The sequence below is a fragment of the Streptomyces chlorus genome (genome assembly GCF_042655885.1).
In the GTDB taxonomy this organism is placed as follows: domain Bacteria; phylum Actinomycetota; class Actinomycetes; order Streptomycetales; family Streptomycetaceae; genus Streptomyces; species Streptomyces chlorus.
In genome coordinates this window covers 33,849-91,519 of sequence record NZ_JBHSOA010000054.1, presented here as the reverse complement: position 1 = coordinate 91,519, position 57,671 = coordinate 33,849, and the positions used below count along the sequence as shown (strand labels likewise).

Annotated in this window: 49 protein-coding genes, 1 tRNA gene and 1 pseudogene (1 of these 51 only partly in view); 31 read left to right on the top strand and 20 right to left on the bottom strand. The window is 72.1% G+C overall.

The genetic code is table 11. From position 1 onward, the window contains the following. The 5 genes from topA to ACFPZI_RS25180 form a co-directional block, all read left to right on the top strand. On the top strand, window positions 1–1,523 hold the 3' portion of the coding sequence (gene topA, locus ACFPZI_RS25200; RefSeq protein ID WP_381367150.1) for a type I DNA topoisomerase. 1,402 nt of this gene lie to the left of the window's left edge; only the last 1,523 of its 2,925 coding nucleotides appear in the window; its start codon lies beyond the left edge, outside the window; it ends in the stop codon at window positions 1,521–1,523. 220 nt (window positions 1,524–1,743) lie between these two features. Beyond that, window positions 1,744–5,043 (top strand): dTMP kinase, encoded by a 3,300-nt coding sequence (tmk, locus tag ACFPZI_RS25195; protein WP_381367147.1) that lies wholly within the window; start codon window positions 1,744–1,746, stop codon window positions 5,041–5,043. A 235-nt stretch (window positions 5,044–5,278) separates the two neighbouring features. Beyond that, a complete protein-coding gene (locus tag ACFPZI_RS25190) occupies window positions 5,279–6,484 on the top strand; it encodes a DNA polymerase III subunit delta' (RefSeq protein WP_381367144.1) in 1,206 nt (401 codons plus the stop codon). Between the two features lie 111 nt (window positions 6,485–6,595). Beyond that, complete coding sequence (locus tag ACFPZI_RS25185) at window positions 6,596–8,182, top strand: alpha/beta hydrolase (protein ID WP_381367143.1); 1,587 nt, start codon at window positions 6,596–6,598, stop codon at window positions 8,180–8,182. A 119-nt stretch (window positions 8,183–8,301) separates the two neighbouring features. Then, window positions 8,302–8,375: transfer RNA gene (locus tag ACFPZI_RS25180), tRNA-Thr, on the top strand. A gap of 459 nt (window positions 8,376–8,834) precedes the next feature. On the opposite strand, the gene ACFPZI_RS25170 is transcribed toward ACFPZI_RS25180, so the two are convergent. Next, window positions 8,835–10,523 (bottom strand): bifunctional 3'-5' exonuclease/DNA polymerase, encoded by a 1,689-nt coding sequence (locus ACFPZI_RS25170; protein WP_381367140.1) that lies wholly within the window; start codon window positions 10,521–10,523, stop codon window positions 8,835–8,837. Window positions 10,524–10,611: 88 nt separating this feature from the next. Further along, window positions 10,612–11,409 carry a Clp protease N-terminal domain-containing protein gene (locus tag ACFPZI_RS25165; RefSeq protein WP_381367137.1) on the bottom strand — a complete coding sequence of 266 codons (798 nt, stop codon included), beginning with the start codon at window positions 11,407–11,409 and terminating at the stop codon, window positions 10,612–10,614. Window positions 11,410–11,495: 86 nt separating this feature from the next. Between ACFPZI_RS25165 and ACFPZI_RS25160 the strand changes: the two genes are divergently transcribed. Further along, entirely contained in the window at window positions 11,496–12,647 is a 1,152-nt protein-coding gene (locus ACFPZI_RS25160; protein WP_381367134.1) for a DUF2786 domain-containing protein, read from the top strand. 216 nt (window positions 12,648–12,863) lie between these two features. Here the strand turns inward: ACFPZI_RS25160 and ACFPZI_RS25155 are convergent, their stop codons facing one another. Both ACFPZI_RS25155 and ACFPZI_RS25150 read right to left on the bottom strand, forming a co-directional pair. Further along, on the bottom strand, window positions 12,864–13,397 hold the full coding sequence (locus ACFPZI_RS25155) for a DUF4232 domain-containing protein (RefSeq protein ID WP_381367131.1): 534 nt from the start codon (window positions 13,395–13,397) through the stop codon (window positions 12,864–12,866). A gap of 102 nt (window positions 13,398–13,499) precedes the next feature. Continuing rightward, the gene (locus ACFPZI_RS25150) at window positions 13,500–14,054 is read right to left on the bottom strand and encodes a hypothetical protein (protein WP_381367129.1); all 555 of its coding nucleotides are present in this window, start codon (window positions 14,052–14,054) and stop codon (window positions 13,500–13,502) included. 624 nt (window positions 14,055–14,678) lie between these two features. Here ACFPZI_RS25150 and ACFPZI_RS25145 point away from each other — a divergent pair. Then, entirely contained in the window at window positions 14,679–14,978 is a 300-nt protein-coding gene (locus ACFPZI_RS25145; RefSeq protein WP_381367126.1) for a DUF397 domain-containing protein, read from the top strand. 108 nt (window positions 14,979–15,086) lie between these two features. Here ACFPZI_RS25145 and ACFPZI_RS25140 read toward each other — a convergent pair whose 3' ends face one another. After that, on the bottom strand, window positions 15,087–15,566 hold the full coding sequence (locus ACFPZI_RS25140; RefSeq protein ID WP_381367123.1) for an ATP-binding protein: 480 nt from the start codon (window positions 15,564–15,566) through the stop codon (window positions 15,087–15,089). Between the two features lie 364 nt (window positions 15,567–15,930). On the opposite strand from ACFPZI_RS25140, the gene ACFPZI_RS25135 reads away from it, so the two are divergent. From ACFPZI_RS25135 to ACFPZI_RS25115, 5 genes and pseudogenes are all read left to right on the top strand, one after another. Continuing rightward, window positions 15,931–16,755 (top strand): helix-turn-helix domain-containing protein, encoded by an 825-nt coding sequence (locus tag ACFPZI_RS25135; RefSeq protein WP_381367187.1) that lies wholly within the window; start codon window positions 15,931–15,933, stop codon window positions 16,753–16,755. A gap of 174 nt (window positions 16,756–16,929) precedes the next feature. Continuing rightward, the gene (locus tag ACFPZI_RS25130) at window positions 16,930–18,390 is read left to right on the top strand and encodes an aldehyde dehydrogenase family protein (RefSeq protein ID WP_381367120.1); all 1,461 of its coding nucleotides are present in this window, start codon (window positions 16,930–16,932) and stop codon (window positions 18,388–18,390) included. A 124-nt stretch (window positions 18,391–18,514) separates the two neighbouring features. Beyond that, entirely contained in the window at window positions 18,515–19,063 is a 549-nt protein-coding gene (locus ACFPZI_RS25125; protein ID WP_381367117.1) for a DinB family protein, read from the top strand. A 25-nt stretch (window positions 19,064–19,088) separates the two neighbouring features. Continuing rightward, window positions 19,089–19,730, top strand: a complete 642-nt coding sequence (locus ACFPZI_RS25120) for a PadR family transcriptional regulator (protein ID WP_381367114.1) — start codon at window positions 19,089–19,091, stop codon at window positions 19,728–19,730. Between the two features lie 89 nt (window positions 19,731–19,819). Next, a pseudogene (locus tag ACFPZI_RS25115) lies at window positions 19,820–20,037 on the top strand (ABC transporter permease); the annotation flags it as partial. A 65-nt stretch (window positions 20,038–20,102) separates the two neighbouring features. Here ACFPZI_RS25115 and ACFPZI_RS25110 read toward each other — a convergent pair. Together ACFPZI_RS25110 and ACFPZI_RS25105 are read right to left on the bottom strand one after the other, a co-directional pair. Next, the gene (locus ACFPZI_RS25110; RefSeq protein WP_381367111.1) at window positions 20,103–21,512 is read right to left on the bottom strand and encodes a glutamate decarboxylase; all 1,410 of its coding nucleotides are present in this window, start codon (window positions 21,510–21,512) and stop codon (window positions 20,103–20,105) included. Between the two features lie 53 nt (window positions 21,513–21,565). Further along, a complete protein-coding gene (locus ACFPZI_RS25105) occupies window positions 21,566–22,852 on the bottom strand; it encodes an ion channel protein (RefSeq protein WP_381367109.1) in 1,287 nt (428 codons plus the stop codon). A 147-nt stretch (window positions 22,853–22,999) separates the two neighbouring features. Here ACFPZI_RS25105 and ACFPZI_RS25100 point away from each other — a divergent pair, with 147 nt between their 5' ends. Next, a complete protein-coding gene (locus tag ACFPZI_RS25100) occupies window positions 23,000–23,770 on the top strand; it encodes a MerR family transcriptional regulator (RefSeq protein WP_381367106.1) in 771 nt (256 codons plus the stop codon). A gap of 62 nt (window positions 23,771–23,832) precedes the next feature. On the opposite strand, the gene ACFPZI_RS25095 is transcribed toward ACFPZI_RS25100, so the two are convergent. Then, window positions 23,833–24,198, bottom strand: a complete 366-nt coding sequence (locus ACFPZI_RS25095) for a YbjQ family protein (protein ID WP_381367103.1) — start codon at window positions 24,196–24,198, stop codon at window positions 23,833–23,835. Window positions 24,199–24,332: 134 nt separating this feature from the next. Here ACFPZI_RS25095 and ACFPZI_RS25090 point away from each other — a divergent pair, with 134 nt between their 5' ends. Continuing rightward, the gene (locus ACFPZI_RS25090; protein WP_381367100.1) at window positions 24,333–25,316 is read left to right on the top strand and encodes a DedA family protein; all 984 of its coding nucleotides are present in this window, start codon (window positions 24,333–24,335) and stop codon (window positions 25,314–25,316) included. A gap of 84 nt (window positions 25,317–25,400) precedes the next feature. Here the strand turns inward: ACFPZI_RS25090 and ACFPZI_RS25085 are convergent, their stop codons facing one another. Both ACFPZI_RS25085 and ACFPZI_RS25080 read right to left on the bottom strand, forming a co-directional pair. Beyond that, window positions 25,401–27,107, bottom strand: a complete 1,707-nt coding sequence (locus ACFPZI_RS25085) for a threonine/serine exporter family protein (RefSeq protein WP_381367098.1) — start codon at window positions 27,105–27,107, stop codon at window positions 25,401–25,403. Window positions 27,108–27,272: 165 nt separating this feature from the next. Further along, window positions 27,273–27,764, bottom strand: coding sequence for an inorganic diphosphatase (locus ACFPZI_RS25080; protein WP_042174359.1), 492 nt, complete (start codon window positions 27,762–27,764; stop codon window positions 27,273–27,275). A gap of 79 nt (window positions 27,765–27,843) precedes the next feature. On the opposite strand from ACFPZI_RS25080, the gene dacB reads away from it, so the two are divergent. The 6 genes from dacB to folE all read left to right on the top strand — a co-directional run bounded on the left by dacB (window position 27,844) and on the right by folE (window position 35,638). Continuing rightward, window positions 27,844–29,478, top strand: coding sequence for a D-alanyl-D-alanine carboxypeptidase/D-alanyl-D-alanine endopeptidase (gene dacB / locus ACFPZI_RS25075; RefSeq protein ID WP_381367095.1), 1,635 nt, complete (start codon window positions 27,844–27,846; stop codon window positions 29,476–29,478). Window positions 29,479–29,545: 67 nt separating this feature from the next. Further along, on the top strand, window positions 29,546–30,691 hold the full coding sequence (locus ACFPZI_RS25070; protein WP_381367092.1) for a zinc-dependent metalloprotease: 1,146 nt from the start codon (window positions 29,546–29,548) through the stop codon (window positions 30,689–30,691). A gap of 274 nt (window positions 30,692–30,965) precedes the next feature. Further along, the gene (tilS, locus tag ACFPZI_RS25065; RefSeq protein ID WP_381367089.1) at window positions 30,966–32,039 is read left to right on the top strand and encodes a tRNA lysidine(34) synthetase TilS; all 1,074 of its coding nucleotides are present in this window, start codon (window positions 30,966–30,968) and stop codon (window positions 32,037–32,039) included. Between the two features lie 82 nt (window positions 32,040–32,121). After that, a complete protein-coding gene (hpt, locus tag ACFPZI_RS25060; protein WP_381367087.1) occupies window positions 32,122–32,661 on the top strand; it encodes a hypoxanthine phosphoribosyltransferase in 540 nt (179 codons plus the stop codon). A gap of 187 nt (window positions 32,662–32,848) precedes the next feature. Further along, entirely contained in the window at window positions 32,849–34,888 is a 2,040-nt protein-coding gene (gene ftsH, locus ACFPZI_RS25055) for an ATP-dependent zinc metalloprotease FtsH (RefSeq protein ID WP_381367084.1), read from the top strand. Window positions 34,889–35,032: 144 nt separating this feature from the next. Next, window positions 35,033–35,638 (top strand): GTP cyclohydrolase I FolE, encoded by a 606-nt coding sequence (folE, locus tag ACFPZI_RS25050; protein WP_381367081.1) that lies wholly within the window; start codon window positions 35,033–35,035, stop codon window positions 35,636–35,638. A gap of 7 nt (window positions 35,639–35,645) precedes the next feature. Here the strand turns inward: folE and ACFPZI_RS25045 are convergent, their stop codons facing one another. The 5 genes from ACFPZI_RS25045 to folP form a co-directional block, all read right to left on the bottom strand. After that, entirely contained in the window at window positions 35,646–36,137 is a 492-nt protein-coding gene (locus tag ACFPZI_RS25045) for a DUF3180 domain-containing protein (protein WP_381367078.1), read from the bottom strand. A gap of 55 nt (window positions 36,138–36,192) precedes the next feature. After that, window positions 36,193–36,804, bottom strand: a complete 612-nt coding sequence (gene folK / locus ACFPZI_RS25040) for a 2-amino-4-hydroxy-6-hydroxymethyldihydropteridine diphosphokinase (RefSeq protein ID WP_381367075.1) — start codon at window positions 36,802–36,804, stop codon at window positions 36,193–36,195. Beyond that, on the bottom strand, window positions 36,801–37,160 hold the full coding sequence (gene folB / locus ACFPZI_RS25035) for a dihydroneopterin aldolase (protein WP_381367072.1): 360 nt from the start codon (window positions 37,158–37,160) through the stop codon (window positions 36,801–36,803). The genes folK and folB overlap by 4 nt, the downstream gene beginning before the upstream one ends. 356 nt (window positions 37,161–37,516) lie before the next feature. Then, complete coding sequence (locus tag ACFPZI_RS25030; RefSeq protein WP_381367069.1) at window positions 37,517–38,038, bottom strand: nuclear transport factor 2 family protein; 522 nt, start codon at window positions 38,036–38,038, stop codon at window positions 37,517–37,519. Next, window positions 38,035–38,949 carry a dihydropteroate synthase gene (gene folP / locus ACFPZI_RS25025; protein ID WP_381367066.1) on the bottom strand — a complete coding sequence of 305 codons (915 nt, stop codon included), beginning with the start codon at window positions 38,947–38,949 and terminating at the stop codon, window positions 38,035–38,037. Before folP ends, ACFPZI_RS25030 begins: the two co-directional genes overlap by 4 nt. A 533-nt stretch (window positions 38,950–39,482) precedes the next feature. Here folP and ACFPZI_RS25020 point away from each other — a divergent pair. After that, entirely contained in the window at window positions 39,483–40,949 is a 1,467-nt protein-coding gene (locus ACFPZI_RS25020; protein ID WP_417801258.1) for a hypothetical protein, read from the top strand. Between the two features lie 138 nt (window positions 40,950–41,087). Here ACFPZI_RS25020 and ACFPZI_RS25015 read toward each other — a convergent pair whose 3' ends face one another. After that, window positions 41,088–42,422, bottom strand: coding sequence for a PH domain-containing protein (locus tag ACFPZI_RS25015; RefSeq protein ID WP_381367060.1), 1,335 nt, complete (start codon window positions 42,420–42,422; stop codon window positions 41,088–41,090). Next, window positions 42,419–43,045 (bottom strand): PH domain-containing protein, encoded by a 627-nt coding sequence (locus tag ACFPZI_RS25010; protein WP_381367058.1) that lies wholly within the window; start codon window positions 43,043–43,045, stop codon window positions 42,419–42,421. The genes ACFPZI_RS25015 and ACFPZI_RS25010 overlap by 4 nt, the downstream gene beginning before the upstream one ends. Window positions 43,046–43,076: 31 nt before the next feature. Between ACFPZI_RS25010 and ACFPZI_RS25005 the strand changes: the two genes are divergently transcribed. Further along, a complete protein-coding gene (locus ACFPZI_RS25005; RefSeq protein WP_381367056.1) occupies window positions 43,077–44,228 on the top strand; it encodes an NADH-quinone oxidoreductase subunit D in 1,152 nt (383 codons plus the stop codon). A 75-nt stretch (window positions 44,229–44,303) separates the two neighbouring features. Here the strand turns inward: ACFPZI_RS25005 and ACFPZI_RS25000 are convergent, their stop codons facing one another. After that, entirely contained in the window at window positions 44,304–45,407 is a 1,104-nt protein-coding gene (locus ACFPZI_RS25000) for an SAM-dependent methyltransferase (RefSeq protein WP_381367054.1), read from the bottom strand. 161 nt (window positions 45,408–45,568) lie between these two features. On the opposite strand from ACFPZI_RS25000, the gene ACFPZI_RS24995 reads away from it, so the two are divergent. The 3 genes from ACFPZI_RS24995 (at window position 45,569) to ACFPZI_RS24985 (ending at window position 48,219) form a co-directional block, all read left to right on the top strand. Next, window positions 45,569–46,771, top strand: coding sequence for a sensor histidine kinase (locus ACFPZI_RS24995; RefSeq protein WP_381367051.1), 1,203 nt, complete (start codon window positions 45,569–45,571; stop codon window positions 46,769–46,771). Window positions 46,772–46,838: 67 nt separating this feature from the next. Next, window positions 46,839–47,510 (top strand): response regulator, encoded by a 672-nt coding sequence (locus tag ACFPZI_RS24990; RefSeq protein WP_381367184.1) that lies wholly within the window; start codon window positions 46,839–46,841, stop codon window positions 47,508–47,510. Between the two features lie 49 nt (window positions 47,511–47,559). Then, window positions 47,560–48,219, top strand: a complete 660-nt coding sequence (locus ACFPZI_RS24985; protein ID WP_381367048.1) for an AAA family ATPase — start codon at window positions 47,560–47,562, stop codon at window positions 48,217–48,219. 87 nt (window positions 48,220–48,306) lie between these two features. Here ACFPZI_RS24985 and ACFPZI_RS24980 read toward each other — a convergent pair whose 3' ends face one another. Together ACFPZI_RS24980 and ACFPZI_RS24975 are read right to left on the bottom strand one after the other, a co-directional pair. Next, the gene (locus ACFPZI_RS24980; protein ID WP_381367046.1) at window positions 48,307–49,449 is read right to left on the bottom strand and encodes a DUF5937 family protein; all 1,143 of its coding nucleotides are present in this window, start codon (window positions 49,447–49,449) and stop codon (window positions 48,307–48,309) included. Window positions 49,450–49,553: 104 nt separating this feature from the next. Further along, window positions 49,554–50,840 (bottom strand): threonine aldolase family protein, encoded by a 1,287-nt coding sequence (locus ACFPZI_RS24975; RefSeq protein WP_381367043.1) that lies wholly within the window; start codon window positions 50,838–50,840, stop codon window positions 49,554–49,556. Window positions 50,841–51,006: 166 nt separating this feature from the next. On the opposite strand from ACFPZI_RS24975, the gene ACFPZI_RS24970 reads away from it, so the two are divergent. The 6 genes from ACFPZI_RS24970 to ACFPZI_RS24945 form a co-directional block, all read left to right on the top strand. Next, window positions 51,007–52,002: a Rossmann-like and DUF2520 domain-containing protein gene (locus tag ACFPZI_RS24970; RefSeq protein WP_381367040.1), complete on the top strand. Its 996-nt coding sequence runs from the start codon at window positions 51,007–51,009 to the stop codon at window positions 52,000–52,002. Beyond that, a complete protein-coding gene (panC, locus tag ACFPZI_RS24965) occupies window positions 51,999–52,994 on the top strand; it encodes a pantoate--beta-alanine ligase (RefSeq protein ID WP_381367037.1) in 996 nt (331 codons plus the stop codon). The genes ACFPZI_RS24970 and panC overlap by 4 nt, the downstream gene beginning before the upstream one ends. Then, window positions 52,991–54,829 (top strand): L-aspartate oxidase, encoded by a 1,839-nt coding sequence (locus ACFPZI_RS24960; RefSeq protein ID WP_381367034.1) that lies wholly within the window; start codon window positions 52,991–52,993, stop codon window positions 54,827–54,829. Before panC ends, ACFPZI_RS24960 begins: the two co-directional genes overlap by 4 nt. A 5-nt stretch (window positions 54,830–54,834) precedes the next feature. After that, window positions 54,835–55,824 carry a carboxylating nicotinate-nucleotide diphosphorylase gene (gene nadC / locus ACFPZI_RS24955; protein WP_381367031.1) on the top strand — a complete coding sequence of 330 codons (990 nt, stop codon included), beginning with the start codon at window positions 54,835–54,837 and terminating at the stop codon, window positions 55,822–55,824. A gap of 9 nt (window positions 55,825–55,833) precedes the next feature. Further along, a complete protein-coding gene (locus ACFPZI_RS24950; protein ID WP_381367028.1) occupies window positions 55,834–56,631 on the top strand; it encodes a type III pantothenate kinase in 798 nt (265 codons plus the stop codon). Window positions 56,632–57,099: 468 nt separating this feature from the next. Beyond that, the coding region (locus ACFPZI_RS24945; RefSeq protein ID WP_381367181.1) for a hypothetical protein at window positions 57,100–57,671 on the top strand (572 nt) is incomplete at its 3' end.

Sequence of the window (57,671 nt, the reverse complement as noted above, 5' to 3'; positions counted from 1 at the left end):
CCGAACTCGACGACCGCGAGCGCCGGCTGCCGCAGGTCGCCGAGGGCGACGCCCTCGGCGCCGAGGAGATCACGGCCGACGGCCACGCCACCAAGCCCCCGGCCCGCTACACCGAGGCGTCGCTGGTCAAGGAGCTGGAGGAGCGGGAGATCGGCCGCCCGTCGACGTACGCGTCGATCATCGGCACGATCCTCGACCGCGGCTACGTGTTCAAGAAGGGCACGGCCCTCGTGCCGTCCTTCCTCTCCTTCGCCGTCGTCAACCTGCTGGAGAAGCACTTCGGCCGGCTCGTCGACTACGACTTCACCGCCCGTATGGAGGACGACCTCGACCGCATCGCGCGCGGCGAGGCGCGGTCCGTGCCGTGGCTCAAGCGGTTCTACTTCGGCAGGAGCGCCGCCGACAGCGACTTCCCCGCGGGCGGCAGCGGCGGCGGCGCGGCCGAGGCGGGCAACGGCGACGGGGACCACCTCGGCGGCCTCAAGGAGCTGGTGACCGACCTGGGCGCGATCGACGCGCGCGAGGTGTCGTCGTTCCCGGTGGGCAGCGGCATCGTGCTGCGGGTCGGGCGCTACGGCCCGTACATCGAGCGCGGCGAGAAGGACTCCGAGAACCACCAGCGCGCCGACGTCCCCGAGGACCTGGCGCCCGACGAGCTGACGGTGGAGTTCGCCGAGGAGCTGCTCGCCAAGCCGAGCGGTGACTTCGAGCTGGGCACCGACCTGGCGACGGGCCACCCGATCGTCGCCAAGGACGGCCGCTACGGCCCGTACGTCACGGAGATCCTCCCCGAGGGCACCCCGAAGACCGGCAAGAACGCGGTCAAGCCGCGCACGGCCTCCCTCTTCAAGTCGATGTCCCTGGACACGGTGACGCTCGAGGACGCGCTGAAGCTGATGTCGCTGCCGCGCGTGGTCGGCGCCGACGCCGAGGGCGTGGAGATCACCGCGCAGAACGGCCGGTACGGGCCGTATCTGAAGAAGGGCACCGACTCGCGGTCGCTGCAGTCCGAGGATCAGCTCTTCACGATCACGCTGGAGGAGGCGCTGGCGATCTACGCCCAGCCCAAGCAGCGTGGCCGGGCCGCGGCCAAGCCGCCGCTGAAGGAGCTGGGCGAGGACCCGGTCAGCGGCAAGCCGGTCGTGGTGAAGGACGGCCGCTTCGGCCCGTACGTCACCGACGGCGAGACCAACGCGACCCTGCGCTCCGACGACAGCGTCGAGACGATCACCCAGGAGCGCGGGTTCGAGCTGCTCGCCGAGAAGCGCGCCAAGGGGCCCGCCAAGAAGACGGCGAAGAAGGCCCCGGCCAAGTCGGCCGCCAAGAAGACGGCCGCCAAGAAGGCTCCGGCGAAGAAGACGGCGGCCGCCAAGAAGACCGCGGCGAAGAAGACCACGACCGCCGCGAAGACGACGGCGGCGCGGAAGACGACGGCGTCCACGGCCACGGCCACTGCGACGAAGTCCGCCACCGCCGCGAAGAAGGCGACGGCCGCCTCGAACGGTGCCGGCGCTGAGGACTGAGGAGCCTTCAGGATCCTGATGAGGGTGTGGGAGCCCTCGCGGGCTCTCGGGGTTCCGGGAACGCTGGTGAGGCTCCCGGAACCCTCAGGACCTGCCCGTTCCCGGTGTGGATCTTCGCGAGGGTTCGGAATGCGAACGTCCCGGCAACGCTTCGATGTCGGGACGTGTGCATGTCAAAATGGAGGCCCGAGGGATCGGTGCGGGCCGATAGGCTGAACACATGACGCGATCCGAGCCGCCAACGGCCCCTCAAACGGCCCCCGACGACGCCCTGGTCGCGGACTCCCGCGAGCGCGCGGTCCGCGCCCTGCTGCGTCGCCCGCAGTTGAAACGCCTCTGGAGCGCGCAGCTCGTAGGCGGTGTCGGCGACATACTCGCCCTCCTGGTGCTGGTGCTCCTCGCTCTCCAGGCGGCGGTCGCCGAAGGTTCGTTCGGCGGCGGCTACCGGGGCGTGGCGTTCGCAGTGGCGACCGTTTTCGGGGTGCGGATCCTCGCGACGCTGCTGTTCGGCGCCGTCCTCCTCGGCCCGCTCACGTCGCTCACCTCTCCGGGCGGCCCGCTGGACCGCCGCTGGACCATGGTCGCCGCGGACGGACTGCGGGCGGCCCTGCTCATCGTCGCGCCGCTGTGGATCGACTGGACGCCCGACGACGCGCTTGCCCTGCTCCTCGTCACCGCCTTCGTGACGTCGGTCGCCGAGCGGTTCTGGACGGTCTGCCGCGAGAGCGCGGCGCCCGCGCTGCTGCCCGCCCCGCCCCTGGAGGGCGCGACGGTGCGGCCGCTGCCGGACCACATGGACGCGCTGCGCCGCCTGTCGCTGCGTACGGGCTTCGTGGCGGTGCCGGCCGCGGCCCTCGCGCTCGTCGTCGCGGGACTCCTCAACAACCTGCTGGGCACGGGCATCGACTGGTTCGAGCAGCACCAGGCGGCGCTCGCCTCGTATGTCGCGGCCGGACTGTTCGCCGCGTCGCTGTCCATGGTGACGTTCCTCGAACTGCCCGGTACGCGCACCCCGCGCGCGCGGTCGCCGCTGGAGGGGCTGCGCCGTCCGAAGAGCACCGCCGGCTCCGGCAAGGGCCGCACCGGCGCCATGCCGCTGCTGGTGCTCGCGTCCGCGTCCGTGGCCGCCGCGGTGTCGGCCGCCGTCGCGGTGTTCGTGCTGCACGCCAAGGAGCTGGGCGGCGGGCCCGTGCTGTACGGCCTGCTGGTGGCCGCGCTGACCGGCGGGGTCGTCGTCGGCATACGGACGGCCCCGGCCCTGCTGCCGTCGCTGTCGAGGCGTCGACTGCTCGCGATGGCGCTCGCCTGCACCGGCGTCGCGCTGCTCGCCGCCGGACTCGTGCCGGACGTCACCAGCGTGCTGCTGATCGCCGCGCTGGCCGGTGTCGGCGCGGGCACGGCGGCCAACACCGGGCACACCCTGCTCGACCAGGAGATCGAGGACCAGCGGCGGGCCCGTACGACGGAGCACCTGCACGCGGTCGTCCGCCTCGTCGTGGCCCTCGGCGCGGTGATCGCCCCGCTGGTGGCCGCGGGCATCGGACCGCACCGGCTGGAGAGCGGCCGGTTCGTCTTCGCGCACGGCGGTGCCGCGTTCACGCTGATGCTGGTGGGCGCGCTGCTGCTGCCGGTGGCCGCGCTCGTCCTGGCCAAGGTCGACGACCGTTCCGGGGTGCCGCTGCGGCAGGATCTCCGGGACGCGCTGCTCGGCGGCGACGACCCCGAGCCCGTACCGGCGGGCGCCGGCTTCTTCGTCGCCCTGGAAGGCGGCGACGGGGCCGGGAAGTCCACCCAGGCCGAGGCGCTCGCCGAGTGGATCCGGGGCAAGGGCCACGAAGTCGTGCTCACGCGTGAGCCGGGGGCGACGCCGGTCGGCAAGCGGCTGCGGTCGATCCTGCTGGACGTCTCGAGCGCCGGACTGTCCCACCGCGCGGAGGCCCTGCTGTACGCGGCGGACCGCGCCGAGCACATCGACACGGTCGTACGGCCCGCCCTGGAGCGCGGCGCGGTCGTCATCTCCGACCGGTACATCGACTCCTCGGTGGCCTACCAGGGTGCCGGGCGGGACCTGTCGCCGACCGAGATCGCCCGCATCAACCGCTGGGCGACCAACGGCCTCGTACCGCACCTCACCGTGCTCCTCGACGTGGCGCCGGAGACCGCGCGCGAGCGGTTCACCGAGGCGCCGGACCGGCTGGAGTCGGAGCCCGCCGAGTTCCACGCGCGGGTGCGGGCCGGTTTCCTCACACTGGCCGCGGCCGACCCCGGCCGGTACCTGGTCGTCGACGCCGGTCAGGAGCCGGACGCGGTCGGTACGGTCATCCGGCACCGGCTCGACCAGGTATTGCCGCTCTCCGAGGCCGAGATCAAGGCCATCGAGGAAGCCCGGCGCAAGGCCGAGGAGGAGGCCCGCCGCAAGGCGGAGGAGGAAGCGGCGCGCAAGGCCGAGGAGGAGCGCCTGGAGCGCGAGCGCCAGGAACAGCTGGCGCGACTGCGTGCAGAGGAGGAGGAGCGCAAGCGGCGCGAGCTGGAGGAGGCGCAGCGGCGCGAGGCCGAACGGCAGGCGGAGGAGGCCCGGCAGCGCGCCGAGGAGGCCGCCCGCCGTGCCGAGGAGGAGCGGAAGCGGCTCCTCGCCGAGGAGAAGGCGCGCGCGGAGGCGGAAGCCCGCCGCAAGGCGGAGGAGGAGCGTCGCCGCAAGCAGGCCGAGGAGGAGGAGCGGCTGCGTGCCGAGGCCGAGGCACTGCGCCTGGAGAAGCAGCGCAAGGCCGAGGAGGCACTGCGGCGGGCCGAGGAGGCCCGACGCCTCGCGGAGCAGGCCGCGGCCGCGGCGGAGGCGGGGCCCTCCACGGTGAGCTGGGCCGGCGCGGCGCGTGGTTCGGATACGCCGAGCGGTTCGGACGCTTCCCGAGGGTCGGATGCTTCGCGGGGGTCGGACGCTTCTGGTGGTTCGGGTGTGTCGCGTGGCTCGGATGCGTCTGGTGGTTCGGATGTGTCGAGCGGGTCGGCTTCGGCGGACGAGACGGCGGTGCTGCCCAGGGTGAGGGGCGACGCGGCCGGAGAGGACGGGCCGGGCTCCGGCGAGTCCTCGGACCGGTTCCGCAAGGGCCGGGGTGACTCCGCGCGGGGCGGGAGCGAGGGGCAGTCCGGCTGGGCCAGGTCCTCCCAGCCGTCCGAGGCCGAGGTGACGACCGAGCTGCCGCAGGTGTCGGTTTCGCCGAGGGTGGCCGACGAGACCGAGGTACTGCCGACTGTGCCGCCGCCGAGCGCCACGGAGGAGACGGCGGTGCTCCCCGCGATCACCCAGGACGACGAGGTGGCCAGTACGCGTGAGCTGCCGCAGGTCGACCCCGAGAACATGCCGGACCGGCGCAGGCAGCGCTCGGACTGGGCCGAGGAGACCCCGCTGGACGACCTGCCGACCCTGGCGGACGAACTGCTGGGCCCGCGCGACGACGAGCACGGCGAACCGGGCGAACCCGACGAGGGCGGCCGGGGCAAGGGCAAGGGACGGCGCCGCTGACACGAGCGGCGGTCCACCGAGGTGCCGATGTTGGGCGGGGGCAGAACGACGGCCCCCGCCCAGCATCGTTCTCCCGGGCCGGCCGGTACTGTTCCCGGGCCGTTCCCGCGGCTGGTCCGGGACTGTCAGTGGTCACCCCCACAATGGATTCAGGCAATGGATCCCAGTCATTGGAATCAGTCAATGGACAATGAGTGGCGAACGTGGCGGACATGACGGAAGGGCGGCGTGACCCATGACCGTGTGGGACGACCTCGTCGGGCAGCAGCGGGTGAGCGCCCAGCTCGCCGCCGCCGCGCGGGACGCCGATGCCCTCGTCACGGCCGCGGCGACCGGCGCCCCGCCGCCGGCGGCGTCGAAGATGACCCACGCGTGGCTGTTCACCGGACCGCCCGGCGCGGGGCGCAACCAGGCGGCGCGCGCCTTCGCCGCCGCGTTGCAGTGCGTCAGCCCCGACCGCGCGCTCGGCGGGTCCCCGGGTTGCGGATTCTGCGACGGCTGCCACACCGCCCTGATCGGCACCCACGCCGACGTGAGCACGATCGCCGCCGTCGGCGCGATGATCCTGGTGCGTGACATGCGTGACACCGTCCGCAAGTCGTTCACCGCCCCGGCGACCGGCCGCTGGCAGGTGATTCTCGTCGAGGACGCCGAGCGGCTGAACGAGAGTTCCGCCAACGCCGTCCTCAAGGCCGTCGAGGAGCCCGCGCCCCGCACGGTCTGGCTGCTCTGCGCCCCCTCCGTCGAGGATGTCCTGCCGACGATCCGCTCCCGCTGCCGCCACCTCAACCTGAGCACGCCCTCCGTGGACGCTGTGGCCGACCTGCTCGTACGCCGTGAGGGCATCGAGCCGGGCGTCGCCGCGGCCGTGGCCCGCGCCACCCAGGGGCACGTCGACCGGGCCCGCCGGCTGGCCACCGACCCGGCCGCCCGCGAGCGCCGTGCCGCCGTACTGAAGCTGCCACTGCGCGTCGAGGACATCGGGAGCGCGCTCAAGGCGGCCCAGGAACTCGTCGACGCCGCCGCCGAGGACGCCAAACAGCTGGCCGAGCAGAGGGACACCAAGGAGACCGACGAGCTGAAGGCGGCACTCGGCGCGGCGCAGGGCGGCCGGCTGCCGCGCGGCACCGCGGGCGTGGTCAAGGATCTGGAGGACATGCAGAAGCGCCGCAGAACGCGTACCCAGCGGGACAGCCTCGATGTGGCCCTGACCGACCTCACCAGCTTCTACCGCGACGTCCTCGCCCTCCAGCTCGGTTCCCGCGTGGCCATCGCCAACTCGGACGCGGAGGACACCCTGGAGCGCATGGCCCGGGGCAACTCCCCCGAATCCACGCTCCGCCGCATCGAAGCCATCGCCGCCTGCCGCGACGCCCTCGACCGCAACGTGGCCCCGCTCCTGGCGGTGGAGGCGATGACGATGGCCCTCAGAGCAGGCTGATCCGGAACCCGACCCCGAAAACCGCATCCCGTAGCCCGAAACGCGCGACTCGCACGACGCGCGGCACGCACACAGGGCACTCGCTCCATCGCGCAGAGTTACGCTCGCAGCATGTACACAAGGCGCACCCTCCGCAGGACCCGTACCGGAGCCACGCTGCTCGCCGTCGTGCTCCTGGTCTCCGGCTGCTCCTCCGGGAGCACCACGAGTTCCGCGAGCTCGGCGGCGAAGGAGGAGAAGGCGGCGGTGCTGGCCGCCCTGCCCCGCTCCACGCCCGAGGCGCTCACGCCGTACTACGAGCAGAAGCCGGCCTGGCGCGACTGCGGAGTGCCCGGCTTCCAGTGCGCCACGTTGAAGGCCCCGCTCGACTACGCGGACCCGTCCGCCGGCGACATCCGCCTCGCCGTGTCCCGCAAGAAGGCCACGGGCCCGGGGGAGCGGCTGGGCTCCCTGCTGGTCAACCCCGGCGGACCGGGCGCGTCGGCGATCGACTACCTCCAGGCGTACGCGGGCATCGGCTACCCCAAGGAGGTGCGCGCCCGCTACGACATGGTGGCCGTGGACCCGCGGGGCGTGGCCCGCAGCGAGCCCGTCGAATGCCTGGACGGCCCCGAGATGGACGCGTACACGCAGACGGACTTCACACCGGACGACGCGAAGGAGGTGGACACGCTGGTCGCCGCGTACCGGAAGTTCGCCGAGGGCTGCGCGGCGGACGAGCCGAAGCTGCTGCGCCATGTGTCCACCATCGAGGCGGCCCGGGACATGGACATCGTGCGGGCGGCCCTGGGCGACGAGAAACTGAACTACGTCGGCGCCTCCTACGGGACCCTCCTCGGGGCGACGTACGCGGGGCTGTTCCCGGACCGCACGGGCCGGCTGGTGCTGGACGGCGCGCTGGACCCCTCCCTGTCCGCGCGGCAGCTCAACATCGAGCAGACGGCGGGCTTCGACACGGCGTTCACCGCCTTCGCGAAGGACTGCGTACGGCAGAGCGACTGCCCGCTCGGCGGCCGGAACACCAGTCCCGAAGAGGCCGGCAGGAACCTGAAGGAGTTCTTCGGCAAGACCGACGCCCAGCCGGTCCCCGCCGGTGACGCCGCCGGCCGTGAACTCACCGAGTCGCTGGCCACCATCGGCGTGATCGCCGCGATGTACGACGAGGGCGCCTGGCCGCTCCTGCGCAAGGCCCTGACGGCGGCGATGAAGGAGAACAACGGCGCCGGACTCCTCGCCCTCTCCGACAGCTACTACGAACGCGACGCCAAAGGTGAGTACGCCAACCTGATGTTCGCCAACGCCGCCGTGAACTGCCTGGACCTCCCGGCCGCCTTCGACTCCCCGGACCAGGTGAGGGACGCGCTCCCCGACTTCGAGAAGGCGTCCCCGGTCTTCGGCGAGGGCTTCGCCTGGGCCGCCCTGAACTGCACGTACTGGCCGGTCGCCGCCACGGGTGAGCCCCAGCGCGTCGAGGCCAAGGGCGCCGCTCCGATCGTCGTCGTCGGTACCACGCGCGACCCCGCGACCCCCTACCGCTGGGCACAGGCCCTGGCCGGCCAGCTCACCTCGGCCCGCCTCCTCACCTACGAGGGCGACGGCCACACCGCTTACGGCCGGGGCAGCGCCTGCATCGACTCCGCGATCAACACCTACCTCGTCGACGGCACCCCGCCCGCGGACGGAAAGCGCTGCTCATAGCGGGTACACCCACCCCGGAGGCAGGCCCCCGGCCCGCCTCCGGGGCAGGTACGAAGCACCATCCGAAACTGTGTAGACTTACCGTCGTCGCTGACCGCACCATGGTGCCGGCAGCGTGCGCCGCCTTAGCTCAGATGGCCAGAGCAACGCACTCGTAATGCGTAGGTCTCGGGTTCGAATCCCGAAGGCGGCTCTGTGAAAGCCTCAGGACTCACTCGCCGTGACCTGGGGCTTTTGCTTTCAGCGTATACGGCGGCGACGTCGAGCGCGGGTTGCGCGCCGGTCCTCGGTCTCAGTTCTGGTCTCAGTCGTGGGTTCCGGGTCCGGCATGAAGGCGTCTCCCATGCGGTGCGTCGCATTTTTTCGCGTCGGCGACAGGGGCGAGCAGGCGTAGGAGGTAGGAGCCGGGGTGGAGCGGGGACACGGACCGCCCTCGCTCACGTGACGATGAGGGTCGGCTCGTGGAAGTGGAGGAGACCGCGTACGGCCGCTACGCCCCGCACGACCTGGTCCGCGACTTCGCCCGGGAACTCGTGCGTGAACCGGTTCGGGAGCCCGCCTCAGAAGTGGCCCCAGTCTCCGAAGCAACCCCGGTCTCCGAACCGGCCCCCGCTCTCCTCCCCGGGTGCGCCGAGGAGTCCGGCCTCCGTGGTCACTTGGCGTCCGCGTAGCACTCCACCACCGCCGTCGTGAACGGAAACCGCACCGGGGTCGGGCCGAACGTCAGTCGCCCGGCCAGCTCCGCCGCCTCCCGGATCGCCCTCGCCACCGTCTCCGCCTCGTCCTCGGGGCAGTGCACGATCACCTCGTCGTGCTGGAAGAAGACCAGCTCGGCAGCCATGTCCGTCAGGGCCTGCCGCAGCGCGGCGAGCAGCAGCAGGGTCCAGTCGGCGGCGCTGCCCTGGACGACGAAGTTGCGGGTGAAACGGCCTCGCGCGCGGGCGTCGGTCGAGGCGTAGCCAGGTGCCCACTGCCGGGAGGCGTCGGGTTCCTCCTCAGTGAGCGGGATGCCCGCCTCCTCCACCGCGTCGTCCGTCGTGCGGGTCGCGGGCGGGCAGGTGCGGCCGAGCCAGGTCCGTACGAGCCGGCCCTCCTCGCCGGCGCGGGCGGCCTCGTCGACGTAGGCCACGGCCCGGGGGAAGCGGCGTCTGAGGGCGGCGAGGTTCTTCAGGCCGTCGCCGGACGTCTGGCCGTAGACCGCGCCGAGGACGGCGAGCTTCGCCTGCGCGCGGTCGCCGGAGAAGGCGCGGTCGGACACCGACTGGTAGAGGTCGGTCTCCCGGCCGGCCACCTCCATCAGCCCGGGGTCGCGGGAGATCGCCGCGAGGACGCGTGGCTCCATCTGGTCGGCGTCGGCGACGACGAGCCGCCAGCCCGGGTCGGCGACGACCGCGCGGCGGATCACCTTGGGGATCTGCAGCGCGCCCCCGCCGTTGGTCACCCAGCGGCCGGTCACCGTCCCGCCCGCCAGGAACTCGGGCCAAAAGCGGCCGTCGCGCACCCAGTCCTGGAGCCAGGACCAGCCGTGGGCGACTCGGATGCGGTACAGCTTCTTGTACTCGATCAGCGGTTTCACCGCCGGATGGTCGAGGGACTCGAGCTCCCAGCGGCGGGTCGAGGAGACCTTGATCCCGGCCTGCGCGAACGCCTTGACGACGTCGGCGGGCAGGTCGGGCCGGACCCGGCGGCCGAAGGCGGCGGACACCTCGTCGGCGAGCTCGGCGAGTCTGCGGGGCTCGCCGCCGCCCGCGTACCGCTCGCCGAGCAGGTCATGCAGCACCGCGCGGTGCACGTCCGCCCGCCAGGGCACCCCCGCGCGGTTCATCTCGGCGGCGACGAGCATCCCCGCCGACTCGGCGGCCACCAGCAGCCGCATCCGGTCCGGGTGCGCGGTGGCCTCGATCCGGCGCTGCTGTTCGGCATAGACCGCGAGGAGGTCCGCCAGCGGGACGTGGGTGCCCCGGGGTTCGAAGAGGGGCGACTGCGCGCCCGGCTCGGCCGAGCGCTGCGGCGGATCGGGCGGTACGGGGCCGCCGTGGAGCCGCGCCAGGGCGGCCGCGGCCGAACGGGGCTGCCCGTGCCGCCCCTCGTGGCCGAGCAGGAGAGTCTCGGCGGCCTCGATGTCGTAGCACCGCTCCACTCGCGCCCCCGTGGCGAGCAGGCGCGGATGGACCTCGGTGGTGGACCGCCACACCCACCGGGTGACGCCGGGACGGCTCCGCACGGCCTCGGCGGGATCCGTCTCCCGCCGCACCGGAGCGGCGGGCAGCCCGTCCGGGCCGAGGGGGGCGACGTCGACGCCACCGTCCTCGGCCAAAGAGAGTGCCCACCGGTCGGCCATGACGTGAGTGTGGCAGGGGGGTCTGACAGCGGGTCTGACAGCGGGGCCGACAGCGGGGTCGGACGGCGAAGCCCGACAGCGGCCCGGATCAGCTCTCCGGCGAGGGCTCCCGCTCCTGGTCGCCGTCCTTCTCCCGGCCGTCCTCCTTCTCCTGGTCTTCCTCCTGCCGCGTCTCCACGACCTGCGCCAGCAGGTCGGCGATGTACCGCTCGGTGGCCGTCCTGTCGACGCCGAGGCCACTGAGGACGCCCTTGCCGTTCTCGTGCTCCAGGAGGGCGAGCAGGAGGTGCTCGGTGCCGACGTAGTTGTGGCCGAGGCGGAGGGCCTCGCGGAAGGTGAGTTCCAGGACCTTCTTGGCCGCCGGGCCGTACGGCACCAGCTCGGGGGCGTCCTCGACGGCCGGCGGGAGAGCAGCGACGGCGGCCGCGCGGACCGCGTCCAGGGTGACGCCCTGCTCGGTGATCGCCTTCGCGGCCAGGCCGCCCGGCTCGGTCAGCAGGCCGAGGAGCAGGTGCTCGGGCAGGCCCTCGGCGTTGCGCGCGGCCTTGGACTCGTTGTGCGCGGCCATCACCACGGCGCGGGCGCGGGGCGTGTAGCGGTTGAAGCCCTCGTTCGGGTCGAGGGCGGCCGACTCCTTGGGCACGAAACGCTTCTGGGCCGCCTGCCGGGTGACGCCCATGCTCTTGCCGATGTCCGTCCAGGAGGCGCCCGAGCGCCGGGCCTGGTCCACGAAGTGGCCGATCAGGTGGTCCGCCACATCGCCGAGGTGCTCACCCGCGAGCACCGCGTCCTGAAGCTGCTGAAGGGGTTCCTCGCGGACCTTCTTGATGGCCGCGATGAGGTCGTCGAGACGTACGGATGACTTGATGCCGGGATTCGTCGTCATGTGTCAACGGTAGGTTGACAGCGAGGGGGTGTCAACCGCGAGTTGACACTTGGGGGTGACTTCCCGCGGCATGGCACGATCGGCCCGTGAGTACGTCCAGCACCGTCGACCGCGCCTTCCGGGCCGCCCTGTACGCCACCACCGACGACGCCCTCGACGCCGGCGCGTCCCTGCTCGCCGTCGACCCGGCGGCGGACGCCGAACTCGCCCGACGGGGCGAGGAGTTCGTGGCGACCGCCTGGCGGCGCGGCTGGCAGCCCGCCGATGTCGTACGGATCGTCCGGCGCGAACTGGAGGACGTGCACCTACGGCTCGTCACGGGGCTGATCCACGCGCAGGCGCCGCACGACCGGCCCCGAGGGCCCCGCTGGACCGCCCAGCTCGACGCCCTCGGCGAACCCGGCACCGCGCCCCCGCCCCGCACCGATCGCTTCTCGCACGCCACGGCCGTACTGGAGCTGTACCGGCTGCTGCTGCGCCTGCCCGCGCTCGAACCCCTCGACGAGGCGGCGGCCGAGGCCGCCGGCGCGGCGGGTCCGGACGCGCGGGACCGGCGTCCGGAGTCCCGCATGCTCGGCCGCATCCGCGCGCTGCTGGCCAAGGCAGAGGCGACCGGATTCCCGGAGGAGGCGGAGGCACTCACCGCCAAGGCGCAGGAACTGATGGCGCGGCACAGCGTCGACGAGGCCCTGCTCGCGGTACGGGCGCACGCGGCGACGGTACCGGGCGCGTGCCGGATCGGGGTGGAAGCGCCGTACGAGCAGACCAAGGCCGTCCTGCTCGACGAGATCGCCGACGCGAACCACTGCCGGGCCGTGTGGAACGAGCCCCTCGGCTTCTCCACCGTGGTCGGCTTCGACGCCGACCTGGAAGCGGTCGAACTTCTCTACACCTCACTGCTCGTGCAGGCCGGTACGGCCATGACGAAGGCGGAGGCGGCCCAGAAGAGGGTTGGACGCAAGCGGACCAAGACCTTCCGGCAGTCCTTCCTCGCGGCCTACGCCCACCGTGTGGGCGCACGCCTCGCGGCTGCCGCCGAAGGCCGGACGAGCGGATTGAGCGACGACCTGCTCCCGGTGCTCGCCTCCCGCGACGTCGCGGTCACCGAACGGCTGGACCGCCTGTTCCCGGAGACGACGACCACCCGGCTGCGCGGGGTGAGTGACGTGGCGGGCTGGGAGGAAGGCGCGCGGGCGGCGGACAACGCCCAGGTCGAAGCCCGCCGACGGCTCGGCTGAACCGGAGTCCGCGCCCTGCGACACCCCGCGACCCCGCGTGGTCCGGAGCCCGCGCGGGTGGTGGGTCGAGGATCACCCGGCCCCGCGCGGGGGTGGGTTGGGATCGCACCCCGCGCGGGGGCAGGCTGTGGGGCGTGGGCCGTCCTGCCCGGAGGCCGGCAGTCCGCTCGGCCACACGTCCGCCGGTCAGTCGCTCGGCCGCCGCCCGTCCGCCGGTCAGTCGCCCGTCCGCTGGAAGGCGCCCACGGAGGCGTCGGCCGCGTCCTCGGTCCCTTCCTTGACCGCCACCGGGCCGTACGACCAGGGGAAGTCCTGGGTGGCGGAGTCGCCGGGGAGGCCGATCTGCAGGGTCTTGGCGTCCAGGCTCTCGCCCGCGCCCTCCGGCCCGCGTACATAGGTGATCGTGAAGGAGACCGATTCGCCCTCGGCCAGGGTCAGCTTCTGCGCCGTCGCGCCCTCGACCGGGGCCAGCGCGACGAGCTCGCCCCCGGCCACCAGGCCCGCCTCGGGGAAGCCGTCCAGGACGCAGGCGGCACCCTGGTTGACGAGGTTCACAGGGACCTCGCCGGTGTCACCGGCGGCCGGGGCCTCGCTCGCGGGGCCGGCCTCCATGCTCACCGTCGCGCTCGAACAGGCCTTGCTCTCCTGCTTCGCGTCGTCCTTCGCCCCGTCACCACCGCCCTCGCCGCCGCAGGCGGTCAGCAGGAGGAGGGCGGTGACAGCGGTGACGGTGATCGGCGTGGCGCGCATGAGGATTCCCCTGGGGTTGTGGAGCAGCCCACAGATCATCACACCCTGGGGGCCCCACTTCGTGCATTCGGAGGGCCGGTGCCCTCACGGCAGGAGCAGGTTCTACGACCCCGGCCCCGCGGTCGGAAGACCCGACGGCAGCCGGCTGCCCTCGGCCTTCGTGTACGTCTCGGTGCCGAGGGAGCCCTCCCAGGTGACTTTCAGGGTGGCCCCGCTCACCGAGTCGACCGTGCCGCTCGCCCGGTCCTCGTTGCCGTTCGCGCACTTGAGGCTGATCGTCGAGGTTCCGGCATCCTCCTGTGCGGTGCCACTGCACACGGTGCCGCCCGTGGCGAAGAGGGCCGCCTGCTCACCGGTGAACATCAGCGCCACGGCCTTGCCGTCGGCCGTGGTGAGCCAGCTGCCCTCCAGCTCGCCCGCCGGGGCACTGCTCGTGTCCGAACCGCCCGTCTCGTCCGTCTCGCCGGTGCCGCCGTCGGGATCGGTGGTGGCCGAGGTGGACGGCTCGGCGGACGGCGTGGAGTCGTCGCCGGAGTCGCTGTCGCTGCTGCACCCGGTGAGGACGAGCGCGCCGGCCAGGCCTGTGGCCGCGACCGCGAGCCGCACGCGCCGGCGTGACACGGCGCGCCAGGAGCGCGACGCGGACGAGGTAGTCACCGAAGCTCCCACCGAAGCCCCGACCGAAGGCGCATCCGAAGCTGCACTCCGAGGCGCCTCCGAAACCGGCCTCGAAGCCGCTCCCGAGCCCGCCGGCATCCCCGTACTGCCCTGATCCACCAATGTCACCGCAAGCCCCCTGCCTGTAGCCGGCCACGTCGGCCGGAACGACCGCAGACAGCTAACAGGACGTACCCGGCACCCCACCAGCCCCGGTGACCCACCTCGCACCGCACCGTCACCGCGCGGTGACGGGGACCGCACGGTGGCGAGGACGGCACCCGCCGCACTACCGCAGCGGCAGCTCGCGCGGATGGTCAGGAAGGCTCGGAAGACGGCCCTACCTCCCTATAAGAACTGTTAGTTGACGAAGGAAAGAGACCGCTTGCGGGACTAATGAGGGCGCGGAAGGACACACGAAGGCAGTGAGGGAACATGAGGGCCCCCGTATGCGTCTCAACCCACACGGGGTTCCGCAGGCCGGGCCGCAGGGCTGTAACTGCGGGAACACCCCGCGTGCACGTGCATCTGCCCATGCGTTTGCACTTGAACAAAGCTATGATCCGGGTCAGTTGACCACTGCATCAATGGCCACACCAGCCAGTGCACAACGGGGAGCGACCTGTGGACCACGACGTGTACGACGGTGATGTGTACGACGGCGACGTGTATGGCGGTGCCGGCGCGCCCCGTGTGTTCAACGGCATGGCGGCCGCCGGGCTGAACGGCGTGGCCTGGCAGAAGAGCCGGCACAGCAACTCGCAGGGTTCCTGCGTCGAGTTCGCCCGGCTGCCGGGCGGCGAGGTGGCGGTGCGCAACTCCCGCTTTCCCGAGGGGCCGGCGCTCGTCTACACCCGGGCGGAGATCGAGGCGATGCTCCTCGGCGTCAAGGACGGCGAGTTCGACCACTTGGTCGTCGGCTGACGAAGGCGCCCGCCGCATCGGCCTCGCCCGCCGCGCAGGCTTCGCTCGACGGCCCCCGCGTCCTGCGCGACGCGCGTAGAAACGTGGCGTTCCAAGGCGCCGCGTTCGTCATTCGCCGCCGGGAGGCCGCAGCAGGAACAGCGCCCAGACCACCTTGCCGCGCCCGCTCCGCATCGGCTGCCAGCCCCAGCTGTCGCTGAACGACTCGACCAGGAGCAGCCCGCGGCCCGACTCCGCGGAGAAGTCGTCCGCGTCGCGGGTGGCGGGACTGTCGTGGCTCGGGTCGCGCACCGCGCACACCAGCCGTCCGGTCCACCGCATCAGATGCAGCCGCACCGGAGCTTCCTGTCCCGTCAGCCGCGGCGCGCAGGCCTGCAGGCCGTGCCGCAGGGCGTTGGTGACCAGCTCGGAGACGACCAGGCACACGTCGTCGAAGCGGTCGTCCAGGTCCCACTGCTCGCAGGTCTTCCGGGTGAACTGCCGCGCCTCACGGACCGCTTCGTAGCGGGCGGGGAGGGAACAGGAGGCGGCGTCGGAGACGGCCGCGGGGTCCAGCGGCGGAAGGCCCTGCCGTAACGGCTCGAGCATGGTCGATCCATTCGTCCCCATGCGAGGCACTCCCGGGATTCGCGGTCGTAGCGATGCGGCGGTGGTGCGGAGGCCATGGTTTCGGATGCGTACGGCAGATGCAAGGGCAGATGCACGTGCAGTTGACCGAAATGAGCCCTGCCGTACCGCTTGTTGGTTAATTTTTCCGCCATATTCATGTCCCTCCTGTCACTTCCGTGGCCTGCTCTCTGCTCCTCCCTGCTCGAAACCTCCGCCCTGATTCCATTTCCGTAACCGGGCGAGTACTGCTCGGAGTGTTTTAGTGGCAGACTTCGGCCCCTGGCAGACGTTGGGGAGGCTGGCGAACGTGAGCGCGGGAGAGCCGGGATCGGTGGTGCGGCGCATGCTGCTCGGATCACAACTCAGGCGACTGCGTGAGGCTCGGGGGATCACGCGCGAGGCGGCGGGCTATTCGATCCGCGCCTCCGAATCGAAGATCAGCCGGATGGAGTTGGGCCGGGTGAGCTTCAAGACCAGGGATGTCGAGGACCTGCTGACGCTGTACGGCATCGGGGACGAGCAGGAGCGCGCCTCACTGCTCTCCCTGGCCAAGGAGGCCAATGTCGCGGGCTGGTGGCACAGTTACTCGGACGTGCTGCCCAGCTGGTTCCCCACCTATGTGGGCCTCGAGGGTGCCGCCGCGCTGATCAGGGCGTACGAAGTGCAGTTCGTGCACGGTCTGTTGCAGACCGAGGAGTACGCGCGCGCGGTGGTCCGGCGCGGCATGCAGGGCGCGAGCGAGGCCGACGTCGAACGACGGGTGGCGCTGCGCCTGGAGCGGCAGAAGTACCTGGTCGCGGAGAACGTCCCCGAGTTCCACGTCGTGCTCGACGAGGCCGCGCTGCGCCGGCCGTACGGCGACCGCGAGGTGATGAAGGGGCAGCTCCAGCATCTGATCGAGATCTCCGAACGGCCCAACATCCGGCTGCAGGTCATGCCGTTCGGGCTCGGCGGCCACTCCGGCGAGTCCGGCGCGTTCACCATCCTCAGCTTCCCCGAGTCCGACCTTTCGGACGTCGTGTACATGGAGCAGCTGACGAGCGCGCTGTACCTCGACAAGGCCGAGGACGTCGCCCAGTACGAGAAGGCGCTCAAGGAGCTCCAGCAGGACAGCCCGGGTCCTTCGGAGAGCCGGGACCTTCTGCGAGGTCTCCTCCAACTCTCCTGAAACACAAGTACGATGACGATCGATCAGGCGCGCGCGGGACGGACCGACACCGGGCCGTGCGGCCGAACCGATCGCACGACCGGCCGCATGCCGATCGCCCGGCCGGTCGGGCTGTGAGGCCGATGTGGGGCGGGCCCGCTTCGGCAGCGAGGGATTGAGGGGTTGAGGGATCACATGTCGTCGTACTTCACCGACCTGGCCCAGCAGTACATCGACGGCGAGTGGCGTCCGGGCACCGGCTCCTGGGACATCATCGACTTCAACCCGTACGACGACGAGAAACTGGCGTCGATCACGATAGCCACCGTCGACGAGGTCGACGAGGCCTACCGTGCGGCGGCCCGCGTGCAGAAGCAGTGGGCGGCGACCAACCCGTACGCGCGCCGCGCGGTGCTGGAGAAGGCGCTCGAGCTGGTCGAGGAGCGCGAGGACGAGATCACCGAGGCGATCATCGCCGAACTCGGCGGCACGCGCCTGAAGGCGGCCTTCGAGCTCCACCTCGCCAAGGAGTTCCTGCGCGAGTCGGTGCACCTGGCGCTGCGCCCCGAGGGCCGGATCATCCCCTCGCCGGTGGACGGCAAGGAGAACCGCGTCTACCGCGTGCCCGTCGGCGTCGTCGGCGTGATCAGCCCGTTCAACTTCCCCTTCCTGCTGTCGCTGAAGTCGGTCGCCCCGGCGCTCGCGCTCGGCAACGGCGTGGTGCTCAAGCCGCACCAGAACACCCCCATCGTCGGCGGGACGCTGATCGCGAAGATCTTCGAGGACGCGGGCCTGCCCGGCGGCCTGCTGAACGTCGTCATCACGGACATCGCGGAGATCGGCGACGCCTTCCTCGAGCACCCGGTCCCGAAGGTCATCTCCTTCACCGGCTCCGACGCGGTCGGCCGCCACGTGGCCACCGTCTGCGCACGCCTCTTCAAGCGCTCGATCCTCGAACTCGGCGGCAACAGCGCGCTGGTGGTCCTCGACGACGCCGATGTCGACTACGCGGTCGACGCGGCCGTGTTCAGCCGGTACGTCCACCAGGGCCAGGTCTGCATGGCCGCCAACCGGGTGCTGGTGGACCGCTCGGTGGCCGACGAGTTCACCGAGAAGTTCGTCACCAAGGTCAAGTCCCTCAAGGCCGGCGACCCGCGCGACCCCGGGACCGTCATCGGCCCGGTGATCAACTCCCAGCAGGCGGACTCGCTGGCCGGTGTCGTGGAGCAGGCCCTCGCCGAGGGCGCTACCGCCCTGGTGCGCGGCGCCCGGACCGACAACCTGGTCGAGCCGTCCGTCCTGACCGGCCTCCCCGCCGACTCCGCCCTGCTCCGGCAGGAGGTCTTCGGCCCGGTCGCCTTCCTCGTCCCGTTCGACGGCGAGGAGGAGGCCGTACGCCTCGTCAACGACACCCCGTACGGGCTGAGCGGCGCGGTGCACACCGGGGACATCGAGCGCGGGGTCAACTTCGCCAAGCAGATCGACACCGGCATGTTCCACGTGAACGACGGCACCGTGCACGACGAGCCGATCGTCCCCTTCGGCGGCGAGAAGAACTCCGGCAACGGCCGGCTGAACGGCGAGGCGATGCTGGACGCCTTCACCACGATGAAGTGGATCTCGGTGCAGCACGGCCGCAGCGGGTTCCCCTTCTGAGCCGCCCCTTCTGACTCGCTCTTCCTCCCCGGGCCCTTGCGGACAGCACCTGACCGCAAGGGCCCGTAGCGTCGTCGGTGTCAGGGAAACCGGGGCGAAGCCTCACCGACGAAAGGCGGCCGTCATGGTCACTCACGTTCCCGCGGAGACTCAGGGCGACGAGCGCGGGGCGCTGCTGGCGTTCATCGAGGAGCAGCGCGGGGGCATCCGCCGGTCGGTGCTCGGCCTCACCGACGAGCAGGCCGCGTCGCGGCCCAGCGCCAGTGAGCTGTCCCTGGCCGGGTTGCTCAAGCATGTCGCCGAGATCGAGCAGGTCTGGATCGCCCGCGCCAAGGGCGAGCCGCCGGCCGTCCACCGGGACGAGTCGAACTGGCACGAGTGCTTCCGGCTGGTCGGCGAGGAGACCGTGGAGTCGTACCTCGCGTACTACGAGAAGGTGGCCACCGAGACGGAGTCGTTCATCCGCGCGGTGCCCAGCCTCGACGACACCTTCCTGCTGGCGAAGACGTCCTGGAACCCGCAGGACGAGTGGCTCTCGATGCGCTGGCTGTGTCTCCATCTGATCCGCGAGACCGCCCGGCACGCCGGCCACGCCGACATCCTCCGCGAGTCCCTGGACGGCGCCACCGCCTTCGAGCTGGTCGCGAAGGAGCAGGGCAGCTCCTGGGAGTGACCGCCCGCGGCCTACGCTGGAGCCCATGTCAGCGATCCGTCTCCTCGTGCTCGGCGCGGTGCGCCAGCACGGGCGGGCCCACGGCTACCAGGTGCGCAACGACCTGGAGTTCTGGGGCGCGCACGAGTGGTCCAACGCCAAGCCCGGCTCGATCTACCACGCCCTGAAACAGATGGCGAAGCAAGGGCTGCTGCACGCGCACGAGATCGCGCCTTCGACGGCCGGCGGCCCGCCGCGCACCGAGTACGAGATCACGGCGGCGGGGAACGAGGCGTACTACACGCTGCTGCGCGAGGCCCTTGTCGCCTACGACCAGAAGATGGACGTGAAGTCGGCGGCCATCGGCTTCGTCGTCGACCTGCCGAGGCAGGAGGCGGTGGCGCTGCTGAAGGAGCGGATCCGGCGCATCGAGGAGTGGCGGGCCGCGGTCACCGAGCACTACGTGCCCGAGGGCGGCCCCGAGCCGCTGGGCCACATCGGCGAGATCATGAACCTGTGGGTGCACACGGCCGACGCGGAGGCCGAGTGGACCAGGGGCCTGATCGGACGGATCGAGGCCGGCTCCTACACCTTCGCCGGGGAGGGCGATCCGTTCGTCGGCATCCTGGCCGAGGACCAGGAGAACCCGTACGCGACGGGGGAGTACCACCCGGGGGACAAGCGCTGAGGCACCGGCAGGCTGGTCGGACGTCGGCCTCCGTGCGTTTCCTGGGCCGGCACGCGACGCTCGACGAGGAACTCGGCGGCCGGCAGAACCTCGAACTCGCCTTCGCGGCGCCCGAGTCCATGCCGGACTGGCTCGGCACGGTCGTCCCATGGAACCCGATGTCGCAGACGGCCACGGCCGTACGCGACCTCTTCGGCAGCCCCGGCGGGGAGCCGGGACACGTGTGGGCCGCCGTCACCTGGCCCCTGGCCCTGCTCGCGGTGTTCTTCCCGCTGGCGGTGTACGGAGGTTCGCGCGGCTGAGCCGTGAGCGGGACCCCGGGGCCCGGAGCCGGGTTCGCTCATCGCTGAGCGGGTCCGGAGCCGGGCCCACTCAGTGATGGAAGCCGGTGGCCGCGTTCTTGTCGCGGATGAGGGGATGCGGCTGTCGGCGCAGCTCCGGGAGGAGCCGGGCCAGGTCCTCGGCGAACAGGTCGGCGAGGTCCTCGGAGAAGCCGTTGCGGCACACCACCCGCAGCACTGACAGGTCCTCCCTGTTCGCGGGGAAGGTGTACGCGGGCACCAGCCAGCCGCTCTCCCGCATCCGCCGGGACACGTCGAAGACGTCGAACGCCGTCACCCCGGGCGCGCTCGTGAACGCGAACACCGGCAGTTCGTCGCCCCGGGTCAGCAGCCGGAAGTCGTCGAGCTCCCCGATCCGTCCGGCGAGCCCGCGGGCCACGTCCCGTGCGGCCTGCTGCACCGCGCGGTAGCCGTCGCGGCCCAGCCGCAGGAACGTGTAGTACTGCGCCACCACCTGGGCGCCCGGCCGGGAGAAGTTCAGGGCGAACGTCGGCATGTCGCCGCCCAGGTAGTTCACCCGGAAGACCAGTTCCTCGGGCAGCTCGTCCGCGTCCCGCCAGAGTGCCCAGCCGACGCCCGGGTAGACCAGCCCGTACTTGTGCCCCGAGGTGTTGATCGACGTCACGCGCGGGAGCCGGAAGTCCCACACCAGGCCCTCGTCGAGGAAGGGCGCGATCATCGCGCCGGACGCCCCGTCGACGTGCACCGGGACGTCGAGGCCGGTGCGCTCCTGGAGCTCGTCCAGCGCCGCGCACAGGTCCGAGATCGGCTCGTACGACCCGTCGAAGGTGGAGCCCATGATGCCGACGACGCCGATGGTGTTCTCGTCGCACATCTCGGCGGCGGCCCGCGGGTCGAGATGGAACCGGTCGCCCTCCATGGGTACCTGACGGGCCTCCACCTCCCAGAAGGTGCAGAACTTCTCCCAGCAGACCTGGACGTTGACACCCATGACGAGGTTCGGCCGGGCGTCCTTCGACGGGTACCGGTCGGCGTTGCGCCGCGCCCAGCGGCGCTTGAGCGCCATCCCGGCGAGCATGCACGCCTCGCTCGACCCCGTCGTCGAACAGCCCACGGTCGCCGACGGGTCGGGCGCGTGCCACAGGGCCGCGAGCATCGACACACAGCGCCGCTCCAGCTCGGCGGTGCGCGGGTACTCGTCCTTGTCGATCATGTTCTTGTCCTGACACTCCGCCATCAGGAGGCCGGCCTCCGGCTCCATCCAGGTGGTGACGAAGGTGGCCAGGTTCAGCCGTGCGTTGCCGTCCAGCATCAGCTCGTCGTGCACCAGCTGATACGCCGTCGTGGGCGCCATCGGCGCGTCGGGCATCCGGTGCTTGGGCGGCGCCTCGGTCATGTCCCCGATGGGGTTGGCCGGGCCCAGGAAGGGGTTGACGGACAAGGGGCGCTCGTCGCGCCGGGGAGCGTTGTGGAGCGGCATGGGTGCCTCCGGGGTTCGTGCGGTGGGGGATGCGGGGAACGTGGTGAGTGGGGTCATCGGATCGGGGTTCCGTCCGTCCGCAGCTGCATCCGCGGGCGCCCCGTCACCAGCAGCCAGGCCGGAAGCGACGCGACGCACAGCAGCGTGAGGATTCCCGGTGAGGCGACGAGGACCGCGGCGACGAACAGGCTCACCCAGCCCTGCCGGGTGATGGCCAGCAGCACCCCCAGCACCCCCGCCGACACGCCCACCGCCGGATGCACACCGGGCACCAGCGCGTGGGCGCACAGCCCGAGCGCGGTGCCGACGAACACAGCCGGGAAGATCCGCCCGCCCCGGAACCCGCAGGACGCGGCGACGAGCAGGGCGGCCAGCTTCACCACTGTCAGAGTCGCGAACTCGCCCGCCGACCAGCCCTCGGGGTCGGCCGCCAGCTCCGCGATCTCGTTGAGCCCCTTGAACAGCGTCAGATGCCCGCCCAGAGCCGCCAGCGCGCCCAGCACCACCCCGCCGGCCGGAAGCATCAGCATGGGATGCCGCAGCCGCCGGAAGGCCCCGTGGACGTAGGGGAAGGCGTGGACGGCGCACATGCCGAGCAGCGCGCCCACCGAGGCAACCGTGAGCGCCGACAGCAGGTCCGCCCAGCCGGGACGGCCGAACGGCGGCAGGTGCAGGTCGAAGCTCGGCTGCGATACCAGGGAGGCGGTGAGCGCACCGGCCCCCGCGGCGGCCAGCGGCGCGAAGAGGCTGTCCCAGAGCTGTCCCTTGATCCGCTGCCCCGCCAGTGCTTCGGAGATGACGAGCGCGGCGGCCACCGGTGTACCGAAGAGCGCGCCGATCGTCGCCGCCTCTGCCAACGCCACCCAGCCACGCTCCGGGGCCCGGGGGAACGCCCTGGTGCCCAGCAGGACCGCCAGGGAGACATTCACGGCGATGATCGGGTTCTCGGGCCCGAGGCTCGGTCCGCCGGCCAGCATCAGGGCGGTGGCCAGCAACAGCCCCGGCAGCACCGCGGGCGGCAGCACGGGGGCGTCGAGGCCGGTGGTCGCCGGATCGGGGCCGGCGTGGCCCGGCATCTTCCATACCACCAGACCGACCGCGATCCCGGTGGCGACGAGCATCACGAACATCCACAGCACGGAGTACCTGCCGACCCCGAGCGCGTCCGGCAGGTCCTGCCACAGCGCGTCCTGGAGCTGCTCGGCCGCCAGGCTCACGCCCACCAGCAGCAGGCTCGCCGCCACCCCCACGATCAGCGCGGGGACGACGGACGGCAGCAGGTCGCGTGCCCGGGACGCCGGGGCGGCGGAGGGTTCCTGCTGCGCGCTGTCCTGGACCACGCGCACACGATAGACGGACCAAGCGCCCAAAGCGGCATGAAACGGTCAGCTTGAAGCGGTCGGCGTGAAACGGCCGGAGGGCATCCGACTTGCACCTCACGTGGCGTGAGGACTCAGGGTGGAGTGCGTACCGAGAAGGGAGCGGAAGTGAGCTACTCCGTGGGACAGGTCGCCGGGTTCGCCGGGGTCACGGTGCGTGCCCTGCACCACTACGACGGCATCGGCCTGCTCACCCCGAGTGAGCGCAACCGCGCGGGGCACCGGCGCTACAGCGACGCCGACCTCGACCGGCTGCAGCAGATCCTGTTCTACCGGGAGCTCGGCTTCCCGCTCGACGAGGTCGCCGCCCTGCTCGACGATCAGGCCACCGGGAAAGCAGACCCGCGCGCGCACCTGCGCCGACAGCACGACCTGCTGACCGCCCGGATCGAGAGGCTGAGGAAGATGGCGGCGGCCGTGGAGCACGCCATGGAGGCACGCGACATGGGCATCGATCTCACGCCCGAGGAGAAGTTCGAGGTGTTCGGGGACTTCGACCCGGACCAGTACGAGGACGAGGTGCGGGAGCGCTGGGGCGACACCGACGCCCACCGGCAGTCCCGGCAGCGGACCGCGTCCTCCACCAAGGACGACTGGAAACGCGTCACCGAGGAGTTCGACGCCATTCACCTGCGCATGGCCGACCTGATGTCGGCCGGCGCCCCGGCCGATGCCGAGGAGGCGATGGACACGGCGGAGGAGCACCGGCTGTTCATCACACGCGCGTACTACGACTGCGGGCACGAGACGCACACCTGCCTGGGCGAGATGTACGTCGCCGACCCGCGCTTCACGCGGACGTACGAGAACATCCGTCCCGGCCTGGCGGCCTACCTGCGCGACGCGATCGTCGCCAACGCGGCTCGGCACAGCGGCTGAGCCCGGACCGCCCGGCGACCGCCCCGATCCCTTCCCGGGAACCGGGGCGGTGTACCGCGCGGTCACTCGCGTACGAGCACCACCGCGGTGCCGTACGCGCACACCTCGGTGCCCACGTCCGCAGCGTCCGTGACGTCGAAGCGGAACGCCAGCACGCCGTTGGCGCCCCGCGCGCGTGCCTGCTCGATCAGGCGCTCCATGGCCTGGTTGCGGGTCTGCACGAGCGTCTTGGTCAGCCCTTTGAGTTCGCCGCCGACCATCGACTTCAGACCCGCGCCGATCTGGCTGCCGAGGTGCCGGGACCGGACGGTCAGGCCGAAGACCTCTCCGATCACCTCCTGCACCCTGTACCCCGGGACGTCGTTCGTCGTGACCACCAGGACGTCGGTCCCGGGGCCCTGCCCACCGCCGTACTCTTCGATGTCCATGGCCCCCAGCTTCGTCGGGGAGGGGGAACGGTGCAATCCTGGGTACGCCCGTGGAACCTGGGCCGGGACGACTGCGTTGATAGTTTTGGCAGCCAGCCTCGCCCGCCCCCTCAAGCAGCAGGAGCCACACTCCCGTGACCACCCTTGCGCTCGGCCCCGAGTGGCTGAGCCCGAACTATCTGATCGAGACCTTCAGCCTCCCCGGCATCCTGCTGATCGTCTTCGCCGAGTCCGGATTCTTCGCGTTCCTGCCCGGCGACTCCCTGCTGTTCACGGCGGGCCTCTTCGTGGCCGAGGGCAGTTACATCAGCCAGCCGCTGTGGCTGGTGTGCACACTGATAGTGATCGCCGCCGTCCTGGGCGATCAAGTCGGCTACATGATCGGCAAGTTCTTCGGCCCGAAGCTCTTCAGCCGCCCCAACTCCAAGCTCTTCAAACAGGAGAACCTGGAGAAGGCCCACGAGTTCATGGAGAAGTACGGCCCCAAGGCGATCGTCCTGGCCCGCTTCGTGCCGATCGTGCGCACCTTCGCCCCCATCACGGCCGGTGCCGGCCGGATGAAGTACCGCACCTTCCTCACGTACAACCTCATCGGCGGCGTGGCCTGGGGCACGGGCGTCACACTCGCCGGCTACTGGCTCGGCCAGATCGGCTTCATCAAGAGCAACGTCGAGTCGATCCTCATCCTGATCGTTTTCCTCTCGGTGGTCCCGATCATCGTCGAGTACCTGCGGGAGCGGGCCAAGAAGAAGCGCGGCGGCGGCGAGAACCCGGACACCCCGCAGCAGGGCGAGTACGACGCGTACGACCGGCAGGCCCCCCCGTACGCCCAGCCGCCGGTCATGGACGACGCCACGACCCAGCTCCGCCGCATCACCCCGGACGGACCGCAGTCCCAGCAGTCGCACGGCAACCAGGGCTACCCGCAGCAGCAGCAGCCCTACGGCAACCAGGGCTACCAGCAGCCCCAGCAACCCCAGCAGCCCCAGAGGCCCCAGCAGCCGTACGGCAACGGCCAGGGCGGCAACGACCAGGGCGGCTACGACCAGTACTACGGGGGGCAGGGCGGCCAGGGCCCGGACCCCCGTCGGCAGCAGCCCTACAACCAGGGCTACTGAACCGCCGCACCGAACCCGTCCCCGGGGCGCGCGACACCCGCGCACCCCGGGGATTCGTGTATCCGGGGACCGGACGGTCCCGCCTCAGAAACCGCGCGTCCGCTTCGCCGCCCTGCGCTTCTCGGCGGAGCCGACCCGCAGGAAAAGCCGGGAGATCTCCGAACCGAGGTTCACCCCGATCGCGATGGCCATGGCGAGCGCCACGGCCTTCGAGAGGGACACCAGACCCGCGTCCACCTCGTTCTGGGCGATCGCCAGCAGACCGAAGTACGTGGCGGAACCGGGCAGCAGGGGCCCGATCGCCGCCGTGATGTACGGCAGCGCCGAGGCGAACCGGTACCGCGACAGCAGCTGCCCGAAGAGCCCCACCAGGCCCGCCGCCGCGGCCGTGGAGGCCACCGGGGAGATGTCGCCCGCGTAGGCCATCGCGCCGTACACCACCCAGGCGACCCCGCCGTTGAGGGTGACCAGCAGCACCGTGGACCGCTCCTGCTGGAGCAGCACCGCGAAGGCCAGCGACAGCCCGAGCGACGCGGCGATCTGCCACAGCGGGCGCTCGGTCAGGACGAGCGCCGCGTCCGGGCTCAGCCCGGCGCCCAACTGCACGCCGAAGTAGAGCACCACCAGCACCCCGATCACGATGCCCGTGAAGAAGTACAGGACCTCCAGAAGCCGCGCGGCCGCGGTGATGTAGAAGCCCGTCAGGCCGTCCTGTACGCCCGCCACCAGGGCCCGCCCCGGCAGCAGGGCGAACAGGCCACCGGTGATCACCGCGGACGCCTTCACGTCCGCGTGCGCCAGCGTCAGCGCGACGCCGATCGCGGCCGGCGGCATCGCGGCCATCGTGAACTGGTAGAACTCCGGCAGCCCCCGGTCGGCGCACTTCCACGCCAGCCGGTCGCCGAGCATCGCGCCCAGCGCCGCGGCGACGAACACCAGGACACCGCCGCCGACCAGCACCGACGCCGAGCCCGCCAGCAGTCCGCTGGCCGCGTTCAGCACCCAGGTGGGGTAGGGGTGCCGGTTGCGGCGGATCTCCGCGAGCCGCCGGTAGGACTCCTCCAGGGAGATGTGTGTCTCGTCGTCGCTGAGGTCGTCCACCAGCTGGTACACGGCCGCGAGACGGGTGTAGTCGGTGCCCCGGCGGCGCACCGTGCGCGACGCGGTCACCGGGTCCTCCACCAGCGACGGCTGGTGGGAGATCGACAGCAGGGTGAAGGTGACGGTCGGCTCGCAGTGGTCCAGGCCGTAGGAGCGGCAGACGGCGAACATCGCCCCCTCCACGTCCTCCGCGCCCTCGCCGCCCGCCAGCAGCAGCTCCCCGATACGCAGCGTCAGGTCGAGCACGCGGGGCACGGCGGGCCCGGCGTCGTCGTGCCGGTGCACCTGCTCCGGCGCCGGCCGCTCGGTCACCGGCATGCGCAGCATGGTGCGCATCCGGTCCTGCCAGGGCACGTCCCGGTGCAGGGAGACGGCCGGGGTCCCGCGCGGCGGGTTGAACGCCGGCGGAGCCTGCTTGGCGTCGTACGTGCTTGGCGGGTTGAACGCCGAGCCCTCCGTCTCGGCGGGCTGCTGCGGAGCCGCCTCCAGGCCCTGGGGCAGGGCGAAATCGGACGTCGTCTCCGACTCCGTGGGGGCTCTCTGGGCCTTTGCGAGCGCCAGCCCCTCCGGAACGGCGAACTCGGATGTCGTCGACGACTCCGTATCAGCCGTGGCCGTCCGTCCGGCCGGAGCGCTGAAGGCGCTCCTCGCCTCGTCCGACTGGGGCTTGCGGTCCTCCGCGTCCGTCACCTTCTCTGCTCCCTGTACGAGACGTCCGTTGTACCTGCACCCCCGTTTGTACCTGCACTTCCGTCGGGGCCCGGCCGGCAGCCCCAGGGCCAGTATGCGCACGGACAGCGGAACGGGCCGCACGCATATGCGTGCGGCCCGTTCCGCTGTCCGTGCGGAGGGGGCTCAGTGGCCGCCCGTCTCCTTGAAACGCTTGTAGGACCGCTCGATCTCGATCTCGGCGTCCGTCCGGCCCACCCAGTTGGCGCCCTCGACCGACTTGCCCGGCTCCAGGTCCTTGTAGACCTCGAAGAAGTGCTGGATCTCCAGACGGTCGAACTCCGACACGTGGTGGATGTCCCGCAGGTGCTCCACGCGCGGGTCCGTCGACGGGACGCACAGCAGCTTGTCGTCGCCGCCGGCCTCGTCCGTCATCCGGAACATGCCGATCGCGCGGCAGCGGATCAGACAGCCCGGGAACGTCGGCTCGTCAAGAATGACCAGCGCGTCCAGCGGGTCGCCGTCCTCGCCGAGAGTGTTCTCGACGAAGCCGTAGTCGGTCGGGTAGGCGGTCGAGGTGAAGAGTCGACGGTCCAAACGGATCCGACCCGTCTCGTGGTCCACCTCGTACTTGTTCCGCGAACCCTTCGGGATCTCGATCGTGACGTCGAACTCCACCGGTGGCTCCTCCATGATCAGCACATAGTTCTGGTGATTAAGTGTCCCTCACGCAGGTGTGTGATCGCGAAAGGGGCTGGTGGTCGTGCCAGAGCTGAGGCCTTGGCGGGCCGCGAGACCGCATGTGGCGCGGTTCGCGGACGCCGTACGACCCCGTCTGGCACGGGCCGCGGCGGCCGCTCGGCCGCGTCTGGCGCGGTTGCGGCCGAGCCGTCTCGTGAGTGTCGCCACGGCCGCCGGGCCACGGATCACGCGGTCGGTGGCCTGGCCGGGGACCTGGTCGAGGACCTGGCAGTTCACCGTGGTCGCGGCCACCGCCGGGACGGTGCTGGCCGCAGGAGCGGTGACCGCCGCCGGTCCCTGGGACTCCGCCGGTCAGCGTACGGCCGAGCAGGACCGGGCCGTGGCCATGGAGGCCACGCGTGGCGCAGATCACGGCGGCACCCGCGGCAACGCCGGTACACCGCCCCGCGGCCCCCGTACGGCCCCCAGCGCCCCCTCCGTGCTCACCGGCCTCGGCGGCAGCGCCACCACCGTGAAGTCGGCACCCGGCGGCAAGGCCCTCGTGGGCACCCTCGCCCCGCTGCTGAAGTCCCCGGCGTTCGGCGACCTCTCCGCCTCCGTGGTCGACGTGTCCACCGGCAGGAGTGTGTACGGCGACGACTCCGACGACGCCCTCACCCCTGCCTCCACCACGAAGATCGCCACCGCCGCCGCCGTCCTCACCGCGCTCGGCCCCGACCACCGCCTGACCACCCGCGCCACCTTCGAACCCGACACGAAAGAGGTCATCCTCGTCGGCGGCGGCGACCCCACCCTCACCGCCCGGAAGAAGAACCCCACCGGCTCGGCGAGCCTGCAGGACCTCGCCGGGCGCACCGCCGCCGCCCTCGCCGAACGCGGCGTGCGCGAGGTGACCCTGTCGTACGACACCACCCTCTACGCGGGCGGCGAACGGCACCCGATCGGGGTCAACCCCAACCTCGCCCTCATCACCCCCCTGATGGCCGACGAGGCCCGCGGCGACGACTCCACCAGCGGCCCCGCGACCCGCGTCGACGCCCCCGCGGCCGACGCCGCGCGCCAGTTCGGCGCGTTCCTGGAGGGCCACGGCATCAAGGCCACGCCCCCCGGCCCGTCGAAGTCCACGACCCGCGCCGGCACCCTCGCCACGGTCTCCTCGCCCCCGCTCGCCACCCTGGTCGAACGAATGCTCACCAACAGCGACAACGACCTCGCCGAGGCCCTCGCCCGCCAGACCGCGATCGCGACCGGCGGACGGGCCGACTCCGCGGGCGCCTCCGCCGCCGTCCGCGCCCAGCTCCAGAAGCTCGGGGTCCCGCTGAAGGGGGCCGCGTTCAAGGACGGCAGCGGCCTCGACCGCGACAACCGGCTCACCGCCGGCCTGCTCACCGCGCTGCTCGTCAAGTCCGGCGACCCGGCCCACCCGGAACTGCGCCCGGTCCTCACCGGCCTGCCCGTCGCCGGCTTCACCGGCACCCTCACCGGCCGCTACGCCGACGGCGCGGCCGGCGTCGTACGCGCCAAGACGGGCACCCTCACCGGCGTCAACGCCCTGGCGGGCACCGTCGTCGACCGGGAGGGCCGGCTGCTCGCCTTCGCCTTCCTGGCGACCGGCACCACCGACCCGACGGCCGCCCAGGCCGCCCTGGACAAGGCGGCCACGGCCCTGGCGGCGTGCGGCTGCCGGTGACCTCCGGCCGCCTGCCGGCTGCCTCGCCGCCCTGCCCCGTACCGCGCTCCTCACGTACCGTTGCAGCATGACGAGTTTCGGTGGTGCTGCCTCTTCCGGGATGGTCGACTGGGATCTCGCGGTCACGACCGCGACCCGGCTCATGCGGCCGGGCCCCGATGTGAGCCGTGACGAGGCCAGGGCCGTCGTCACCGAACTGCGGAAGCACGCGAAGGCGTCCGAGACGCACGTCCGGGGCTTCACCCGGCTGGGTACCGACGAGACGCACGACACCCCCGTCCTCGTCGTCGACCGTCCCGGCTGGGTCCGGGCCAACGTCGCCGGCTTCCGTGAACTGCTCAAGCCGCTCCTCGACAAGATGCAGGAGCGGCGCGGCACTTCGCCCGGCGGGGCCCTCCTCGGCACCGTCGGCGGCAAGGTCACCGGCGTCGAGGTCGGCATGCTGCTGTCCTTCCTGGCCTCCCGCGTCCTCGGCCAGTACGAGACCTTCGCCCCCGCCGCCCGCGACCTGCCGGCCGGCGGCCCGTCCGGCGCGCCGAACGGCGGGGGCAGGCTGCTGCTCGTCGCCCCCAACATCGTCCACGTGGAACGCGAACTCGACGTGGACCCGCACGACTTCCGGCTGTGGGTGTGCCTGCACGAGGAGACGCACCGCACCCAGTTCTCCGCCGTGCCCTGGCTGCGCGACCACATGCAGGGCGAGATCCAGTCGTTCCTGGGGGAGACCGACGTCGATCCCATGACCGTCCTGGAGCGGATCCGCGAGGCCGTCCAGTCCTTCGCCGGCGGCCGGCCCGAGGGCGAGGAGGACGACGGGCGCTCCCTCGTCGAACTCGTGCAGACCCCCACCCAGCGGGAGATCCTCGGCCGGCTCACGGCCGTGATGTCCCTGCTGGAGGGACACGCCGACTTCGTGATGGACGGCGTCGGGCCCGAGATCGTGCCGAGCGTCGCCGAGATCCGCGAGAAGTTCCAGCAGCGCCGCGCGAAGGGCGCCTCCCGCCTGGACCTGGCCCTGCGCAAACTGCTCGGCCTGGACGCCAAGCTCCGCCAGTACCGCGACGGCGAACGCTTCGTCCGCGCGGTGGCCGAGGAGGTCGGCATGGACGGCTTCAACCGGGTGTGGACCTCGCCCAACACCCTCCCCACCAAGGCGGAGATCGCCAAGCCCGCGGAGTGGATCACCCGCGTGCACCGCAAACCCGAGGCGTGAACCGGGCGTGCGTCGCGTGTGCACCCGAACGCCGGGCGTGCGCCGCGCGGGTACGGGACGGCACGACGCCCGGCAACGGGGTTGCGAACGGGGCTATATGGGGTGAAGTGAAGTGAATCCGGCGGACGGGCCCTCAATCACCCGTCCGAGGGACCGTGAGCGAAGAGTAGGCGTGCAATGCTCGAGGAGCGGCCCGCCTCTGTCACCATATACACACTCTGAGTGACCGATCCCGGGCTCACCCCCCCCGAAAACTTCATGAAGGGAACCGGACATGGGTCCCCATCCTGCGGTCGCGGCGATACGCCTGGTGGTCCGCCGCGTACTCCACGACATCCTCGACGAACACACCCGAAACCCCGGCGAACACAGCCGGTCCCCCGTCGGCCCCGCCGGGCCCGGCCGTATCCCCGAGGCCCCGCGCGAGCGTGAACCGGCCCCGCTCGTGCTCGTGGCCTGCTCCGGCGGCGCCGACTCCATGGCGCTCGCCTCCGCCCTCGCCTTCGAGGCCCCCCGCCTCGGCGTGCGCGCGGGCGGTGTCACCGTCGACCACGGCCTCCAGGCCGGATCCGACCTGCGGGCCGCCGAAGTGACCCTGCGCCTGCGCGGCCTGGGCCTCGACCCCGTCGAGTCCGTCGCCGTCACCGTCGGCCGCGACGGCGGTCCCGAGGCCGCCGCCCGCGACGCCCGCTATGTCGCCCTCGACGCCGCCGCCGAACGGCACGGGGCCGCCGCCGTCCTGCTCGGCCACACCCGCGACGACCAGGCCGAGACCGTCCTGCTGGGGCTCGCCCGCGGCTCCGGCATCCGCTCCCTGTCCGGAATGGCCGCGGTCTCGGGGGCCGCCGGCCGTTATCGCAGGCCCTTCCTGCGGCTCGACCGGCAGACGGCCCGCAAAGCGTGCATGGTCCAGTCCCTCCCCGTCTGGGACGACCCGCACAACACCGACCCCGCCTACACCCGGTCCCGGCTGCGCCACGAGGGTCTGCCCGCCCTGGAGAAGGCCCTCGGCAAGGGCGTGGTCGAGGCACTCGCCCGGACGGCCCAGCTCTCCCGCGACGACGCCGACGCCCTCGACGCCTGGGCCGGCCGGGCCGAGGCCGGTGTCCGCGACGCCGACGGCCGGCTGGAGTGCGCGGGGCTGCACGCCCTTCCGCCCGCCGTGCGCCGCCGTGTGCTGCGCCGCGCGGCCATCGACGCGGGAGCCCCGGCCGGTTCGCTGTTCGCTCGGCACATCGAGGAGATCGACCGGCTGATCACCGGCTGGCGCGGCCAGGGGGCCATCAATCTCCCCGGCCGGGTCGTGGTCCGTCGCCAGGGTGGCAGACTGGTGATTCGGCAAGGCTGAAAAACGTATCCTCGGCAGAGCCGCGGACGGTACGGGGCAGCCGGTGGGACGACCGAAAGTGATGCGGGTGGAAGCGAAAGACATGGGTGCCGACCTCGAGAAGGTGCTCATCACCAAGGAAGAGATCGACGCCAAGCTGGCTGAGCTGGCCGCGAAGATCGACGCGGAGTACGCGGACAAGGAACTGCTGATCGTCGGCGTCCTCAAGGGCGCGGTGATGGTCATGGCCGACCTCGCGCGGGCGCTGTCCACCCCGGTCACGATGGACTGGATGGCCGTGTCCTCGTACGGGGCGGGCACCCAGTCCTCCGGTGTGGTGCGGATCCTCAAGGACCTCGACACCGACATCAAGGGCAAGCACGTCCTGGTCGTCGAGGACATCATCGACTCCGGCCTGACCCTGTCGTGGCTGATCTCCAACCTCGGCTCGCGCGAGCCCGCCTCCCTCAAGGTGTGCACGCTGCTGCGCAAGCCCGAGGCCGCCAAGGTCAACATCGACGTGGAATGGGTCGGTTTCGACATCCCCAACGAGTTCGTCGTCGGCTACGGCCTCGACTACGCCGAGAAGTACCGCAACCTCCCGTTCGTGGGGACGCTCGCGCCTCATGTCTACGGCGGCTGAGCAACCGCGGCCGCAGCGCCGTATGTGATCGGGAACCCCGGCGGCGTCCGCGCCGTTGGAGCATGCGTGGACGCGAATGCCGACTGTCCCTCGCAGCTTCGGGGGGCAAGGCTGGGGTACCGTCCGAAGAACAGTCTTTATCAAACTCACTATGGCAGGAGGGACGGGGCGACACCGCTCCGTATGGATGGACGTGAAGCGATACTTCCGTGGGCCGGTCATGTGGATCGTGCTGGCCGTCCTCGCCGTGGTCGTGTTGATGCAGGTCGTCGGCTCTTCCGGCGGCTACAAGACGGTGGACACCGGCGAGGTCGTCCAGGCGATCAACCAGAACAAAGTCGAGTCGGCCAAGCTGACCACCGGCGATGAGCAGATCATCAAGGTCGAGCTCAAGGCCGGCCAAAAGGTCAGGGACAGCTCGAAGATCCAGGCGAGCTACATCGGTGACCAGGGTGTCACCATCGCCAACACGCTGCAGGACAAGTTCCAGAACAAGCAGATCCCGGACGGCTACACGGTCTCGCCGTCGAAGCAGAACCCGTTCGTGAGCATTCTGCTGTCGCTGCTGCCCTTCGTCCTCATCGTCGTGGTCTTCCTGTTCCTGATGAACCAGATGCAGGGCGGCGGCTCCCGCGTCATGCAATTCGGCAAGTCCAAGGCGAAGCTCATCACCAAGGACACGCCGAAGACGACGTTCTCCGACGTCGCCGGATCGGACGAGGCGGTCGAGGAACTCTACGAGATCAAGGAGTTCCTGCAGGAGCCCGCGAAGTTCCAGGCCGTCGGGGCGAAGATCCCCAAGGGTGTGCTGCTGTACGGTCCGCCCGGCACCGGCAAGACCCTGCTCGCGCGCGCCGTCGCGGGCGAGGCCGGCGTCCCCTTCTACTCGATCTCCGGGTCCGACTTCGTCGAGATGTTCGTCGGTGTCGGTGCCTCCCGGGTCCGTGACCTGTTCGAGCAGGCCAAGGCCAATGCTCCGGCGATCGTCTTCGTCGACGAGATCGACGCGGTCGGCCGCCATCGTGGCGCCGGCCTCGGCGGTGGTCACGACGAGCGCGAGCAGACCCTGAACCAGCTCCTCGTCGAGATGGACGGCTTCGACGTGAAGGGCGGCGTGATCCTCATCGCCGCCACGAACCGGCCGGACATCCTCGACCCGGCTCTGCTGCGTCCCGGCCGCTTCGACCGTCAGATCGCGGTCGACCGCCCGGACATGCAGGGCAGGCTGGAGATCCTCAAGGTCCACCAGAAGGGCAAGCCGGTCGCTCCGGACGTCGACCTGTCGGCCGTCGCCCGCCGCACCCCCGGCATGACGGGTGCCGACCTGGCCAACGTGCTGAACGAGGCCGCGCTCCTGACCGCACGCAGCGATCAGAAGCTGATCGACAACCACATGCTGGACGAGGCGATCGACCGAGTGGTCGCGGGCCCGCAGAAGCGGAGCCGGATCATGTCGGACAAGGAGAAGAAGATCACCGCGTACCACGAGGGCGGACACGCCCTGGTCGCGGCGGCCTCCCCGAACGCCGACCCCGTCCACAAGATCACGATCCTGTCGAGAGGCCGTGCCCTCGGCTACACGATGGTGCTGCCGGACGAGGACAAGTACTCCACCACGCGCAACGAGATGCTGGACCAGCTGGCCTACATGCTGGGCGGCCGCGCGGCCGAGGAGCTCGTCTTCCACGACCCGACCACCGGTGCGGCCAACGACATCGAGAAGGCCACCGGCCTGGCCCGCGCGATGGTCACGCAGTACGGCATGACCGAGCGTCTCGGCGCGATCAAGTTCGGCGGCGACAACACCGAGCCGTTCCTCGGACGTGAGATGGGTCACCAGCGCGACTACTCGGAAGAGATCGCCGCGCTGGTCGACGAAGAGGTCAAGAAGCTCATCGAGACCGCGCACAACGAGGCGTGGGAGATCCTGGTCGAGAACCGCGACGTGCTCGACAACCTGGTCCTCGCGCTCCTCGAGCGGGAGACGCTGGGCAAGCAGGAGATCGCCGAGGTCTTCGCGTCGATCGTCAAGCGTCCGCCCCGGCCCGCCTGGACCGGCTCCTCCCGCCGTACGCCGTCCACCCGCCCGCCGGTGCTCTCCCCCAAGGAGCTGGCACTGACGAACGGGGTGAACGGCGCGACGCCGGCCATCTCCACCGTGAAGAGCACCGCCGCGGAACCTGCCCCGGCGCCCGAGCCGGCCCCGGAGGACCGTCCCGAGAGCTGACCGGCTCTCCGGGCGGCCCCACTGGTCCCGGAATGGATGCCGCGCCCCCCAGGTTCTAGCCTGGGGGGCGCGGATTTTTGTGTATCCGCAGTTGAGAGTGCGTGTGTCCGACACGCGCGCGTAGGCACAGGAACGAGGCATCACATGACCGACCCCGTGACGCTGGACGGCGAGTCCACCATCGGCGAGTTCGACGAGAAGCGCGCCGAGAACGCCGTACGCGAACTGCTGATCGCGGTCGGCGAGGACCCGGACAGGGAGGGCCTGCGGGAGACGCCGGCCCGGGTGGCGCGGGCGTACAAGGAGATATTCGCCGGCCTGTGGCAGAAGCCCGAGGACGTGCTCACGACGACGTTCGACATCGGTCACGACGAGATGGTGCTCGTGAAGGACATCGAGGTGTACTCGACCTGTGAGCATCATCTGGTGCCGTTCCGCGGTGTGGCCCATGTCGGGTACATCCCGGCCACCAGCGGAAAGATCACGGGGCTGTCCAAGCTGGCCCGGCTCGTGGACGTCTACGCCCGGCGCCCGCAGGTGCAGGAACGACTCACCACCCAGATCGCGGACTCCCTGATGGAGATTCTGGAGCCGCGCGGGGTGATCGTGGTGGTCGAGTGCGAGCACATGTGCATGTCGATGCGGGGCATCCGCAAGCCCGGCGCGAAGACCCTCACGTCGGCTGTGCGCGGGCAGCTGCGGGACGCGGCGACGCGCAACGAGGCGATGAGCCTGATCATGGCCCGCTGAGCGGGCGTCAGACCGCCGGGGCCGTGCCTCTGCCGTTGTGGTCGTCGTCGTCCTCCGGGAGCTTGCAGACGCGCTCCAGGAAGATGGCCGCCGCTATGACGCCGATTCCCGCCAGGACCGAGGACCCCGCGTAGATGGCCTGGTCGCGGCGGGCGGGGATGTCGAGGGACTCCAGGAGGAAGACGCCCGTGCCGCCGTACATCCCGGCGACGAGGGCGGCGACCAGGGCACTGGCCTGTCCGAAGACGACCGCGCGGGCCGCCATCATCGGGTCGACGCCCTTGGCCCCGGGGCGGCGCTCGCGCTGGTCCTTGAGGCGGGCGCGCAGGGAGAGCGCCGTGGCCGTGAGGACCACGGCGATCAGGGCGAGGACGACGGGCGCCGCCAGCGGAACACTCGGCAGGGTGCCGAGGGAGTTCCAGAGGCGGGCGCCGGTCCAGGACAGGATCCCGGCCACGACGAAGACGCCGGCCAGCTCCCTGATGCGCAGCTCTCTCACGGTGTCCCTTCGGTTCCCCCGGTGCCCCGGTATGCGGTTCTGTCGACCTTAACGGCTACTCGGGCAGCCGGAGTTCCAGGTCGCCGCGGGGCGTGACGCCCTCCCGGGCGACCGTGCCCAGCAGGGCGGCGACGGGTCCGCGTCCGGGGAATTCGGCCTCGGGGTCGATGTCGTGCCAGGGGACCAGCACGAAGGCGCGTTCGTGGGCGCGGGGGTGGGGGAGGGTCAGTTGCGGGTCGTCGGAGAGAAGGTCCGCGTAGGAGACGATGTCCACGTCCAGGGTGCGCGGGCCCCAGCGCTCGTCGCGCACCCGGTGAAAGGCCTCCTCGACCGCGTGGGCCCGCTCCAGCAGGGAGGACGGGGGCAGGGTGGTCTTCAGAACCACAACCGCGTTGAAGTACGAGGGCTGGCTGCCGGGCTCGACGCCCCACGGCTCCGTCTCGTACACGGGCGAAACCGCCTTGACCCGGATGCCGGGGGTGTCCTCCAGGGCGTCGACGGCCCCCTGGAGGGTCTCCAGCCGGTTGCCGAGGTTGGCTCCCAGGGAGACGACGGCCCGCTTCGGGTTGTGCAGGGTGGTGTCGGCGGCGTCCACCCGCTCGACCACGGAGGCGGGGACGGGCTGAACGGTCGGGTCGGTGTGGCCCTGGGTGGACGGCCTGGTCATGCGCGGCTCCGGATGATGGTGATGGTCACGTCGTCGAAGGGCACGGTGATCGGTGCGTCCGGCTTGTGGACACGAACCTCGACCTCCTGGACCGCGTCGTGTTTGAGGCAGACCTGTGCGATGCGCTCGGCGAGCGTCTCGATGAGGTTGACGGGCTCGCCCCGGACGACCGCCACGACCTCCTCCGCCACGATGCCGTAGTGCACGGTCTTCGCCAGATCGTCGTCGGCCGCGGCCGGCCGGATGTCCAGGCCGAGGACCAGGTCCACGACGAAGGTCTGGCCCTCCTCGCGTTCCTTGGGGAACACACCGTGGTGCCCACGGGCCTTCAGGCCGTGCAACGCGACATGATCCACACGAATCCACTCCTGCAGTCGTCGGTCCGGCCGGTGCCGTGTGCGGACGGCACCCCTGCCTCGGTCGAATTTACCCGCGGGTACCGACAGGGCGGACCCCGAGGTGGGCGGGTCCGGTCCGTGCCGGGAGGTTTTCACCGTGCGTTTTCCCAGGAGGGCCTGGGGCTCACGGACAGGTAGCGGCCCCTACCCGCATGGAGGTGATGCCAACCACTTCCCGGGCGGGGGAGGGGAACGGCGGGGTCCGGCCGGGTCCTGTGATCAGCCGGGTTTGGCCGGTCCCGTGGTCGGTCCGGTCCGGTCCGGTGGTGGGTCCGGTCCGGTGGTCGGTCCGGACCGGTGGTCGGCCTGTTCGCTCAGGAGGGGTGCTCGGTGTCGTCGGGGGCCTCGGAGTCCTCGGTCTCGTCGTTCTCGGCGAGGACGGGGGAGGCGTGGTGGGACCAGAGCTTCCAGCCCGCGGGAGTGCGCCGGTACACGTTGGTGGCGACGACCAGTTGGCCGAGCAGGGGGCCGAGCTCCTCGCCGGCCTCCGGGGCGGGGCCGCCGCTGAGGATGTTCTCGGTGCAGGTCACGACGGCGGTGTCGCCGGTGACGGAGACATGCACGTCGGTGAGGAAGAACTGGATGTAGTCGGTGTTCGCCATGATCAGGGCGTACGACCGGAGCACCTCGCCGCGTCCCGTGAGCACCGGCCAGCCGGGGTGCACGCAGGAGATCACGCCGGCGTCCGCCGGGTCGTGGTAGGTCTCGTCGACGCCCAGGTCGGCCGGGGTCAGCCAGAGCGACGCGACCTCTTCGAAATCGCCCTGCTCGAGCGCCTCGTAGAAGGCGGCGTTGGTGGCTTCGACCTGCTCGACATCGGTGTGCGGGGCGCTCACCGGGTTCCCTCGGCACCGCGCGCGCCGGGTACGGGGGGCGTGCTGTCCGGGGTACGTGCCAGCTCGACGGCGCGGGCGACCCGTACGGCGTCCGCGGTGGCGCGCACCTCGTGCACGCGGACCGCCCAGGCGCCGCCCTGGGCGGCGAGGGCGGAGACGGCGGCGGTGGCCGCGTCGCGTTCCCGGGCGGGCGGGGGCGCGCCGTCGGGGCCGGCCAGGACGTGGCCGAGGAACCTTTTGCGGGACGCGGCCACGAGCAGCGGGTGGCCGAGCGACCGGAGGCGGTCGAGACGGGCGAGGAGGGCGAGGTCGTGGTCGGCTCCCTTGGAGAAGCCGAGCCCGGGGTCGACGATCACGTGGTCGGCGGCGATGCCGCCCTCCAGCACGGCGTCCACGCGCGCGCGCAGTTCGTCGACGACCTCGGTGACGACATCGTCGTACGTGCCTTTCACGTTGCCGCCCTCCAGCAGGCCGCGCCAGTGCATGACGACGAAGGGGGCGCCGGCGTCGGCGACCAGGGGGATCATGCCGGGGTCGGAGAGACCGCCGCTCACGTCGTTGACGAGCGCGGCGCCCGCCGCGAGGGACTGCTCGGCGACGGAGGCGCGCATGGTGTCGACGGAGATCGTGACGCCCTCGGAGGCGAGGCCCCGGACCACGGGGATGACGCGCTTGAGTTCCTCGGCCTCGTCGACCCGCGTGGCACCGGGGCGGGTGGACTCGCCGCCGACGTCGATCAGGTCGGCGCCCTGGGCGACCAGGTCGAGGCCGTGCTTGACGGCGGTCGTCGTGTCGAACCAGCGGCCACCGTCGGAGAAGGAGTCGGGCGTCACGTTCACGACGCCCATGACCGCGCAGCGGTCCCAGTGGGGAAGGCCCGGGACGTGAAGGTGTCCGCTCCTGTTGCTCATATGTTCAGCGTAGGCCCAGGGCGGGGCCGGGAAGCACCTGGATCCGGGGGACGCGACCGGAAGCCGGTTCCGGGGATCTCGTGCCCGGGTCCAGGAGCCCGGAGCCGGACTGCGGCCCGGTATTCCCGGCGAGCGTGAGAGGGCCGGTGGGCGTATCCGGATCTCGCCGGTCATCCCGGAAAGCGGCGGAGACGGGATGGAGGCGCCTTGGGATGCGACTCGTGCACGACTTCCTTACCCGGAAGTAGGTTTTTCGGGCGGGAGCCCAAGTGGATCAGCGGGTGCCGGAGGAGTGGTGCGGGACGGACCTGGGCCCGGCTCGGGACGGGCTCGTTACCGGTGCGGGAGGCGATCCGGTGAGGGGTGGGGTGTAACGGAACCGGCTTCCCGCCCGGAAAATGATCTTGATAATTGCGGTGCGGGTCTATTCACGGTTCGGCGGAGTTCTCTGATGCCCTGTGAAAGCCTCGGTGTGGCTTTGTTTTTACGGGGCGGGGCTCCACCATTCGCCTACGCGCGGTAAGTTTCTGGCCATGCCACGTGGACGTCACCGTCATTCCCCGCCCCTGCACAGGATGTTGCCCCCGTCGGCGATCGCAGGCGTCTCGCTCGTCTGCGCCCTGGGGTCCTGGGTGTTCACACAACCGATGACGCTTCGCCTCCTGGCCGCTGCCGCGGCGGCCGCGGCGATCCTCGGTGCGGTCGTCATGCGGCACTGGGACGTCCAGGCCGGCAAGCAGGTCGCCGACCTCACGCGCGCGCGTGCCAGTGACGAGTGGCGTTTCGAGGAACGGGGCGCCGAACTGGATTCCGACCTCGAGGAATCGCGTGAGCTGCGCGTCAAGCTGGAGCAGCGGCTGCGTGCCAAGGGTGCGGAGCTGGCCGCGCTGCGCAACGAGCATGCGGCACTGCTCAGGCGGTACGCCGCGGCGGAGACCGGCCGGGCGACGATCCTGGAGGAGCGCCGGGTGCTCGAGATCGAGGCGGCGGTTCCGGCGCGCGCGTTGACGGCGGGGCCGTCGGCCGCAGAGTCCGGTGCCGGGCCCGACGACAAGGCGACTGTGCCGGCGGCCAGGACCGAGGGCGGAACCGCGCCCGAGTCCGAGGCGCCCGAGTCCGAGGCAACCGCGGACGGCGGGGAGGAGGCCGGGCGGCCCGCGGCTCCCCAGGTCTTCTCGCCGGCGGGGTCCACGCTGTTCCTGCGGGCCAACGCGGCGCTGGTACGGCTCGCCGACCATGGCGAGGGTGACGACCGCCCCGCGCGGGACGTCGTCGATGCCGCCGACACCGCCGACACCGCCGACACCGCCGACACCGCCGACACCGCCGACACGACCGACGCGGAGGCCGCGGAGACGACGGCCGACGACGCGCCGACCGACGCCGGCACCCCCCAGGGCGGCCACCCGGCGAAGGACGGTGGCTCCGCGTCCGTGAGGGACGACACCCGGCCGGAGAACACCGCCGGGTCCCCCCGGAGCGACGGCACCCCCGAGGACGACGGCCCCGAACCCCCCAGGGCGAGGAAGCCGCAGGAGGACGAGGCGGAGGGGCAGTCCGAGGCGGTTGCCGAGCACGGGCGCGCGACCACCTCCCCCGGCTCGGACCCCGGCACCACGCCCGAGTCGCCGGCCCAGTCCGCACAGCCTGCCCTGCCTGCCCCGCCCGGCAGTTTTGTGCGGCGGCCCGCCGGGCACTTCACCGTGCCGACCGCGGTCGCGGTGGTACCGCCGACGGAGCCTGTGCGGCGCCCGGTGTCCGACGGCACCTTCGACTTCTTCGGTACGCAGAATGAGGAGGAGGCCGCCGACGCGGCCGAGGAGGAGACCCCGGCCTCGCACAGGGCCGAGGCCGAGCCGGAGTCCGAGCCGGCCGGCGACGCGCGGGGCGTCGGCCAGGTCATCGACCTGACGGCGCACGACGAGCCGGAGCCGGCAGACGAAGAGGCCGAGGCAGAGGCCGAGGCCGGCACGAAGGGACTGCGCAGCGCGGTCTCCTGACGGCACAGAGAACACACGGCAGTCCGGCCACACGGCAGTCCGGCCACACGGCGAACGGGGTCCCGCGCGGGAGACGTGCGGGACCCCGTTCGCGTGTCCCCGTTCGCCGTGTCCAGGCCGGGGCGCAGGGCGGCCGGGTCAGGCCATCCACCGGTCCGGGCGGGCGTCCCGGCGGCCGGTCCGGGACCGTTCCGCCTGGGCCCGCAGCAGCTCCGCCGCCTCGTCGGCGTCCCGGAGCCGGGCCACCACGGACTTGTTGGCCCCGGTGTCCACATGGACGTCCGCGACGCCCCGGGCACGCTGCCAGGGTCCCTGGACCAGCCGCACGCTCTGCACCTTGGCGTGCGGCACCAGCGCGACGGTCCGGGTCAGCCGGCCGTGCCGTGCGGCGAACACGGTGCCGGTGACGGCGAGTCCGTAGCCTCGCCACCACACCGGCACGCACCACCGCGCGCGCCGCGGCGGCCGGGACAGCTCCGCGTGCGACGGCACGCCGACGCCGGGCAGCACCCGCGCGACGACGGATTCCGCGATTTCGCGCGGAGCGACCGGCAGCAGCAGGGAGTTGGACGAGCCCGCCACGTCGAGCTCCACCCGCACCCAGCCCCGGCGCCGCCACAGCAGCGGCTCCACGATCCGCACGGTCTGCACCCGCCCCGGCGGTACCGTCTCGTGCGCCCGGTCGAGGAGACCGTGGTCGATCCGTAGCCCGTCGGGCGACTCGCCCAGGGTCCAGTCGTACTCGGTGACGAACCGGCCGACGCTGCTCGCGCCCACCGCGCCGATCATCGGGACGGCCGCGGCGAGGAGCGTCCACAGGCTGTGGGTGGTCATCCACAGCAGCGGCAGCGCGACGGCGGCGACGATCAGCCAGCCCCAGGTAGCGCCGGTCAGCACGAGGGAGAGGGCGAGGACGCCGGGCGGCACGCGCAACAACTGCCGGGACGGAGCCTCACCCACCTCGTGTGCCGTCTCGGGTGCGAAACCGGCCGCCCGCGCGAGCAGTTCGGCACGCAGCGCGCGGGCGTCGTCGGCCCCGAGGAAGGCCAGCTCGTCCTTCTTGTCGGTCCCGATGACATCGAGTTTGAGCTTGGACACGCCCGCGACCCGCGCGAGCAGCGGCTGGGTGACGTCGATGGCCTGGATCCGCTCCAGCCGGATGTGCGCGGTACGCCGGAACAACAGCCCGGTGCGGATGCGCAGTTCGCTGTCGGTCACCGCGAAGTGGGTGAACCACCAGGTCAGGAAGCCGTAGAGGGCGGCGGCCGGGATGAGGACGCCGATGCCGATCAGCAGCGTGGTCGTCGTCAGCCGGGTCAGCTGGCGCTGCGCCTGGTCCGGGTCGTGCAGCGCCCACCCGATGATGACCGCGACGGGCGCCCACGCCCGCCTGAGCGGCGTGACGGGGTGCAGCCGGCGCTCGAGCACGGGCCGCCGCTCGCGTACGGCCTCGGGGGCCTGTGGGACGGTCACAGCCCCGCCGATCGGGCCTCGCCCAGCTCCGTGAGCCGGTCACGCAGTCGTTCCGCCTCGGCCGGTACGAGACCGGGGATGGTGGCGTCGGTCGCCGCGGCCGCCGTGTGCAACTGCACGCTGGCCAGACCGAAGTGCCGTTCGACGGGCCCGGACGTCACCTCGACCAGCTGCATCCGCCCGTACGGCACGACCGTCTCCTGACGCCACAGGACGCCCCGGCTGATCAGCAGGTCGTCGGAGCGCTCGGCGTACCGCCAGGAGCGCCAGTTGCGCTCCAGCATCACCCAGCCCCAGACCAGCAGGGCCAGTGGCGGCAGGGCGAACGCGGCCCAGCGGGGCCCGGCCAGCAGGCCCGGGACGAGCCCGGCGGCCAGCGTGAGCAGTCCCAGCCACAGCACCAGCATCAGCCGGCGCACCTTCAGCAGCCCCGGCGGCAGCGCGATCCACTTCGGCTCGTCACCGGGGGCCGCCGGTGCGCCGGAAAGGACCGCCAACTCCACCGCTTCCGTCGTCGCGGCCGGTCCTGCCGTCGGTCCCGTCGTCGTCCCGGTGGTCGCCGTCGCCTCAGCGGGCTGTTCCGGTCCCGCTGTACCCGTGTCGTGCGGGTTCCCCGTCTCCATGGCCCCAGCGTACGTAGGGGAGACTGTATTCATGACTCCTACGACGGAGACCATGGTCGGCATCGGCGGCGCCGCGGAGAGCACCGACATGGTGCTCAACATCGGGCCCCAGCACCCGTCCACGCACGGCGTGCTGCGGCTGAAGCTCGTCCTGGACGGCGAGCTCATCACCAGCGCGGAGCCCGTGATCGGCTACATGCACCGGGGCGCGGAGAAGTTGTTCGAGGCGCGGGACTACCGGCAGATCATCATGCTGGCCAACCGCCACGACTGGCTGTCGGCGTTCTCCAACGAACTGGGCGTGGTCCTCGCCGTGGAGCGGATGCTCGGCATGGAGGTCCCCGAGCGCGCGGTGTGGCTGCGCACGCTGCTCGCGGAGCTGAACCGGGTGCTCAACCACCTGATGTTCCTCGGTTCCTATCCACTGGAACTCGGTGGCATCACACCGATGTTCTACGCCTTCACGGAGCGCGAGGAGCTCCAGCACGTCATGGAGGAGGTCTCCGGCGGGCGCATGCACTACATGTTCAACCGCGTGGGCGGTCTCAAGGAGGACCTTCCGGCGGGATGGACCACGCGCGCGCGCAGCGCCGTCGCCGACGTGCGTTCCCGCATGGACCGCTTCGACGACCTGGTGCTCGGCAACGAGATCTTCCGCGGCCGCACGCGCGGTGTCGGCGTCCTCTCCCCGGCGGCCGTGCACGCGTACGGGGTGAGCGGGCCGGTCGCCCGTGCCTCCGGCGTCGATCTCGACCTGCGCCGCGACGAGCCGTACCTCGCGTACGGCGAGCTGGCGGACGTCCTGAAGGTGGTGACCCGCGAGGAGGGCGACTGCCTCGCCCGCTTCGAATGCCTCCTGGAGCAGACGTACCACGCCCTCGACCTCGCCGAGGCGTGCCTCGACCGGCTTGCCGACCTGCCCCCGGGCCCCGTCAACCAGCGGCTCCCGAAGGTGCTCAAGGCGCCCGAGGGGCACACATACGCGTGGACCGAGAACCCGCTCGGTATCAACGGGTACTACCTGGTCAGCAAGGGAGAGAAGACGCCGTACCGGCTGAAGCTGCGCTCGGCGTCGTACAACAACATCCAGGCGCTCACCGAACTGCTGCCGGGGACGCTGGTCTCGGACATGGTGGCGATCCTGGGGTCGATGTTCTTCGTGGTGGGGGACATCGACAAGTAGGGCAGGAGGGACGGGAGGGACGGGAGGGACGGGAGGGACGGGAGGGACGGGAGGGCGTGGAAGCGGGGAGCCGTCTCAGACGGCGTCCGCGAACACGTCCGGGATCCCGACCGGCTGCAGCAGCCACCCGAAGTCGCCGAGCCCGCCCGGCGCGACGAGCTCGGCGGCCTCCGAGGCGGCCGCCAGGGCCCGTACGTAGCCCGCGGGGTCGGTGGACGCGAGGGTGAGCGGGGGGCGCGAGCCGGTGAGGCCCAGGGTGCGCAGGGCGGTCCGCTGGGGGAGCAGACGGGCGCCGGGAAGCACGCAGGCCGCCGCGCAGGCGTCCAGGGCGACGTGCGCGGTGATGTCGCACGACCCGTCCGGTACGGGCGTCGTCCCGCGCCCCTTCCGGAAGCCCGTGAGCGTCCCGAACGGCGGGCGCGCGCTCGCCGTGTGCGCGTAGTCCACCGCGACCGCGAGCCCCCGCGCCAGCGTCCCGACCGCTGACGCCCAGGCCAGATCCCGGGGCAGCCCGATCTCCGCCCGCAGTCCCACCGCGCTCGTGGCCTCCGGGGTGGCCTCCCCCTCCGTCGTGGCCTCCCCGCCGTCCGTCACGGGTTGCTCACCCGTGAGTGGCCACCACCGTGCCAGCCACTCCGCCTCCGGGCCCGTGACCGGAGGCCCGAGCCGTTCCGTTCCGTCGCCGCCCACCAGGACCAGCCGAGGGACGCCCTTCGGGTCGACTTCGGCGACCTCCAGGGGCACGTTGTCCAGCCACTCGTTGGCGAACAGCAGCCCCGTGGTCCGCTCCGGGGGCTCGGCCCGCCACTCGATCCGTCGGTCGAGACCGCCAGGACGGCCGACGAGTTCGACGGCGTACGCACGCGTGCGTGCCGCCACGTCGGCGGGCAGCGCGGCGAGCACACCGGAGGCCAGTTCGCCCCGGCCCGCCGCCATGTCCACGAAGTCGAGCACCGCGGGCCGGCCCAGCGTCTCGTCGACCCGGCACAGCAGACGCGCCACGGCCCCCGCGAACAGCGGTGAGGCGTGCACCGACGTACGGAAGTGCCCGGCGGGGCCCTGGGGCCCGCGGTAGAACCCGTCCGGCCCGTACAGAGCCGCCCGGGTCGCCGCCCGCCACCCGCGCGGGCCGCCTTCCGCCCCTGCCGTCACCGGTTCCACCCGCTCGTCGTCACCCATGTCACCGGTACCACCGGCTCGTCGCCGCCGCCGCCGTCGTCACCGGCCCAGGTTACGTGCGGGGACATGCCGGGCCTCCACCTTGCGGAGTACGCGTGCGGACCGGGGATCGGCCCTCCGGTTGACCCCTGCACGCATTTCGCTTCCCTACGCTGGGTCACGTGCAGCGCCTCTATGATTTTCTCCGCAGACACCCGGCATGGGTCGACGGCTTCTGGGCCGTGGCCCTGTTCGGGATTTCGGTGTTCAGTGGAGCGACCGTTGAGGAGGCCAAGGGGACCGAACCGGCAGCCGTGACCGTACCGGTCGTGCTGCTGCTGTCGCTGGTCGTCGCGCTGCGCCGCCGGATGCCGGAGCGGATGCTGGTCCTGGCCGTCGTGGTGGGCCTCCTCCAGGTGGTCCTGGACGTGGCGACGATGCCCGCCGACTTCGCCCTGCTGGTGATCGTCTACACGGTCGCGGCCGTCGGCGCCCGCTGGGCCTCCCGTCTCGCGCTGGGCGCCGGTCTGTGCGCGGCGCCGGTGGCGCAGGTGCGCTGGCCGCTCGACAACGTGAGCGTGGCGGCCGACATCGCCTTGGTGGTGTTCCTGACCGTGCCCTTCGTCCTCGCCTGGGTGCTCGGCGACTCCATCCGCACCCGGCGTGCCTACTTCGCGCAGCTCGAGGAGCGCGCCGCGCGGCTCGAGAAGGAGCGCGAGGCACAGTCGAAGGTCGCGGTCGCCGCCGAGCGCGCCCGCATCGCGCGCGAGCTGCACGACGTCGTCGCGCACAACGTGTCGGTGATGGTGGTGCAGGCCGACGGCGCCGCCTACGTCCTCGACGCGGCGCCCGACCAGGCCAAGAAGGCACTGGAGACGATCTCCTCCACCGGCCGCCAGGCGCTCGCCGAGATGCGCCGTCTGCTCGGCGTGCTCCGCACCGGCGAGCACCAGGAGGCCGGGGAATACGTGCCGCAGCCCGACGTGCGGCAGATCGAGGACCTCGTCGAGCAGTGCCGGGAATCCGGGCTGCCGGTGGACTTCAAGATCGAGGGCACCCCGCGTCCCCTGCCCAGCGGCCTCGAACTCACCGCGTACCGCATCGTGCAGGAGGCGCTCACCAACACCCGCAAGCACGGCGGGCCCAACACGGGTGCCAGCGTGCGCCTGGTGTACTTCGACGACGGTCTCGGTCTGCTCGTCGAGGACGACGGCAAGGGCGCCCCGCACGAGCTGTACGAGGAGGGCGGGTTCGACGGCCAGGGGCACGGACTGATCGGCATGCGCGAGCGGGTCGGTATGGTCGGCGGCACCCTGGACGCGGGTCCGAGGCCGGGCGGAGGATTCCGTATCAGCGTCCTGCTGCCCCTCAAACCCGCTCATTGACACCTGAACGCTTGTGCGCGCCCTTTATTGACACCTGTAACACCTTCTGGAGATGGAAGAGGCCCTGATGGCGATCCGCGTGATGCTCGTCGACGACCAGGTGCTGCTGCGCACCGGGTTCCGGATGGTGCTCGACGCCCAGCCGGACATGGAGGTCGTGGCGGAGGCGGGCGACGGCGTGGAGGCCCTCCAGGTGCTGCGCTCCACCGCCGTCGACGTGGTGCTCATGGACGTCCGGATGCCGAAGCTGGACGGGGTGGAGACGACCCGCCGGATCTGCGCGGACACCGACCCGCCGAAGGTGCTGATCCTGACCACCTTCGACCTCGACGAGTACGCCTTCTCCGGGCTGAAGGCCGGCGCCTCCGGCTTCATGCTCAAGGACGTGCCGCCCGGCGAACTGCTCACCGCGATCCGCGCGGTGCACAGCGGTGACGCCGTGGTCGCCCCGTCCACCACCCGCCGGCTCCTGGACCGCTTCGCACCCATGCTGCCGAGCACCACCAGGCAGCCCCAGCACAAGGAGCTGGAGCGGCTCACCGAGCGGGAGCGGGAGGTCATGATGCTGGTCGCGCAGGGCCTGTCCAACGGTGAGATCGCGGCCCGCCTGGTGCTGTCGGAGGCGACCGTGAAGACCCATGTGGGCCGCATCCTGACCAAGCTGGGGCTGCGGGACCGGGTGCAGGTGGTGGTTCTCGCCTACGAGACGGGACTGGTACGGGCCGGCGGACAGGGCTGACCTTGCGCACAGGGCTGACCGGGCGTCTCCGCGTCGGTAGGGTCTGCGCATGCTGCTCTGGATCAACGGTCCCTTCGGGGGCGGCAAGACGCAGACCGCACACGAGATACGGCGCCGGTTGCCCGGCAGCGTCATCTGCGACCCCGAGCACCTCGGCTTCGGCCTGCACCGGATGCTCCCGCCGGAACTCCGGGGGGCCCGCGGCCGGAGGCCGCTGATAGACGACTTCCAGGACCTGGCCTCCTGGCGGCAGGGGGTCGTCGAGGTCCTCGACCTCGCCCTGACCCGGCATGAGGGCGTGGTGATCGTCCCCATGACCGTCACCGACTCCGGCCATTTCGCCCAGACCGTCGGCCGGCTGCGCGAACTCGGCCACGATGTACGCCATTTCGCCCTTCTCGCCGAACGCGAGACGGTGCTGCGGCGGCTGCGCGAACGCGGCTTCGGGCGCCTCCTGAAGTACGTCGGCGGGAAGAACGCGGGCCTGCGCCGGGAGAGCTGGGCCGTGCGGCAGCTCGACCACTGCCTGGAGCGGCTCGCCGAGCCGGAGTTCGCCGAGCATCTGTGGACCGACGACACGACCGTCCCGAAGACGGCGGACCGCATCGCCGTCCTGGCCGGACTGACCCTGCGCCCCAACAACGAGGGCCCGCTGCGGACCCGGCTGCGGCAGGCGGGCGTCGGCATCCGCCACATCCGCTTCGACTGACCCGCTTCGCCACTTTCGCTTCGGCCGATCCGCACGGCCGATCCGCACGGCCGATCCGCTCCGGCCGGCCCGTGTCCGGGGCCGCCGTCAGCGCAGAATGCCCTCCAGGAAGTCGCTGCCGAGCCGGGCCACGACCGTCACGTCCAGCTGGTGCAGTACGTACCGGCCGCGGCGGCGCGTGGTGAGCAGACCCGCCTTCTTCAGCACGCCCAGGTGCCGGGATATCTCCGGGGCCGTCATGCCGTGCATCTGGGCCAGCTCCCCGGTGGTGTAAGCGCTGCGCGCGAGGTGACGGCACAACCGCATGCGGACGGGGTGGGACAGCGCCGTCATCCGCAGGGCCAGCTGCTCGACCGTCGGCGGCGCGGCGAGCTCGGGGGAGCCGACCGGGTAGTGCAGCACCGGCCGCCAGCCATAGCGGTGCAGGACCATCAGGTGCGGCCGGCCCAGGCTCGTCGGGATCAGCAGCAGACCGCCGTCGGCCGTGGCCGTACGGGTGTCACCGAGTTTGTCGACCGTGATCAGGCCGGCGTCCAGGTCGACGGTGACCGCAGGGGACACCGCTGCCAGTGCCTCGGCCAGCCCTTTGCGCCGCAGCAGGTCCGTCTTGAGCCGGGTGTCGGCGGCGAGCTGATGACGCAGCCGGGACCAGGCCTCGGCGAAGAACGCCTTGTCGCAGTCCTGGAGGAACTCCCGCAGCCAGGCACGGATCCGGGGCGGATCGGCCAGCAGCCCTTCCGTGAACCGCACCTGCCGGGGCCCCCGCGCGGCGGCCAGCTCCAGAGCCCGGTGGCGCATCCTCTCGTCGGTGAGTGGGCCGGGGCCCGGCGTTTCGTAGGGGAACGCGCAGGTGAACTCCAGCGCGGCGGCCACGAACTGCTCGTCCGACAGTTTGTCCAGCAGCTCCAGCTCCTCGGCGAGATCCGTGCCGGGGAGCGCGCCGCCGGGGACGCCCGCGCACGCCAGGAACAGGTCCGAGAACGTCATACGCCACAGGAAGTCGGCCTCGCACATCCGGTCCGCCAGATGCGGGTCCAGGCGTGCGGTCACGCCCGTCACCCAGCTCTGGAGCCCGGGATGGTGGGCCGGCTCGGACAGTGCGTGCAGCGCCATGCCGAGCTCGGCCAGCGGGGACGGCACGGCGGCGATCCTCCCCCAAGCTCCCGACTCCGCGCGAGCAGGGGACAGCCCCATCGGCCGCAGCCCCGAGATGTCGATGCGCACACTCATGCCCTCATCGTGCACCCCGCCGCTGACAGCGCCGCCCCGATTGACGGCCCCTGTCAATCGGGGCGGCGATCGGGAGCCACTGTCCCTGCGCTGCCCCTCAGCCTTTACGCCCCTGCGCCAGCCCCTACGCCTCTACGCCCCTGCGCCTTCGCTTCCGGCAGCCGCCGTACGAAGTCCGCAGCCGCGGCCCGTACGTCGTCGGCCGTCCACTCCAGGCCCGCCGCCCTGACGTACACCTCGGTGAGCGCCAGGCCGGGGCCCCGCTGTTCCCAGCCGTTGGCGAACAGCCCGGCGCCCGTCTCCTCGGCCGCCCGGACGGCCGCCTCGGCCAGGACATCGGCGTCGTACGGCAGCCACACCTGGAAGTCGTGGGTGTGCGGCACCTCGGGGTGGACGCGCGCCCACGGCACCCCGGCCTCCGCCAGCCCCTCGCGCAGGGCGGTGGCCACCACGCGCGCGTGGGTGACGTACTCGGGCAGCCGGGGCAGCTCACGCTCCAGACCGATCAGCGCCGACAGGGCGGTCGGGAACTGCTGGAAGACATTGCCTCCGTACCGGTGCCGCCAGGCCTTGGCCTCCTCCACCAGCGTTGCCGGGCCGGCGAGCGCCGCGCCGCCGAAGCCGTCGAGGGACTTGTAGAACGACACGTAGACGCTGTCCGCCAGGGCGGCGATCTCCTCCAGCGGACGGCCGAAGTGCACCGTGCACTCCCACAGCCGGGCCCCGTCGAAGTGGACCACGGCCTCGCGTTCCCGCGCGGCGTCCACCACCTCGGTCAGCTCCTCCCAGGTGGGCAGCACGAAACCGGCGTCCCGCAGGGGGAGTTCCAGCATCAGCGCGCCGAAGGGCTCGTCGAAGTCCCGCACCTCGGCGGCGGTCGGCATCCGGGGCTGGCCGGTCACCCGCACCGGACGCAGGCCGCTGACCCGGCTGAACGCGTTCCGCTCATGGACCTCGGGGTGGCTGAGCCCGTGCAGCGCGACCACCGGGCTGCCGGTACGGCCCGCCCAGCAGCGCAGGGCCACCTGCTGGGCCATCGTCCCGGTCGGGAAGAACACGGCGGCTTCGGTGCCCAGGAGTCCGGCGACCCGTTCCTCCAGCGCCTCGACGACGCCGTTGCCGTAGAGGTCGGCCGTCTCGTCCAGGTCGTACACGCCCGCCGCCGCGTCCAGCAGGGCCAGCCGCTCCCGGAGAGGCCCGAGAAAGCCCAGGCGCGCGAGCGCGCGCGGGGCGCTGCGCCAGGCGGCGATCCGCCGCGCGCGGAGCTTTTGCCCCCGTTCCTGATCCGCCCCTTGATCCGCCCCTTGGTCCGGCTTCCGGTCCGGGCCCGGTTCCGCCCCGGCCTGCCGCCCGTCCTGTGTCGCAGTGCCGTTCTCCGTCGTATCACCCATGCCCGGGATCATCCCGCGTACGGATGCGCGCGGGCACCCGGGTTTTCCCTGCGGAACCCACACCCTGTGGACCACCGCGCGCCGGGGGACCGGCCGCGTTTCGCGTTAACATGACGAAAAATCGTCCGGTACCCCGAGCGGACTGGAACGGGAAGGCCGTCGTCGCGTGAACACAAGCCCACAGCCAGATCCCAGGGACCGCCCCGCGCGGCTCAGCGTCGGTGTGGTCGGCGCCGGACGCGTCGGACCGGCCCTGGCCGCGTCCCTGCAGCTCGCCGGACACCGTCCGGTGGCCGTGTCCGCCGTCTCGGCCGCCTCCCTCAGGCGCGCCGAGCAGCTGCTCCCCGACGTGCCGGTGGTCGCGCCCGCCGAGGTGCTGGAGCGGGCCGAACTGGTGCTGCTGACCGTCCCGGACGACGCGCTGCCCGAGTTGGTGGCCGGGCTCGCCGAGACGGGTGCGGTACGGCCGGGACAGCTCCTCGTGCACACCTCCGGGCGGTACGGCGCGAAGGTGCTGGACCCCGCCCTGCGGGCCGGCGCGCTGCCGCTGGCCCTGCACCCGGCGATGACGTTCACCGGCACCCCCCTGGACGTGCAGCGGCTCGCCGGATGCTCCTTCGGCGTCACCGCGCCCGAGGAGCTGCGGCTGGCCGCCGAGGCCCTCGTGATCGAGATGGGCGGCGAACCGGAGTGGATCGCCGAGGAGAACCGCCCGCTCTACCACGCGGCCCTCGCCCTGGGCGCCAACCATCTGGTCACCCTGGTCGCCCAGTCCCTGGAGCTGCTGCGCACCGCCGGGGTCGAGGCCCCCGACCGGATGCTCGGCCCCCTGCTCGGCGCCGCCCTGGACAACGCCCTGCGCTCCGGCGACGCGGCCCTCACCGGCCCCGTCGCGCGCGGTGACGCCGGCACCGTCTCCGTACATGTCACCGAGCTGCGCCGGCACGCCCCGCAGACCGTCGCCGGCTATCTGGCGATGGCCCGCGCGACCGCCGACCGCGCCCTCGCCCACGGCCTGCTGAAGCCGGAGCTCGCCGAGGACCTCCTCGGGGTACTCGCCGACGGGACGACGAGTCCCGGCGGTCGAGGCGACCGGGGCGACCGGGGCAATCCCGGTGACCAAGGCAATCGAGGCGGCGAAGGCGAAGGGGACCCCCGATGACCACCACCCTGCTGCGCACCGCGGCCGACCTGCACGCACGCGCGCGTACGGGCCGCCGAGCCGTCGTGATGACCATGGGCGCCCTGCACGAGGGCCACGCCACCCTGATCCGCGCCGCGCGCGACCTCGCGGGTGCCGAGGGCGAGGTCGTGGTCACCGTCTTCGTCAACCCGCTGCAGTTCGGCGAGGGCGAGGACCTCGACCGCTATCCGCGCACCCTGGACGCCGACCTCGAGGTCGCCGGGCAGGCGGGCGCCGACGTGGTCTTCGCCCCGTCGGTCGACGAGGTCTACCCGGGCGGCGAGCCCCAGGTCCGCATCAGCGCCGGCTCCATGGGCGAACGCCTGGAGGGCGCCGCCCGCCCCGGTCACTTCGACGGCATGCTCACCGTCGTCGCCAAACTGCTGCACCTCACCCGCCCCGACATCGCCCTGTACGGCCAGAAGGACGCCCAGCAGCTCGCCCTGATCCGCCGCATGGTCCGCGACCTGAACTTCGGCGTCGACATCGTCGGAGTCCCCACCGTCCGTGAGCCCGACGGACTGGCCCTGTCCAGCCGCAACCGCTACCTCTCCGCCGCGGAGCGGCGCACCGCCCTCGCCCTGTCCGGCGCCCTGTTCGCCGGCCGGGACCGGCACGCCGCGCAGGAGGCGCTGCGCGCGCGGGCCCGCGAAGTGCCCGCCACGCGCGCGCGCGTGGCGGCGCTGAACGCGCTCGGGGAGTCCCGCGCGGCGGCCGACGCGCACGCCGTCGCCACGGCGGGCGGGCCCGAGGCCGTCCGCGTCGCCGCCCGCCAGGTGCTTGACGGGGCCGCCCGCTTCACCCCGCCGCTCACACTGGACTACCTGGCCCTGGCCGACCCCGCGGACTTCACCGAGATCGGCGACGACTTCACCGGCGAGGCCGTGCTCGCCGTGGCCGCCCGGGTCGGCGCGACCCGCCTGATCGACAACATACCCCTGACCTTCGGCACCCTCGGAGCCGCCTCGTGACCAGCACCGGCATACGACTGCACGCTCCCGCGCCCGGGTGGTCCATCGAGGCGGACGTCGTGGTCGTCGGCTCCGGCGTGGCCGGACTGACCGCCGCGCTGCGCTGCGAGGCCGCCGGACTGGCCACCGTCGTCGTCACCAAGGCCCGGCTCGACGACGGCTCCACCCGCTGGGCCCAGGGCGGCATCGCCGCGGCCCTCGGCGACGGCGACACCCCCGAGCAGCACCGGGACGACACCCTGGTCGCCGGCGCGGGCCTGTGCGACGAGGAGGCGGTCCGCATCCTCGTCACCGAGGGCCCCGACGCCGTACGCCGTCTCATCGCCACTGGCGCCCACTTCGACGAGTCCGAAGAGGGCGGCCTGGAACTCACCCGCGAGGGCGGCCACCACCGTCGGCGCATCGCGCACGCGGGCGGGGACGCCACCGGCGCGGAGATCTCCCGCGCGCTCGTGGAGGCCGTACGCGCGGTCGGGAGGGGCGAACGCGAAGCGCTCTCGGGCAAGGGAGGCGGTGGGCGACGGGCGGGGCTGCGCACGATCGAGAACGCGCTCGTCCTGGACCTGCTGACGGACGCCGAGGGCCGCGGCGCGGGCGTGACCCTGCACGTCATGGGGGAGGGCCAGCACGACGGCGTGGGGGCCGTGCACGCCCCCGCGGTGGTGCTGGCGACCGGCGGCATGGGCCAGGTCTTCAGCGCGACCACGAACCCCTCCGTCTCGACCGGCGACGGGGTGGCACTGGCCCTCCGCGCGGGCGCCGAGGTCAGCGACCTCGAGTTCGTGCAGTTCCATCCGACCGTCCTGTTCCTCGGCCCGGACGCGGAGGGCCAGCAGCCCCTGGTCTCCGAGGCGGTCCGCGGCGAGGGCGCCCACCTGGTCGACGCCGACGGCGTGCGCTTCATGGCGGGACAGCACGAACTCGCCGAGCTCGCCCCGCGGGACATCGTCGCCAAGGGCATCATGCGCCGGATGCGGGAGCTGGGCGCCGAGCACATGTATCTCGACGCCCGGCACTTCGGCGCCGACATGTGGGAGCACCGCTTCCCGACGATCCTCGCCGCCTGCCGCGCCCACGGCATCGACCCGGTCACCGAGCCCGTTCCGGTCGCCCCCGCCGCCCACTACGCCTCCGGCGGCGTCCGCACCGACTTCCACGGCCGCACCACCGTCCCCGGCCTCTACGCCTGCGGGGAGGTCGCCTGCACCGGCGTGCACGGAGCCAACCGGCTCGCCTCCAACTCGCTCCTGGAGGGCCTGGTCTACGCCGAGCGCATCGCCGCCGACATCGCCGGGAGCCGGGCCGGGAACACCCTCCACGCGCCTACGCCGCAGCCCCTCCCGCCCGCCGAGCGCCCCGGACACCCCCTCCTCCCCGCGGAGGCCCGTTTCACCATCCAGCGGATCATGACCAGGGGAGCCGGTGTCCTGCGCTCCGCAGCCTCCCTCGAGCAGGCCGCCGACGCGCTCCAGCGGCTGCACGCCGCCGCCCGTGACGCCCTCGACGAGCAGGGCAAGACCGCCGAGCCCGGCGTCGACACCTGGGAGGCGACCAACCTCCTGTGCGTCGCCCGTGTCCTGGTCGCCGCCGCGCTGCGGCGCGAGGAGACCCGGGGCTGCCACTGGCGCGAGGACCGGCCCGAGCGCGACGACACCGCCTGGCGCCGCCACATCGTCGTACGGCTGAATCCGGACCGCACGCTGGCGACGCACACCACCGACACCACAGACTTCCCCCCGACCCTCCCCGACGTCCCGACCCTCCCCGACGTCCCGGCCTTCCTTGACGTCCCGAACCTCCCGAACCTCCCGCCCCAGGCCTCCCAGGAGCAGTGACAGCAGTGACCACCCCAGACCTTCCCCTCGCCCCGTCCGGTGGCTGCGGCGACGGCTGCGCCTGCGGCGCGGACGGCGACGAGAGCTATGACGAGACCTACCTGGAGTGCGGCCTCGACCCCGCGCTCGCCCAGCTCCTGACCGACGCCGGTCTGGACCCGGTGGAGGTCGAGGACATCGCCAACGTCGCCATCCAGGAGGACCTCGCCCACGGCGTGGACGTGACGACGGTCGCGACCATCCCCGAGGACGCCGTCGCCACCGCCGACTTCACCGCGCGGGAAGCGGGCGTCGTGGCGGGCCTCAGGATCGCCGAGGCGGTCGTCTCGGTGGTCTGCACGGCAGAGTTCGAGGTCGAACGGCACGTGGAGGACGGCGACCGGGTGGAAGCCGGCGACAAGCTCCTCTCCGTCACCACCCGCACCCGCGACCTCCTCACGGCGGAACGCAGCGCCCTGAACATCCTGTGCCGCCTCTCGGGCATCGCGACGGCCACGCGCGCGTGGGCCGATGTGCTGGACGGCACGAAGGCCAAGGTCCGCGACACCCGCAAGACCACCCCGGGCCTGCGCTCCCTGGAGAAGTTCGCCGTGCGCTGCGGCGGTGGCGTCAACCACCGCATGTCGCTCTCCGACGCCGCCCTGGTCAAGGACAACCATGTCGTCGCCGCGGGTGGCGTCGCCCAGGCCTTCCAGGCCGTCCGGGAACGCTTCCCCGACGTACCGATCGAGGTCGAGGTCGACACCCTGCACCAGCTCCGCGAGGTCGTGGACGCGGGCGCCGACCTGATCCTGCTGGACAACTTCACCCCCGGCGAGTGCGAGGAGGCGGTGGCTCTCGTCGCCGGCCGCGCCACCCTGGAGGCGTCCGGCCGGCTCACCCTCGACAACGCCGAGGCGTACGCCGACACGGGGGTCGACTACCTCGCCGTGGGCGCCCTCACCCACTCCTCGCCGATCCTGGACATTGGCCTGGACCTGCGAGCGGCAGAGTAGGGGCCGGCCATGCTGCTGACGATCGACGTGGGCAACACACACACCACCCTGGGCCTGTTCGACGGCGAGGACATCGTCGAACACTGGCGGATCTCCACGGACGCGCGCCGTACCGCCGACGAGCTCGCCGTTCTCCTCCAGGGCCTCATGGGCATGCACCCCCTGCTCGGCGACGAACTGGGCGACGGCATCGACGGCATCGCCATCTGCGCAACCGTTCCCTCCGTCCTGCACGAACTCCGTGAGGTGACCCGCCGCTACTACGGCGACGTCCCCGCGGTCCTGGTCGAGCCGGGCGTCAAGACCGGCGTGCCGATCCTCACCGACAACCCCAAGGAGGTCGGCGCGGACCGCATCATCAACGCGGTCGCCGCCGTCGACCTCTACGGCGGGCCGGCCATCGTCGTCGACTTCGGCACCGCCACCACCTTCGACGCGGTCAGCGCGCGCGGGGAGTACATCGGCGGCGTCATCGCCCCCGGCATCGAGATCTCCGTCGAGGCGCTCGGCGTCCGCGGTGCGCAGCTCCGCAAGATCGAGGTGGCCCGGCCCCGGAGCGTGATCGGCAAGAACACGGTCGAGGCGATGCAGTCCGGCATCATCTACGGCTTCGCCGGCCAGGTCGACGGCGTCGTCCGCCGGATGGCCCGCGAGCTCTCCGACGACCCCGAGGAGGTGACCGTCATCGCGACCGGCGGACTCGCGCCGACGGTCCTGGGCGAGAGCACGGTCATCGACGAACACGAGCCCTGGCTCACCCTGATCGGCCTGCGCCTGGTCTACGAACGGAACGTGGCGCGGATGTAGCGCATCCCGGATGCGACGCTCCCGGGATCCGTCCCGGACGCGGTGCTCCGGGACCGGGACCGGGACGCGGGCCACGGGCGGCCGGTCCCGGCCGTACGGGGGCTGCCGGCCCGCACGCCTCGTGGAGCGGGCCGGGCCCCGCGCGGAGCGGATGCTGTCGGTCGGTTCCCCCAGCGGTTCCGGGCCCCGCGAGCCCGCACCCTGTGGCCCCGGGTGTTCCGGCCGCAGCCGTGATACATCCCCGGAAAGTGCCACGGCTGCGGATCCAGGCTGCGGGCCCGACGGATTCGCCGACCGCGTCCGGATCGGGACCGGGCGGCCCTCGTCGAGCGGCACCCGCTCCTCGCGGGGTCCGCCCGGGCGGACCCGTGCGCCGTACCCGCACGCCACGCCCGTGCGTTATGCGTTGTTTGTCTGATTAGCGCGTATCGTCGCCGCATGCCCACGCCCTACGGATCCTGCGGCGGCATGGCGTTCGGCGCGGCGGAGCTGCGTGTGCTCCGCCGTGCCCTCGCCCTCGCCCTGCACCCCACGTCCGCCTCGGCCGAAGACGTCCAGGACTGCCGTCGCCTCACCGAGTCCCTCGACGAGGCGACGCGGGAGAGCGCCCGCCTGCGCGCCTTCCTGGTGGCCGACCTCGGCCGCTACCGTGCCGCCCTTCCCGGCACCGTCGCCGGCTACCTCAGGCTTCTGGAGGAGGTGCTGGGTGCCGGCTACCGCCCCGACGCCGACGACCTCGCCGCCCTCCGGGCGCTGCGCGGCAATCCCGCCGCCGCCGCCCTCCTGGGCCGCTGCCGGCTCCTGGCCGAACAGGACGTACGTGCCCGCCTCGCCGGCCGCACGGTTCGCGCGGCCGTCGACTCCGCGCACGGCGTCCCGTCCGCCGGTCCGCTGTCCAAGGGCCCCCTGTCCGTCGTCCCCGCCTCCCGCACCCACCTCCTCGCCCTGCCGGGCGGCCGGGCCGCCGAGGGCCCCGAGGAGGAGCCGGAACGCAAGCCGTCCGCCCCCCGGCCCGAACCCGCCACCCCCGCTCCCGGCAC

Coding starts and splice junctions, on each gene's coding strand:
- ACFPZI_RS24950 (WP_381367028.1), top strand. CDS start 55,834: ATGCTGCTGACGATCGACGTGGGCAACACACACACCACCCTGGGCCTG.
- ACFPZI_RS25020 (WP_417801258.1), top strand. CDS start 39,483: ATGCCACGTGGACGTCACCGTCATTCCCCGCCCCTGCACAGGATGTTG.
- ACFPZI_RS25140 (WP_381367123.1), bottom strand. CDS start 15,566: ATGCTCGAGCCGTTACGGCAGGGCCTTCCGCCGCTGGACCCCGCGGCC.
- ACFPZI_RS25190 (WP_381367144.1), top strand. CDS start 5,279: ATGACCGTGTGGGACGACCTCGTCGGGCAGCAGCGGGTGAGCGCCCAG.
- ACFPZI_RS25165 (WP_381367137.1), bottom strand. CDS start 11,409: ATGACGACGAATCCCGGCATCAAGTCATCCGTACGTCTCGACGACCTC.
- folP (WP_381367066.1), bottom strand. CDS start 38,949: ATGAGCAACAGGAGCGGACACCTTCACGTCCCGGGCCTTCCCCACTGG.
- ACFPZI_RS24985 (WP_381367048.1), top strand. CDS start 47,560: ATGCTGCTCTGGATCAACGGTCCCTTCGGGGGCGGCAAGACGCAGACC.
- ACFPZI_RS25185 (WP_381367143.1), top strand. CDS start 6,596: ATGTACACAAGGCGCACCCTCCGCAGGACCCGTACCGGAGCCACGCTG.
- ACFPZI_RS25125 (WP_381367117.1), top strand. CDS start 18,515: ATGGTCACTCACGTTCCCGCGGAGACTCAGGGCGACGAGCGCGGGGCG.
- ACFPZI_RS25155 (WP_381367131.1), bottom strand. CDS start 13,397: ATGCGCGCCACGCCGATCACCGTCACCGCTGTCACCGCCCTCCTCCTG.
- ACFPZI_RS25010 (WP_381367058.1), bottom strand. CDS start 43,045: ATGGAGACGGGGAACCCGCACGACACGGGTACAGCGGGACCGGAACAG.
- ftsH (WP_381367084.1), top strand. CDS start 32,849: ATGGACGTGAAGCGATACTTCCGTGGGCCGGTCATGTGGATCGTGCTG.
- ACFPZI_RS25000 (WP_381367054.1), bottom strand. CDS start 45,407: ATGGGTGACGACGAGCGGGTGGAACCGGTGACGGCAGGGGCGGAAGGC.
- ACFPZI_RS25135 (WP_381367187.1), top strand. CDS start 15,931: ATGCTGCTCGGATCACAACTCAGGCGACTGCGTGAGGCTCGGGGGATC.
- ACFPZI_RS25095 (WP_381367103.1), bottom strand. CDS start 24,198: ATGGACATCGAAGAGTACGGCGGTGGGCAGGGCCCCGGGACCGACGTC.
- ACFPZI_RS25005 (WP_381367056.1), top strand. CDS start 43,077: ATGACTCCTACGACGGAGACCATGGTCGGCATCGGCGGCGCCGCGGAG.
- panC (WP_381367037.1), top strand. CDS start 51,999: ATGACCACCACCCTGCTGCGCACCGCGGCCGACCTGCACGCACGCGCG.
- tmk (WP_381367147.1), top strand. CDS start 1,744: ATGACGCGATCCGAGCCGCCAACGGCCCCTCAAACGGCCCCCGACGAC.
- ACFPZI_RS24990 (WP_381367184.1), top strand. CDS start 46,839: ATGGCGATCCGCGTGATGCTCGTCGACGACCAGGTGCTGCTGCGCACC.
- tilS (WP_381367089.1), top strand. CDS start 30,966: ATGGGTCCCCATCCTGCGGTCGCGGCGATACGCCTGGTGGTCCGCCGC.
- ACFPZI_RS24975 (WP_381367043.1), bottom strand. CDS start 50,840: ATGGGTGATACGACGGAGAACGGCACTGCGACACAGGACGGGCGGCAG.
- ACFPZI_RS25070 (WP_381367092.1), top strand. CDS start 29,546: ATGACGAGTTTCGGTGGTGCTGCCTCTTCCGGGATGGTCGACTGGGAT.
- ACFPZI_RS25170 (WP_381367140.1), bottom strand. CDS start 10,523: ATGGCCGACCGGTGGGCACTCTCTTTGGCCGAGGACGGTGGCGTCGAC.
- ACFPZI_RS25110 (WP_381367111.1), bottom strand. CDS start 21,512: ATGCCGCTCCACAACGCTCCCCGGCGCGACGAGCGCCCCTTGTCCGTC.
- ACFPZI_RS25120 (WP_381367114.1), top strand. CDS start 19,089: ATGTCAGCGATCCGTCTCCTCGTGCTCGGCGCGGTGCGCCAGCACGGG.
- hpt (WP_381367087.1), top strand. CDS start 32,122: ATGGGTGCCGACCTCGAGAAGGTGCTCATCACCAAGGAAGAGATCGAC.
- folE (WP_381367081.1), top strand. CDS start 35,033: ATGACCGACCCCGTGACGCTGGACGGCGAGTCCACCATCGGCGAGTTC.
- ACFPZI_RS24980 (WP_381367046.1), bottom strand. CDS start 49,449: ATGAGTGTGCGCATCGACATCTCGGGGCTGCGGCCGATGGGGCTGTCC.
- ACFPZI_RS25130 (WP_381367120.1), top strand. CDS start 16,930: ATGTCGTCGTACTTCACCGACCTGGCCCAGCAGTACATCGACGGCGAG.
- folK (WP_381367075.1), bottom strand. CDS start 36,804: ATGACCAGGCCGTCCACCCAGGGCCACACCGACCCGACCGTTCAGCCC.